Here is a 57671-nt window from a genome sequence, read left to right on the forward strand (position 1 = left end):
TGCGCGTGCTGCCTCTGTCAGATCAGGCCGGTGCAAGCTCAAAGCGATGCCCGGCACGCAAGCACCTAAACGCCGTCTGGCATAGTGACAGGTACGGTGTCTGCCTCAATCGGACTTTGGTCCTACAATCGCCGCCCGCGGGTGGTGTAGTGTCACGCGCAACCGACAGGAGAGCAATCATGTGCCGCTGGCTCGCTTATACCGGCAATCCGCTTCAGCTCGAAACCGTGCTGTTCAACGCCCGGCATTCGCTGATCGATCAGAGCATGCATTCCCGGCTCGGCGCCACCACCACCAATGGCGACGGTTTCGGGATCGGCTGGTATGGACATCCCACTGACATTCCGTTTCGCTACCGCTGCATCCAGCCCGCGTGGAGCGACCGCAATTTACGCGAGGCCGCGCGGGCAATCCACTCGCCGCTGTTCGTCGCGCACGTGCGCGCGGCGACCGACACGCCGTCGCAGGAAACCAACTGTCATCCGTTCCGCCACGGCCGCTGGCTGTTCGCGCACAACGGCCTGGTGCGCAACTATCCGGCGGTGCGCCGCGACCTGATGGTGACGATCGACCCCGATCTGTTCCCGTCCATCGAAGGCTCGACCGATTCCGAGGTGCTGTTTTTTCTCGCGCTGACCTTCGGGCTGGAGCTCGCGCCCGTCACCGCGCTCGAACGGATGGTCGGATTCGTCGAAGCCACCGGCCGCCGGCATGGCGTGGATGAACCGCTGAACATGACCGTGTGCGCGACCGACGGCGAGCAGATCATCGCGGTCCGCTATTCGAGCGAAGGACAGTCGCGCTCGCTGTTTCACAGCACGTCGTTCCGTCATCTGCGCGAGTTGTATCCCGACGACGAGCGCATCAAGACGGCCGGCGAGAATGCGTTCCTCGTGTTGTCCGAGCCGCTCGCAGACTTGGCGGGCTTTTGGGAGGAAATTCCCGAGAGCACGGCGGTGGTCGCGCGCGGCGGCGAGATTGGGCAGTATGCGTTCAAGCCGCGACTGGACTGAGCCGCGCCGAGCCAATCGTGCTCGAAGACTTGCCTGACGCGATCGACGAGATCCAGTTGCGGACGAAGCCTCTTGCACACCATGCGTGACGGTGTCCGCCGGCACGGCCCAAAGTTCGTTACTCCCGTTTAGAAACCCGCATTTCCGCGCACTGTCAGCGGAGGCGCCTTGCGCATCTTCGCCGGTGCGCTCGTCGAGCGCGTCCATGATGTGCAGCCGATTCCTATGCCCGCCTCCCGAAGCCGCGCGACGCTGGCACGAATGCCCGGGCCCGCGACTTGCTAAACGTTGCCGCGAGGTGACACATATATGAACGACGAAGAATTGATCGAGCCGGAATCCGCCGTACGCGATTCCGTGGAGCGATCCTGGATCAGACGCCTGGGCCCTGGCCTGATCACGGGCGCCGCGGACGACGATCCGTCAGGAATCGGCACCTATTCGCAGGCCGGCGCGCAGTTCGGATTCAATCTTCTGTGGGTGATCCTGATCACGTATCCATTGATGACCGCAATACAGCTGGTGAGCGCGCAGATTGGCCGGGTAACCGGCAAGGGCCTCGCGTCCAACATACGCGCGCATTATCCAGCATGGCTGCTGTACGGCGCGGTCGCCCTGCTCGTCGTGGCGAACGTGATCAACATCGCCGCCGATCTGTCGGCGATGGGCGCCGCGGCCGGATTGCTGCTGCCAGGTCCGCAGCACCTTTATGTCGTCGGCCTCGGGACGCTCTGCGTCGTTCTGCAGATTTTTGTCCCCTACGACAGTTATGCGCGCGTTCTGAAGTGGACCGCCCTCTCGCTTCTCGCGTACGTCGCGGTCGCATTCATCGTTCCGGTCCCCTGGGGTGAAGTCGCGCGCGCCATTGTGTTGCCGCGCATCTCGCTGACGTCGGACTATCTGACCATGGTCGTCGCGGTGCTGGGCACGACGATCAGTCCGTACCTGTTCTTCTGGCAGGCGTCGCAGGAAGTCGAAGAAATGCGCTCGGCACCGGAACAGGCGCCGTTGCGCCGCGTACCGCACCAGGCGCCCGCGCAGTTGCGAAGGATCCGTTTCGATACGTGGGTTGGCATGGGGGTGTCCAACTTCATTGCATTCTTCATCATGTTGACGGCGGCGGCTACGCTGCATCTGCATCACATCGACGTGAAAACCTCGGCCGATGCCGCGCGCGCGCTCGAGCCGTTTGCCGGGCGCTTCGCTTACGTCCTGTTTGCGCTCGGCATCATCGGAACCGGCCTGCTCGCGCTGCCGGTCCTCGCCGGTTCGGCCGCCTACGCCGCCGCGGGCAGCTTTCGCTGGCGCAGCAGTCTCGCGTTGCATCTGACGCTCGCGCGTGAATTCTATGCGGTGATCACACTGGCCATCCTGGGCGGTGTGGCCATCACCTTCATGCATTTCGACCCGATCCGCGCGCTGTACTGGAGCGCGGTGATCAATGGCGTTACCGCGGTGCCGATCATGGTCATCATGATGCTGATGGCGCGAAGCCGGCGGGTCATGGGACAGTTCGCCGTCAAGGGCATGCTGGCCTGGGGAGGATGGCTCGCAACGCTCGCGATGGCGCTGGCTGCTGTGGGCGTGTTCGTGCCGTCGTAACAGACGCGTGCCACCGTGAACCCGGCTTTCGCACGGAACAGCGGTGCGCCGCAATTCGGGCCGCACGGGTTGCGCAACGGCAAGCGGATCTGAACTTCCCCGTTTCGGGTTCGTCTGAACGGTGCATCCGGCCGGCGCCAGCGCCGTCACATGCTGACGGTTTGCCGACAACAGCGTGGCCGCTCCCGTTCGACGATCAAGGAGGATTGCAAATGCCGAAAAAGCGTTCAGATGAATCGCCGGCCGCACGCGGCAACCGCAGCGACAGGATTCTCGCCGCGCCCGTTTTCTCGCAGCCACAACCCACGCCGGACCCGCAAACTTTCGTGGTCAGGCACGCATCCGATGCCGCAGCCTACAAGGTCATCGACGAACTGAACCGCGAGCACAAGCTGAAGGCGCTGCCGTTTCCGCCACCGCGCGGCGGCACCGAGCCCCGGCTGACGTTTGCGGCGGTGGTGGACAACAACCAGAAGCTCCTCGATACGATCAGCGCGAACGGACAGATCGTCTTTCACGCCACCGGCGATTGCGGCAGTACGAAAGGTCCGGCCACCCAGAATGAAGTTTCGGACAAGATGGTCAGCGACTTCGACGAAGCCGATCCCGCCGAGGTGCCGCAATTCAACTTCCTGCTGGGCGACATCGTCTACAGCTTTGGCGAAGCGCAGTACTACTACGATCAGTTCTATGATCCGTACCGCAACTATCATGCGCCGATTCTCGCCGCTGCCGGCAATCACGACGGAATGGTTTCGCCGTTGCAGCATGAGAAGAGCCTGCAGGCGTTTCTGAGGAACTTCTGCTCCGACTGCTTCCAGGTCTCTCCCGATGCGGGCAACCTTTCACGGACGGCGCAAATTCAGCCAGGCGTTTTCTTCACGTTCGAGGCGCCGTTCGTGCGCATCATTGCGTTGTACAGCAATACGCTCGAGGACCCAGGCGTGATCGCGGACCGTCACATCGGCAACAGCCAGCTGAAGTTCCTGAAAGCGGCGTTATTGCGGGTGAAGAAAGAGAACTATCGAGGCGCCCTGCTTTTCGCGCATCACCATCCGCCCTATGTGGCGCGTGGCCGTCATGGCTGGAGCGTCGACATGCAACAGCAGATCGATACGGTTTGCAATGAGGTCGGTATCTGGCCGCATGCCGACCTCGCGGGACACGCGCACAACTATCAGCGCTTTACGCGAACCCGTTCCGATGGCACCCACATCCCTTACATCGTTTGCGGGAACGGCGGTCACGCCGTGCAGCAACTCACCACCAACGGACAGCCGCCCCTACGCGCGCCGCAACTGATCCAGGCTGCGTCGAAAGACACGGATGCCGTGGTCCTCGAAAGCTACGACGACCGCAACTTCGGCTATTTACGGCTCGTCGCCAACGCGAGGCAACTGCGTATCGAATACCATCCCGCCGTTGACGGACCCAACACGAAGACCCCCGACGATCAGGTGACCATCGATCTGGCCACCCGGCAGGTCGCTCACTACGTGGCTCGCGACTCGGGAATACCCGCTCTTGCGCAGCGCATTCGTCAGTTCGCGCAGGTCAAGCCCCACCAAGGCTGATGGGCGCGCAATCCGCCCCCGATCTCATGCGAACCGCGGTTCCCGCGCGTTTCCCCGCATTAAAGATTTGTGACTTCCTACCGTAATAATAAAAGTGAGGCGGCTCGCAGCGTTCGAGCCGTCGCTCAACCCGGTAGTCGGAGAACAACGTGAGATTCAAAGCGGCTTCGTGCCCTAAAGAAACCAAACCGATTGAGTCCCGGGTCGATAGCGACGCACATGCCAATGGCTGGTCAGCTCGCAACCAGCAGTTTCTTTACTATTTCCTGTCGCGGTACGGTCAACGCAGGACCATACCGTTGTCGAGTCTCTGCATTGCCGTCGTTGCCGGCGTTGGCATCGGTGCTCTTGTGCATCAAGCGGCCGGTGAAGCGGCGATTACCCTACGTGTCGCATTGTCGATGGTGTCGGGCGTCGCCGGTCTCGCGATCGTTCGTCGCAAACTCGGCCTGGATTACGCGCGGCAAAGCGCCGCCACCGCACTGGCGAGCGGGCTTCTGCACGCGAATCGCGACTGCCTGAAGGTGCTCGCTACCGACGGAAAAATGCTGCGGGTGTCGGAGCATGGCGCGATGTTGATGGAAGCGGAGTCACCGGAGCAACTGTCCGGCTCGGACTGGCTCGCATTCTGGACCGGCGAGGACCGCACGGCGGCCGAGAAGGCTTTGGCGGGCGCCGTTTCCGGCAAGAGCACATCGTTCACTGGAAGCTGCGCGACGACGAGGGGGCGTACCAGGTGGTGGAACTCCACGCTCACGCCAGTGACGGGCGACGACGGTGCGGTGAGCGCGCTGCTTTGTGCTTCCGAGGATGTCACCCAGCAATCCGAGCTGTTGAAGACACTGCGCGAACGCGATGAATTGATGCATGAGATGGAGTTGCATGTCCGGCTCGTGTTCTATTCGTATAGCTCGCATTTTGAACACTGTCATCATGTCAGCGCAGGTGTCGAAAGCGTGTTCGGCATTACGCCTCAAGAGCTTGGCAACAGGCCTTCCGCGTGGCTCGATCTCGTGGTGCCGGAGGATCTGGGACCATTGCTCGCCGAGATGAACCGCGTCGCGTCCGAGGTGGCGGAAGGTCGCGTCGAATACCGCATCCGCCGTCCGGATGGTTGCCTGCGCTGGATCAGAAGCACGGCCTATCCCGTGTGCGACGGCTCCGCGAACGTGGTGCGCATCGTCGGTGTCAGCGAAGACATCACGCTGGAACAGGAACGCCTCGCGGCGCTCGACCGTCTGGCCTACACCGATGGTCTGACGGGTTTGGCTAACCGGGGCGCGCTGATCCGCCAGATGAAGACGCTTTGCAGGCAGAACGTCGCCTTCAGTCTGATGTTCGTCGATCTCGACCGATTCAAGGTCCTGAACGATACGCTGGGCCATACGGCCGCTGACCGTCTGTTGCAGGACATCGCCAAAGTCATTCAGGGAGCGCTTGCGCCGGATGCCTGTGTAGCGCGCCTCGGCGGAGACGAGTTCGCGGTGATCGTCAGGGGCGAGAGCGACAAGGCCACGTTGGCGAGCCTGGCGCAGTCCCTGCTGAACCTGTTTTCAAGCGACGTTCGAAAAGACCACGCTGCGCCATTCGTCACGGCGTCGATCGGCATATCGATCTTTCCCGAGCACGGCCGCGATCACGAGGCGCTGCTGACGAGCGCGGATATCGCGATGTATGCGGCGAAAAAAGGCGGTCGCAACGGCTTCCGGTTCGCCGACGAAGCATCCAGCGACGTGCTCGGCGATTTCGAACTCGAGTGCAATTTGCCCACGGCGCTGGCGTCAAACCAATTCGTGCTGCATTTCCAGGGTATTCATGAGCCAGCCTCTCTGGCGGTGAAAGGCGTCGAAGCACTGGTTCGATGGAATCATCCAGCACGAGGCCTGGTGGGTCCGGGCAGCTTCATTCCGATCCTCGAAGAAAGCGGGTTCATCGTCGAAGTCGGGGCATGGGTCGTGGACGCGGCCCTCGCTCAACTGGCCGTCTGGCAGGCCGCCGGCAGGAAAGAGCTGTCCATGTCGGTGAACGTGTCCGCGCGTCAGCTCAGGGATGACTCGCTTGTCGCCATAGTCGACCAGGCGCTGCGAAAACACCGGGTGCCGCCGCGCTGCCTCCAGATCGAACTGACCGAAAGCGCGTTGATGGAAAACCCCTCGCTCGCGCAGGCAACGCTGATGGCGCTCAAGCGACTTGGCGTGCGCATCGCCATCGACGACTTCGGAACGGGATACTCGAGCCTGCGTTATCTGGCCGATTTTTCGCCGGACATCGTCAAGATCGACCGCTCGTTTACGGCAACGCTGGGACGCGACGCGGCGGCCGCCTCGATCGTTCGGGGCATCATTCAGATGTCGCACGAACTCGGCATCAAAGTGACGGCCGAAGGTGTCGAAACGAGTCAACAGTTGCATGCGCTGCGCGACGCAGGCTGCGACTACGTGCAAGGGTTCTTTTTGACGAAGCCGATGAATGCGGAGAATCTGGTTCAGTGCGAAAGCTTCGTGCCTTTGTCCGCAGCGGGAGCAACGAGCGACTGCTCCAACTGACGAACAGCTCCGCGACGACCGCGCGCAATCCGCGATTGGCGGCCTCGACCTACATACGATGACGCAGCCAACCCGGTCCCATTCCGGTTCTCGCCTTTGCCCTCAATGCGTGCGCACCGGTTGCCCGCTCTGTCCCGCACTCATCGCCGCGCCCCTTTCCGCTCGATGCATGGCCGCGACCTTCGCTTCGGCAGCTTGAATGTCGGCGGGATACGAACCGTCGTCGCCGACCGACGGGTTATATCCGGCCGCTTCCAGCTCCTCGAGTTCGTGCATGACTTCCGCGCGGGTGACTTGATGAGGTTCGGGCTCCGACGCAGTTTGCGCATACAGGCTCGCAGAATTGGCCATCAACCTCGCACCGGGCTTCGCAGTGTCGAGCGAGTACGACACTCTGGCGTGCCCGCGATGACGATTCGGCGCGCGTTGCGTGAGTTAGCGACTATGATTGATTGGTTGATTTTGGCCGACCGGAACCACATCGACAGGCCGATGAAAGACTTCTACCAAATCGAATACAAGTGCGGATATGCGGTGTCGGGCGGGATTGCGCGCAAGACGCGACGTGGCGTTGCGCACGCGGTGGCCGCGCCGTTGGCAAAAACAACAAAGGTCAAAGGTCATGGGTACGTCATGGCATAGGGGGCTGATGCCGCGACGTCCGGTGCCGTCTCCAGGCCTCATTGGAAGGAGACACGGCGATGAACTTGAGCAGAGAGTCGTGGCGCGCGCGTGGGCGCGTGCCGTCGTGGGTGGGGGCGTGCTGTGTGCTGGCGCTGTGCGCCATGTGGAGCCACGGCGCGTACGCGGGTTCGACAGCAGGACAATGCCAGGGCGAGGCATGCAAAAGGCACGAGCCGCCACCCCGATCGAAACTCAGCTGTCCGAATCTGAATGGATTGACCATCCGCGCCCGTGAGATCGGTCTGCCGACGACAGGCGCCGTCGTCACCTCGACGACCCAGGTGGCGGCGAGCGGCAGCGGCGCGACGGCTACCGGATCGTACTGCCTCGTGGCCGGCGCGATTCATCCGGTCGATCCATCCGCGCCGGACATCCTGTTCAACGTCGCGTTGCCGGACCAGTGGAACGGCAAGATCCTGATGCTCGGCGGCGGGGGTTTCGACGGCTCGATTCCCGCCATCACAGGTAACGTGCCGAGCGCGCCGGCGGCTCTGCCGGGACCGTTGTCGCGCGGCTACGCGGTGTTCGCGAGCGATTCCGGGCACGAGGCGAGCAACGGTTCGGTGAACGGCGCGTTCTCCGTCAACGCCGAGGCCTACGACAACTTCATGGGAGAAGCGCTGAAGAAAACGCATGACGCCTCGCTCGTGATCATCGACGCGCATTACGGCACGCCTCCGTCCAGGGCGTATTTCGCGGGCGGCTCAACTGGCGGGCGCGAGGCGCTGACCGTCGCGCAGCGCTGGCCGCGCGACTGGGACGGCATCATCGCGTTCTATCCCGCGTACGACTTTACGACGCTGAGCCTTCAGCAATTGCGCGTGACCGAAGGCTTCGCAGCGCCGGGCGCGTATCTCGACACAGCGCAGCGCGCGCTGCTGCTCAACGCGGTCATGCAGGCTTGCGACGGACTCGACGGTGTAGTCGACGGTCTCATCAGCAACGTGCAGGCGTGCAATGCGACGTTCAACCCGGCGACGGCCAGCGTCGACGGCAAGCCTTTGCGTTGCGCCGGCGGTATCGCGCGCGGCGACACCTGCCTGTCGGACCGGCAGATCGCGGCGCTGAACACGATGAACACGCCGCTCGTGTTTGCGTACCCGCTCGAAAGCGGCGAAACGCTGTATCCCGGCTATAACGTGTATGGCGCCGATCTCGGGGTGGGCGGCAGTTCACCGCTCGAAGGCACCGTCACGACGCTCGCGCTCGGCACGACGCAGCCGTCGTATCCGCTGCAAAGCACCGCGATGTTCGACGGCCAGATCGCCGACGACTTCGTCCGCTACACGGTGATGGACAACCCGGACGCAGACTCGCTGCAGTACAACCCCGCGATTGCCGGTCGATGGTCCGGCCGCGTCAGCATGCTGTCGGGGCTTGACGCGACCGATGCGAACCTGACGCCCTTCATGCGGCACGGCGGCAAGTTGCTGATGGCGCACGGCACCGTCGATCAGACCGTCAGCACGCGGGCAACCGAGATCTACTATCAGCGCATGCTGGTGACGATGGGCTTTGGCGCGGTCGGCTCGTTCGCGCGCTTCTATGAGATTCCGGGGCTGCAGCACGCGGTCGGCACCGAGTTCAATGCGTCGTGGGACTCGCTGACGACGCTGGAGAACTGGGTCGAGCACGGCACACCGCCGGCGCACCAGGTGGTCACCGACACGGAGGGTGTGCCGGGACGCACGCGGCCGCTATGCCAGTATCCGGCGTGGCCCAGCTATAACGGCGCGGGCGACGTGAACAGCGCGAGCTCGTTTACCTGCGTGCAGTGAAGCCGGTCATGGAGAGGCTTGCCGGTCGCGGCGCTAACTGGATGAATCGACATCGTGCCGGAATCGACCGGGCCTGCCGCGTCTGATGCGGATTGTCTGGTCAGCGATCCGGTGCTGTGTGTGGACGATGCGCCGTAGACGTCTGGCGGAAAGTGGGCGACGCCTCGCCCGGGGGCATGAAATTTGCGGGAGCCGCGTCAACGCATCCAGACAAGGAGACTGACATGGACACGCGGCAAATCGAAGAGCTCCGTCCCACACAAATGACCCACGGCGCGCGGGAGGTCCGCGAAAAAGCCCGCCAATACCGGTCCCTGAGCAGCCATGACCTGGAGATGGCCATCGCCGAAAAGCCGATACCGGTCGTCTGCGGACCCAACGGCATACCGTTCGCGATCGATCATCACCATGTGGCGGCGGCGCTGTGGCAGGTGGGCGTGCGCGCGGTTCCGGTCGTGCTCGTGCGGGATCTTTCGTCGTACACGTGGGCATCGTTCTGGCTCAGCATGGAAAATCAACGATGGACCTTTCCGTATGACGCGCAAGGCATGCGCCGGCCGTTTGCCGAATTGGCGGAGCACGTGTGGGAAATGAAGGACGATGAATACCGAAGCCTCGCGGCAGCGGTCCGCGATGCCGGCGGCTATGAAAAAACCAGTGTCCCGCTGGAAGAATTTCGCTGGGCCGACTTCTTTCGCGCGACGTTGCCGCGGCCCGATAGCGACGAAAAGTTCACAGCTTTGCTCAAGGAAGCCTTGAAGCTGGCCAGGAGCGACTCTGCATTGGGGCTACCGGGCTATCTCGGTCGCACGGATTGAGTCGGCGGCCCACTTAATCGTGGCCGCTCTGCCCGCCGACACTAGAAACTGATCCATCAACGAGATCTTCAACGGCTTGTCCGCATCGAGCTTCTTCTTCTCGATCACATACTTCCAACCATCCCCGCTACCCGGATTGCGATAGAACGCGACGACCGCCACATAGTTCGTGTCGGCCCGCATCGGTTGCGACAGGCTTGCCGACGCACCGGGATTCAGCACCGATGCCATGCTCGCCTGCAAGTCCTGCGCGAGCACCGTGCGGTCGTTCTTCAGCAGATCATCGTACGACGCCCCATCGAACATCTTGCGGTCCTTCAGCTGATACACGCGCACCGCGACCGATGTCGCACGACCAGCATCGTCGGGGTTCAGCGCTTCGCGCGCGGACAGATCGATGTCGAGCACTTGATCTGCTTGAAAAACACCGCGTGATAAGCGCTCGACGACGCGTCCGATACGGATTGCCAGGCGCCGCATGCCGACAGCAGCGCGGCGGACGCAACGGTGGAAACGGCAAAACGAAGGTTCATCAATGGTCCTTTCGGCGCGTCGTTCATGACGCGGCATGAGTCAGGTACGGATTGGCGGCGGGCTTCGGAAGCGCCCGATAGACCCCGAGTGCGACGTCGATCAGGCGTTCGTTCACGGCAGGCAGCACGGTCGTCCAGCCGAGGCGCGGCGCGGGTCCGGCCGACGACGTCAGCGGCTGCGGATCGCCCGCGCGCGCGAGCGCGGGAAAGAACTCATCGACGCGCACGTCCGCGCCGGGCACCGCGAGCGCGATCACGCCCGCGAGCCCTTCAGGTGTGCGCGTTCGCTGGATCAGCAGGCCGAGCAGCGCGAGCATCCGCGAATCGCACAAGCCGGCGCGTTGCGGCTTGTTGCCCCAGCCAAAGCCGGCGAGGCACAGCAGATTGCGCGAATGCGCATCGCTGCCGCCCGCGCGAAAGCTTTCCGGATAGCGGTACTTCTTCCACGCCCGATACAGCAGCGTGACGAAACGATGATTGAACTGATCGAGAAAGGCCTCGACCGCTTCGTGCCCTTCCTCGCGCATCACGATCTCGTCGATCATGTGCGACGGCATCGCCGCGTCGACGCCGTAAAGACCCATGAACGTCGTGCGCACGGTCGGCGCCGCGGCATTGACCAGGGAATCCGGATCAGCAGCGAATTCGACTGCGGCGATCTCGCCCGCCGGAAAGCCTGTGCGCGCTGCTAATCGAATCCGACGCTACGATTCAGATCTATTCGCGAATTCGCCGGTCGATTCGACCGCGACATTTGTTCACAGTTGCTCGGCGGATAACTGGCTATAGTGGGCAAGGTCGATCACGGGTCCGATCGACCTTCCCAGACAGGCATTGAGTCTGTCCTTCGGCAGCCTCGATCACGCCTCGTGTTCGAGGCTTTTTTCCTTGCTGCTCCATTAGCAAGCGATCACGTGGCCAGTGTGCCGTCCGCCGCATTCATGCGCGCGGGCCGTTCATGAGGATCGGGACTATCGGTCTGAGCCGTCCCCGCCACGGAGACAATAACGGCAAACAGAAAGGATTTTCAAATAAGCATTATTTGTTCCGCTTGCTTTTTCACCCGCATTTCACGCAGCCGACATAAATCGCGAGCTAAACATGCTTTTTTCGTGCGGATGTGGCAGTGCATTACCGAGCGCCCGCAATGTCGACTGACAAAAAAAATCCCGCACAGGGGGGCGGGATTAAAACAACAGGACGCTGAGGAGACGAACACGCCCTGCCTGGGACCCACACGCACCGCGGGGATACGCGTGGTTATTTCGACGCTCGCCACGACCGACAACCGTAGTCGACGGTCAACGATCGCGAGCGCTTTGAAATGCCGGGACCGCGTGGGCACCCCTGTGCGCGATCACGCTGCCGCGTGGCACCACGGCGCCGAGCACCCCGTGTGGAACTCAGGCCGCCTTGCGCGCGAACCCGTCGCCCATCACGCTCACCACGTCGTCGACGACCCGAGTGGCGGCCGCGAAACCAGCCGCCAGCACTTCCCGCAGATCGGTCGACGAACGACCGGGCACCGAAGCTACCCGGAAAGCGGTCGACCACTCGTCGCCGATCAGCCGCGTCTTCAACGTGACGCTCGCCACGTACGCGCGCCGCGCCGTGGCACTGCCGACACGGGTGGACATATCGGTCGCGCGCAACGCGTTGACCACGATGTCGAATCCCCGATAACGATAGGTTTGCTCCATGCTCTTCTCCGTCTTCACCCATTGCTACATAACAGCATTTCGCTATGTATCTATGCTGCATCATTCTCGACTCGCATTTGTCAACAATTGTCATATCCTGGGCAATTCCCGGTTAGGGCTTTCCCTGCTCTCGACCTGCCAATTCCGGCGTCAACCATGCTCAATGACGAGCAAAACAGTTTTACTGTGAGATTAGATATATGCTTTACAGATTTTGGAACAATGAATCACAAGGCTCCATGCAATGTGAAGTCATCGGACCGGCAAATTCGGATTACAAATTCATACCGTTTATTCAGATTCGATTGAATAGCCTTGACGAATCAAGCCCCGCGAACCATCTCGAAATAAAAAGCTATATCCCAAAATAAAGACCGGAACTCCTCCGGCGCTTCGGTAGTCCGAACACTGCCATTGCCCATCGTGGCGCCCTCTGGCGAGCCTGGCTCCGCCCGGTTCGCCGTCATCCGCTCGTGGTCCAATAAAAAGTACGCTGCGTCTGGCCGCATCGTCCGCTGCGTTTGAATAAAGCGTCCGTCCCGGTACGTCGCTCGATCGCCAGCGGCAAAGATCGTGTCATTACAGACCGCAGATCGCTTATCGGATTGAATGAGCCTGAATAAGGAATTGCTGGTGAAACATCTCGCTGGTTCAATATCGCAATTGTGTCGGCATTCTCTGCCTGCCTGTTTTATGCCTTGTCGCGCAAGTTACCTCGGTGCCACCGTGATCACGCGTTCGCGCCGCCGCGAAGCGGGGGAGCGTGCACGATGAGCGTCTTCCAGATTGCCGGTGCGCTGTTCGCCATCGTCGCGCTGTTCGGCGTCCTCAATTATCGATTCATCAGGTTGCCCGACACGCTCGGCATCACCGCGGTCGGGCTCGTCGTCTGCGTCGGCATTTCTGCGCTCGGGTTCTACTATCCGGCGATGGCGATCGCCGCGCGCAAGATCGTCGTGCAGATCGATTTTGCCGACATCGTGTTTCACGGCCTGCTAAGTCTGCTGCTGTTCGCCGGGCGCGCTGCACGTCGATCTGTCGAAGATGCGCACGCAGCGGCGCGCGGTGCTGATGCTCGCGACGATCGGCGTATTGATTTCGATCGCGGTGGTCGGCTTCGGCTTTTACTACGCGGCGCAATGGCTCGGCCAGCCGGTGAGCCTGCTGTGGTGTCTCGTGTTCGGCGCGCTGATCTCGCCGACCGATCCGATCGCGGTACTCAGCGTGCTCAAGCGCGCGGCGGCGCCCGAAAGCCTCGAAACCAAGATTACCGGCGAATCGCTGTTCAACGACGGCACGGCCGTCGTCGCATTCGTCACGCTAGTCGGACTCGCGACCGGCGCGAACGAGTTTTCCGGGGGCGCGATCGCATTCGATCTGCTGCGCGAAGTCGCCGGAGCGCTCGTGCTCGGCGCGGCGCTCGGCTTCGGCGCGTCGCTGCTGCTGCGAGGTATCGACAGCTATCCGGTCGAAATCCTGATCACACTCGCGCTCGCGACCGGCGGCTATAGTCTCGCCGAAGCGCTGCACGTGTCAGCGCCTCTCGCGGTCGTGATCATGGGGCTCGTGATCGGCAATCACGGCGCGTCGACGTCGATGTCGGAGAAGACGCGCGAGCATCTGTTCAACTTCTGGGACCTGCTCGACGAGTTGCTCAATCTCGTGCTGTTCGGGCTGATCGGACTCGAAATCATTGCGCTGTCGCTGCGCGTCGAGATCGTTTGGCTCGGGCTCGTGGCGATTCCGGTCGTGCTGTTCGCGCGCGGCGTCAGCGTCGCGATTCCGCTGCTCGCGCTGCAGAACTTCCGGCGGCTCAGTCCGCATTCGGCTGTCGTGCTGACGTGGGGCGGACTGCGCGGCGGCATCTCGATTGCGCTCGCGCTGTCGCTGCCGGAGTTTCACGGACGCGAAATGTTCATCGGCGTCACATATCTCGTCGTGGTATTCAGCCTGCTGATTCAGGCGACGACATTGGGCCCGCTGATCCGTCGGCTCAATATCCCGGCCGCTCACGCAACCCGGCCAGCCCCGCCGGACGCATCGCCTGCACAAAACGCGCGCTAATCGTAAAGTGGATACCTACGCCGATCTGCACCGCGAGATTGGTGAGAAAATCCAAACACAGGCCGAGACCGGAGCGAGCGGCTCTCGCGTCGATTTCGACATTGGATTGGAGCGCACGATTTAAGCGTTTTCTGAGCAGTGCCGCCGCGATTCTGACCCGGGGCGGCCCACCAGCAGGCGAGACCGATGGCGAGTCGAACCGCCGCCGTCTCCCTCCGGCCACGGTTTACGCCGCGGCCCTGGCTCGGACTTCAACGAGTCCGCCGCCAGTTTCTGGCTTACTTTCCGCCAGCTTCCGGACCGTCGCGCCTGCCGCGGCGCCGGGCATTTGGCCGTCAATGCCGGTTCTCCCACATACCTGGCAGGCGCGGTTTGTCATTCTGTCGATTCAGGCGTCCGAAGGAGTTCGCCATGTCGGTCTATGTCGATGAAGGGTTCCGGCCCTGTGTGACGGAATGCGCGACGGTCGCGTTCCGCGTGTGCTGCGACGATCGTGCGCAGATTTTTGAAGTCAGCGCCGACGCGCTGGTCGAGTTCTGTGGCGCCGTGAGTCGTCGCAAGCAGGACCTGTTGGTCGCGTTCGAGGATGCGCAGGACGAGATCCTCTCCGTAGCCGCGCAGCGATGGCAGTTCACGCCGAGCGAGCCGGTGCGGCTCGGTCTCGACGAATTCAAATTGGTCAGACATTAGGCGCGAGAAACGCCTTCATGAGCTGGATCGCCGCCCTGCCGATGTACAACGTGACACCCGCGCTCGACCTCGAATGGCGCGAGTGGCTCGACGACGTGCTGCGCCGGGTCAAGCCCGCGTGCCGCATCGTCGAACCGGACGAGGAACTGCACGGCTTCTGGCGGCGCCCGAATCTGCTGATTTCCCAGACCTGCGGTTATCCGCTGATGCAGGGGCTGCACGCGCAGGTGCAATTGGTCGCGACACCCTGTTTCGATGCGCCCGGCTGCGACGGCGCGCATTACTCGAGCGTACTGGTCACGCGCGCCGACGCGCGCTTCGACTCACTCGCCTCGTGCCGAGGCGCACGCGCCGCCTACAACCAGGACGATTCGAACAGCGGCATGAACGCATTTCGTCACGCGGTCGCGCCGCTCGCGCGCGCCGGCATGTTCTTCGGCGCGGTGCTGCGCACGGGCTCGCATCTCGGCTCGCTGCGCGCGGTCGCGGACAATCGCGCGGACGTCGCCGCGATCGACTGCGTGACCTTCGCCTTCGTTTGCGACGTGCTGCCGGAACTCGCGGGGCGCGTGCGCGCGATCGGCATGACCGCCGCCTCGCCGGGCTTGCCGCTGATCGCCGCGGCCAATGTGCCGCCGGCCACGATCGCCGCGTTGCGCGACGCGTTGAACGAGGCGCTGAGCGTGCGCCCCGAGCGCGCAAAACGGCTGCGTTTAAGGGGTTTTTCGACGTTGCCGCTGACCGACTACGCGCGCATCGGCGAGCTGGAAAGCGAAGCGCGCGCCGCGGGCTACGAGCGGCTCGCTTGATTCACCTACTCGCTCATCTGCCACTCGACGCGCTTATTCACCCGCCTGCTGCACCTCCAGCACCAGCAGTTGCGCGCCGTCGGTGACCTGATCACCGACCGCATACAGCACCTCGGCGACCGTGCCCGCCGCCGGGGCGCCGATCGTATGCTCCATCTTCATCGCTTCCATCACGATCAGCGGCGCGCCCTTCTCGACCACCGTGCCTGGTTCGACCAGCACCGCGATCACTTTGCCCGGCATCGGCGCGGTCAGCCGGCCTTCGCCGTGCTCGGCATCCGCGGCATGCGCGAGCAGGTTCTGCCATTCGAATGCGAGCGTCTCGCCATGGCAGAACACGTGGAACCTGTCGCCGTCGACGAATACACGCCCCGTCACGCGCGCATCGCCGATCGTCGCGCGGAATTCATGGGCGCCCGCGCCGACCGACCATGTGAAGTCCTCGCGCACGCCGTCGTGTTCGAGTGTTTGCACGAGCGCTTGCGTGTCCCCGTTGCGCGCGAAAACGACCGTGAACGCGTCGGGGCTGTCGTCGTTGGCGCCGTCGTCGATCACGCGCCAGCCGAGCGTTTGCGTGTAGCCGCTATTGAGCCGCCAGTGCGACAACGCGTCCCACGGCGACGCGCCGTGCGCGGTGCCGCCCTCGCGCGTCAACAACGCGGCGCACGCGAGCGCGAGCGCTTCCTTGAACGGCTTCTGTGCCGGCGCGAACAGCACGTCGTGATGACGCTCGATCAAACCGGTGTCGAGCTCGCCGCTCGCGAACGGTTCGCTCGCGACGATGCGCCGCAGAAACTCGACGTTCGTATGCGGCCCGACCACCTCGCAGGCATGCAGCGCACGCGCGAGGCGCACCAATGCCTCCTCGCGCGTCGCGCCGTGCACGATCAGCTTGGCGATCATCGGATCGTAGAACGGCGTGATCGTGTCACCCTCGCGCACGCCGCTGTCGATACGCACCGGCGCCTTGCGGCCCGGCTCGCCGAGCCCGGCCGCGTCGATCGCGAACTCGACGCCTTCGGGCATGCGCAGATGCTTGAGCGTGCCGGTGGACGGCAGAAAGCCGCGCGCCGGATGCTCTGCGTAAATGCGCGCCTCGATCGCGTGGCCGTCGAGCGTCAACTGCTGCTGGGTGAGCGGCAAACTCTCGCCCGCGGCAACGCGCAACTGCCATTCGACGAGGTCCTGCCCCGTCACCATCTCGGTGACGGGATGCTCGACCTGCAGCCGCGTGTTCATCTCCATGAAATAGAACTCGCCGGTCGGCGTCATGATGAACTCGACCGTACCCGCGCCAACGTAGTTGACCGCGCGCGCGGCGGCCACGGCCGCTTCGCCCATCGCGCGCTTGACCTCGGCCGGGAGCCCCGGCGCGGGCGCTTCCTCGAGCACTTTCTGATGACGCCGCTGCACCGAACAGTCGCGGTCGAACAGATAAACGGCGCCGCCGTGCCGATCGGCGAACACCTGGACCTCGACGTGACGCGGCCGGGTCAGATACTTCTCGATCAGCACGCGATCGTTGCCGAAGCTGCTCGCCGCCTCGCGCTTGCACGACAGCAGCGCGGCCGCGAAGTCCGCGCTGCGCTCGACCACGCGCATGCCCTTGCCGCCGCCGCCCGCGCTCGCCTTCAGCAGCACCGGATAGCCGATCGTGTCCGCCTCGCGCTGCAACAGCTGCGGCTCCTGGTCGTCGCCGTGATAGCCGGGCACGAGCGGCACCGCGGCCGCGTGCATCAGCGCTTTCGCGGCGGCCTTCGAGCCCATCGCGGCAATCGCTTCGACCGGCGGTCCGATAAAGACGATGCCGGCCGCCTGGCACGCATGCGCGAAGTCTTCGTTTTCCGAAAGAAAGCCGTAGCCCGGATGCACGGCCTGCGCGCCGGTCGCGCGCGCGGCTTCGATGATCCGCTCGATGCGCAGATAGCTTTGCGCCGCCGTCGAACCGCCGATATGCACCGCTTCGTCGCAGGCGGCGACGTGTTTCGCGTTGGCGTCGGCGTCCGAATAGACGGCCACGCTCGCGACGCCGAGCCGCTTGCAGGTCGCCGCGACGCGGCATGCAATTTCACCCCGGTTGGCGATCAGGATCTTGTTGAACATGAGTGTCTCGATGAAATGGGCGGTACGGGGCGATGGTTGTTAGCGGAGCATGTCAGTTGCGCCAGCCCGGCGTGCGCTTTTCGAGGAACGACGCCACGCCTTCGCGGCCCTCTACGCCGGCCCGCGTTTTCGCAATCCGCACGGCGGTGTCCTTGATCAGCACGTCGCTCAACTCGCGGCCCGCGATGTCCTGCACAAGCCGCTTGCAGGCGCGCACCGCTTGCGGGCCGTTCGCGCACAGCGTCTGCGCGAGCTGCGCGACCATCGCATCGAGCTGCCCCGCGCTCACCGCTTCGCTGACCAAACCCAGCCGCAACGCGGTCGCACAGTCGAACGCCTCGGCGGTGAGGAAGTAGCGCCGCGACGCCTGCTCGCCGAGCGCACGAATCACGTATGGCGCGATCGTCGCGGGAATCAGCCCGAGCCGCGCCTCGGACAGGCAGAAGTGCGCGCTGTCGACCGCGACGACGATGTCGCACGCGGCAATCAGGCCCATGCCGCCCGCGTATGCGTCGCCGTTCACGCGCGCGATCACCGGCTTGTTGCAGCGATACACCGCCGACAGCATGCCGGCGAGCCGCATCGCATCGGCGCGGTTCTCGTCGTCCGAGTAGCCGGCCATTTTCTTCATCCAGTTCAGGTCGGCGCCCGCGCAGAACGCCTTGCCGTTCGCGGCGAGCACGACCGCGCGCACGTCGTCGCGCGTGTCGAGCGCGGTGAATGCGGCGGTCAGCTCGGCGATCATCGTTTCGTTGAACGCGTTGCGCACGTCCGGACGATTGAGCGCGACCGTCGCGGTCTGGCCGGTAAACTCGACCTTCAGCGTTTCGTATTGCATGCGTAGCACTCCTTCGCCTTGCGTCGTCGCGTCGCGGCGCCGTGGGCCATCACATTCTGAACACGCCGAAACGCGTGTCTTCGATCGGCGCGTTCATCGCCGCCGACAAAGCCAGCCCAAGCACGTCGCGAGTTTGCGCGGGGTCGATCACGCCGTCGTCCCACAACCGCGCGCTCGCGTAGTACGGATGGCCCTGACGCTCGTATTGCTCGCGGATTGGCTGCTTGAACGCCTCTTCTTCCTCCGCGCTCCAGTTGCCGCCCTTCGCTTCGATGCCATCGCGCTTGACGGTGGCGAGCACCGACGCGGCCTGCTCGCCGCCCATCACCGAAATGCGCGCGTTCGGCCACATCCACAGGAAGCGCGGCGAATACGCGCGGCCGCACATGCCGTAGTTGCCCGCGCCGAACGAGCCGCCGATGATCACCGTGAACTTCGGCACCTTCGCGGTCGCCACTGCGGTGACCATCTTCGCGCCGTTCCTCGCAATGCCTTCGTTTTCGTACTTGCGGCCGACCATGAAGCCCGTGATGTTCTGCAGGAACACGAGAGGAATCTTGCGCTGGCAGCACAGCTCGATGAAGTGGGTGCCCTTCAGCGCCGACTCGGAAAACAGAATGCCGTTGTTCGCGACGATGCCGACCGGATGCCCCCAGATATGCGCGAAGCCGGTGACGAGCGTGGTGCCGTAGCGCGCCTTGAATTCGTCGAACGCGGAATCGTCGACGATACGCGCGATCACTTCGCGGATATCGAACGGCTTGCGCGTGTCGACCGGAATCACGCCGTAGATGCTCTGGGTGTCGTAGCGCGGCGGCTTCGGCTCCTGCAATACGAGCGGCGCCGGCTTCACGCGGTTCAGATGGCCGACGATGCTGCGCGCGATGCCGAGCGCATGCGCATCGTTCTGCGCAAGATGATCGACGACGCCCGACAGACGCGTATGCACGTCGCCGCCGCCGAGATCTTCGGCGCTGACCACTTCGCCGGTCGCGGCTTTGACGAGCGGTGGGCCGCCGAGAAAAATCGTCCCCTGGTTCTTGACGATGATCGACTCGTCGCTCATCGCCGGCACATACGCGCCGCCCGCGGTGCACGAGCCCATCACGACCGCGATCTGCGGAATACCCGCGGCCGACAGATTCGCCTGGTTGTAGAAGATGCGGCCGAAGTGATCGCGATCGGGAAACACGTCGTCCTGATTCGGCAGATTCGCGCCACCCGAGTCGACGAGGTACACGCACGGCAAGCGGTTTTCGCTGGCGATTTCCTGCGCGCGCACGTGCTTCTTCACGGTGACCGGATAGTAGGTGCCGCCCTTCACGGTCGCGTCGTTGCAGACGATCACGCACTCCTGTCCCGCGATCCGGCCGATGCCGGTGATCACGCCGGCGCCCGGCGCGTCGTCGTTGTACATGCCGTACGCGGCGAGTTGCGACAGTTCGAGAAACGGCGTGCCCGGATCGAGCAGTTGCGCGATCCGCTCGCGCGGCAGCAGCTTGCCGCGGCTCGTGTGCTTGTCGCGCGCGGCCTGGCCGCCGCCCTGCGCGAGTTGCTCGATCTTCGCGCGCAGATCGGCGACGAGCGCTTCGAGCGCCGCCGCGTTCGCGCGAAAGTCGTCCGAGCGTGGGTTCAGTTTCGATTCGATGATCGGCATGACGTTGCTTCTCCAAAGTGCGGCGTATTGAGGGGGCTCACGCGCGCTTGCATCACAGCGTTTCGGCAAACAGCTCCCGGCCGATCAGCATGCGACGAATCTCGCTCGTGCCCGCGCCAATTTCATAGAGCTTCGCATCGCGCCACAGACGACCGACCGGATACTCGTTGATATAGCCATTGCCGCCGAGAATCTGGATCGCCTCGCCAGCCATCCAGGTCGCCTTTTCGGCCGTGTACAGAATCACGCCCGCGCAGTCCTTGCGGACCTGGCGCACATGGTCGTTGCCGAGCGTGTCGAGTTGGCGGCCCACCGCGTACAGATACGCGCGGCATGCCTGCAGCGTCGTGTACAGATCGGCGACTTTGCCCTGGATCAGCTGGAATTCGCCGATCGACTGGCCGAACTGCTTGCGGTCGTGGATATACGGCACGACCGCGTCCATCACCGCGACCATGATGCCGGTCGGGCCGCCCGCGAGTACCGCGCGCTCGTAGTCGAGACCGCTCATCAGCACGTTGACGCCGCCGTTCAATGCCCCAAGGATATTTTCCTCCGGCACTTCGACGTCCTGGAACACCAGCTCGCCGGTGTGCGAGCCGCGCATGCCGAGCTTGTCGAGCTTCTGCGCGACCGAGAAGCCCTTCATGCCCTTCTCGACGATGAACGCCGTGATGCCGCGCGAATTCGCTTCGGGATCGGTCTTTGCATAGACGACCAGGGTGTCGCAGTCGGGGCCGTTGGTGATCCACATCTTGGTGCCGTTCAGCACGTAACGATCGCCCTTCTTCTGGGCGCGCAGCTTCATGCTGACCACGTCCGAGCCCGCGTTCGGCTCGCTCATCGCGAGCGCGCCGACGTGCTCGCCCGACACGAGCTTCGGCAGATACTTGCGCTTTTGCGCCTCGCTGCCGTTGCGATGAATCTGGTTCACGCACAGGTTCGAATGCGCGCCATATGAGAGGCCGACCGAGGCCGAGGCGCGCGAGATTTCCTCCATCGCGACCATGTGCGCGGTGTAGCCCATGTTCGCGCCGCCGTACTCTTCGGAGACCGTCATGCCGAGCACGCCGAGGTCGCCGAACTTGCGCCACAGGTCCATCGGGAACTGATCGGTGCGATCGATTTCCCCGGCGCGCGGCGCGATTTCTTTGGCGGCAAACGACGCAATGCTGTCGCGCAGCATTGCGATCTCTTCGCCGAGCGGGAACTGCAAACCGGGCAGATTGGGCATTGCGGTGTCTCCTGAGTTCGTGGGCGGCCGCTAGTGGAGCGCGAAGCGGCACGCGAAAGCATGTCAACGCGCATTTCACGCCAGATTGACGTATGCGTCAATAGGTATTTCTGAGTGTTACTCAGAAATCTACAAACCCGCATTAGCTGGCCGATTCGGTGCTACGATCGCGCTCATCGGGCACAGACGCAGCGTTCAAACGCCAGCTCGAGCCCCAATCCGCATCAAAAATCTGAATTTCACTCATATGACGGTTGCCGAGAAGGCCGGATTACCTGTCTCGCGTCGCCAGCCGGCCGGGCGCAAGTCGCAGCAGCGCGTGAAGGAGATTCTTCAGGCGGGGCGCGACGTGTTCTCCGAAAAGGGCTACGAACGCGCGACGACCGCGGAAATCGCGCAGCGCCTGGGCGTTTCCGAGGCGACGGTGTTCAGCTACTTTCGCGGCAAGCGCGAGTTGTGCGCTCGTGTCATCGGCGATTGGTACGACGAGATCATCGACGCGATCGAAGCGGGCCTGCCGCGCGACGGCAACGTGCGCCAGCAGTTCGCGTTCATCGTGCGCATGCATCTGCGGCTGATGCTCGTGAATGGTACCGATCTGTGCGCGCTGGTGTTGTCCGAAGGCCGCACGCGGCATCACGAACTGAGCGAAGCGCTGACCGAACTGCAGCGCCGCTACACCGCGCCGTTGATGCGCGTGCTCGCGCAAGGCCAGCAAAGCGGCGAGATTCGCTCCGACATGCCGCTGCGCCTGTTGCGCTCGATGGTGTTCGGCCCGATGGAGCATGTGCTGTGGGACGCGACGCTGACGAACCGGCAGATCGATATCGACGCCACCGCCGATCAGTTGATCGACGTGCTGTGGGTCGCGCTGACGCCGCCCGACCTCGCGCTCGGCGCGTTGCAGCGCTTTCGCGTGGAAGTGGCCGCAGCGAGCCGTCGTTTCGACGAAGCCAGCGCCGCGGCCGGCGAAGGCAAGGCCGAGGCCCACGGCCCGGCAAGCGCCGCGCGCCGCGAGAAAAGCGGCTAATCTACGAGCTTTCCCGCCGCAGCCCGAAGGAGAGCCCAAGTGCCCGCAGCGACAAGCGCGAAGGAAAGCAACAAGCGAAGCGAGAAGTCTGGCGAAGAACGCGGCGACAAACCGCAAACCGCAAAGAAAGCGCCAACGAAAAAATCAACCGAAACGTCGTCCAGATCCACGTCCGCCGCACGCATTCGCATCGGCATCGGCGGCTGGACCTATGCGCCGTGGCGCGGGCCGTTTTATCCGGAAGACCTGACGCAAAGCCGCGAACTCGAATATGCGAGCCGGCATCTGACGTCGATCGAGATCAACGGCACTCATATGGATTGATTTCCGGCAGCATCCGCCACCGTCCGGTCAGTCTTTTTTTAATATATTCAATCAGCTACCTTCCTATAGCGTCCATTTTTGGCCGATAACATCCACTTTGAAACGGGTAGCTAGTTGGGTGGCTTGAAACACGTGTGGGTAGCTATAATGGGCAAGTCCACCAGAGGAGCTACGACATGCCCAAACAGCTTCACGTTCTGGACGATATCCAACTCCGCGCCTGGATAAGCAGAGGTGAGCCGGTTGCCAAATCGGACGGTGACGGCCTCACGTTTACGCTGTCAAAGACCGGGACCGCGAGTTGGATTCTTCGCTACCGTCTCGGCGGCAACACCCGGCGCGAGTTGACGCTTGGCAACTACCCGGACATGTCCCTCGCCGCGGCACGCAAGCTCGCCCGGCAGCACCGGGTCAAGATCGATGGCGGCGGCGACCCGGCGCGCGAGAAGCGCATCAAGAAGGCGCGAGCTGCCGCGGACTGGACCTCAATCTGCTGATCGACGACTATCAAGAAAAGATCATGCCCTCGCTGGCCGAGGGGAGCGCCGGCGCTCGCAAGCGACACTTCAAGAAGAGGATCCGCCCCACCCTTGGCCCCCTGTCCGTGTCCGTCGTGACTGCTGCGGATATCGTGCTCATGATCGAACGCGTCAGCAGTTGGTCGATGGCAGAACAGATCCTGTGCTCGGTGTCGCGCCTCTTTTATCACGCGGTCGGCCGACGCCTCATCAACGCGAACCCCTGTGCTGGCATTTCGCTCGAGGCCATCATGGGAGCCACGCCTCCTCCGAGAAAACGCGTGATGCTAACAGCTGAGGAACTGCACGACATCCTGTCTAAGATAGACCATGCAGCGGGTCGAAGGTACGGTTTGATGTTTCGCTGCCTGCTCGGGACGTGCGTCCGGACCGCCGAGTTGGTTAAGTCGAAAAAGGACGACTTTGACCTCGACAAAGGGACGTGGTGGGTCGTACCGGAAAACGTCAAGACGCGCCACGGAATGCTGATCCCTCTCAGTCCGGCCCTGACCGAATGGGTTCAAGAGTTGATGGAGATGTCAGGGGACTCGGAATGCCTGCTGCCAGGGATGTACACGCGCGAGGGGAGTCATATGAGCGTGACCACCCTGTGGGACGTCTTGTCGGGGCTTCAAGACGATCACGTGTTCAACACGCGCTACTTCACGCCACACGACACCCGCAGCACCGCGAAAGGTCACATGCGCAACCTCGGAGTGTCAAACGAGATTAGCGAACTGGCATTGAACCATAAACGCCGGGGCATCGAAGGAATCTACGACGTGCGCGTAGAGGTTCCGGAACTGCGCGTCGCGCTGCAGTTGTGGTCCGACTATCTAGTGCGTTGCGAGCGAGGGATAACGAACGTCGTGCCGATCACTTCGGCGCGAGCGTGAAATGCTTGCTGGGTCAGGAAAAGCAAAGGAACGCAAGCATCGGTCATCTGATGCTCACATTCTTGGCATGCCCCACTCAATTAACAACCACCTGCTGCAAATCCAACGTTGGGCCTCGCTCGGGTCCCATTGCGGCTGAGGTTGACCCGGTTCGACGGATAGATCTGCAGTTGAGTTTAATGCGGTGTGGCACCTCCCGATAAGATCAAATCGCGGGTTGTCCACGGCCGGGCGGCGGGTCGCCTGTCACGACCACGACACTGCCCGGCGGTGGGCAACCCGCGCGACGATAAGCTTTGATTTTGCGCATGCAGGTTTTCGAATTCGAGCGGCGAACAGTAGCCGATGCTGCTGTGGAGGCGGCGTATGTTGTACCAGCTCTCCAGAAACGAGAACAGACGCCGCCTTGCCTGTTCGTGGGTCGCGAAGTGTTCGCGACAGAGCAGTTCGGCTTCGAGCGTGCCGAAGAATGACTCGCACATCGCGTTGTCATAAGCGTCGCCGGTGGTCCCCATCGACGGTTGTACGCCGGCTTCTCGGCAGCGCCGCCCGAAGGCAATGGAGGTGTATTGACAGCCTTGATCGGAATGTAGAATCACACCGTCATGGCGTCGCTGCTGCAACGCCATGTCAAACGCCCGCAACATCAGTTCGGTGTACAGATGGTTGGACATCGCCCAGCCGACGACGCGACGGCTGAATACATCCAGCACAACCGCCAGATAGAGGAATCCTTCACCCGTGGGTACATAGGTCGCGTCTGCGACCCACAGCACGTTTGTCGCCTCGGCACTGAAGTGCCGGCGCACCAGATCAGGCGCACGCCGGGCGCCTGCGCGTGGCCGTGTGGTGCGCGGCCAGCGCCGCCGGCTTGCCCCGCACAGACCCGCCATACGCATGAGGCGCGCCACCCGCTTGCGCCCCACGTGTATGCCTTCGCGCGCGAGTTGCGCATGAATACGCGGTGCCCCATACGTGCCGCGCGAGCTTGCATGGAGCGTGCGGATATGCGCGAGCAGTTGCGCATCGCTACGCGTGCGCATCGCGGGCTCCCGCACCAGCCATGTGTAATAGCCGCTCGTCGAGACGCCGAGCAGCCGTGCCATCATCGCGATGGGCCAGCGGGCCCGGTTCGCTTTCATGAATCCGTACCGCCCTTCGGTGGAATGGATCCCGTCTCCCTCGCGAACCAGGCTGCCGCGTGAGAGAGTATGTCGCGCTCCATCTTCAGTTGCCGGACTTCGCGACGCAACCGTGTGAGCTCCAGCCGTTCGGCTGTGGTCAGACCGTCATGCCGCACGCCTGTGTCGCGATCAGCCTGCGCCACCCAGTTGTAGATGGTCTGTGCAGTCGGCTCGAACTCCTTTTCCAGTTCCTCCGGCCTGCGTCCGGCCTTCACCAGCCCGACCATTTGCGCCCGAAATTCCGCCGGGTACGGGGTACGATGCTTGCCCATAATCGGCACCTCCTTCTCCAAAGGATAGATGTCCGTTTTTCTGGGTCAACTTCAGATCGTCACCGTGACCTGATCGGGTTTGGGATCGAGCTCGGCCAGCATGTGGCGCGTGTCGTCGCTCAGCCACTTGGCCGCGGCACCTTCGGTCTCAGGCGCGAAGCTGATCGAGCCGCCCACCTGGATGACCATCTCGGGTACGCGGGCGCGCACACCGGCGATTAGCTCGTTGAACTTCGACAGGCGCTTGCTGCCCTTGCCGTCGAGTTCGCGAACATGCAGGTGCAGCACGGTAGCGCCGGCGTTATAGCAATCCACAGCCTTCTGGATCTGCTGCTCCATCGTGACCGGGATGTCCTCAGGGAAGTCGGACGGCAGCCATCCTGGGGCATAGGGCGCGGCCGTGATGATCAGGGGTTGCTGGTTTTCAGGGTAAAGGGAACCGTCGAGAAAGTTCATGTCATGTTTCCAAAGGCAGGTCGGGAGTAAGGAAAGAAACAACCAGCGCGAGGCCAGTGGCGTGGAGAGAATTTTCTGACGCCGTATCCAAAGGTGCTTGGCACACGGCGCCACGGCGTCTCCTTGACCGTCCCCCCCAACTCAGACCGCAGCGCCGGTGCCCAGGGTGCCGGTGAGGGCTGGCGCCACATCCAGCTTCACGTCGGAGATACCGGCCGCATCCGAGTCATAACTGCGCATTGCGATGACAAAAAGCACCGCGGCCAATATGCTGAAGAGAGGAATGACGGTCAGTGCCCACTGCAAACCCCATTGGTCAGACAGGACACCCGCCAGGAACGGACCCACCGCCAGTCCAAGCACGTTTTGAAACAGGGAAAGTACGGCCGCGCCGGTCGAGCGCACACCTGGGTGAATGACGTCCATGGCAACACCGGCAACCAAACCGACGGTGCAGTTCATGCAGAAACCGCCAAGCAGGATCAGCTTGAACTGTGCATTCCCCGTGTATGAGCCGCCAAACGCCACCACGAGAATCACCGATGTGATCAGGCACAACACGGACAGCGCGGACAGTTTGTTGCGCGGTGTGCGAAGTGCCAGGCGGCCCACCACGATGCCCCAGAACGTGCAGCCAAACGCGCTGACCAACACCACCGCCGCGGCCGACTTGGCTGCAGCCTCCGGGGCCATGCCGTGGAAACGGTTCAGGTAGCTGGGCAGCCACGACCACATGGCTGACACCGTAATCAGTTGTGCCGCCGCTCCAACGCAAACCCATAGCAGCGTTCGCGTGCGCGCCATCGCGACAAAGATGTGCTTGAGCGTCCCGCCCAGAGACCGGGTCGCCTGGTTCAAGCCTGGCGTCAGTGCCACCGTCTTGTAGTCGCGCACGAAGAGATAAAGCAGTGCCAGCACGAGCCCAGGTACACCGACCACACCAAAGGCGGCCTTCCAGCCCCACCTCGCCGCGATCATGCCCCCCAACACCACACCGAGTACTGAACCCAGCGATGGAGCAGCGTAGAAGATGCCGAGCGCGGCGCTCCGCAAGCGCTTGGGAAACAGTGTCGAGATAAGGGCTACTCCTACCGAGCCATAGCCGGTTTCACCCACCCCCACCATCGCACGCGCCGCAAACAATTGACTGTAGTTGGTCGTGAACATGCACGAGATCGTGGCAAGGCTCCAGGTGATAGCCATCACCACGATGCTCTTTACACGGCCCATGCGGTCTGCCACCAGCGCTACCGGCAATCCCCCCACCCCCACCACGATGGAAATGATGGAAACCAGGGAACCCAGCTGTTTGTCACTCAGGTTCCATTCGCTCTTGATGTGGGGAAATAGCGAGACGATCACCTGCCGGTCGATAAAATCGAAAAACATGAGCGCGAAGGTCATCGCAAAGGCAAACCAGGCCTGCCGCCTGCTCGTCAGGTGAGTCGTCGTTGTTGCCGCCCTCAGGGTCATCGGGTATCACGTGCATGCTTGTCTCCTAACATTTTTGAAATACCGGCCACGGTCCTGACTTCGCGCGCATCAACCCATCACGAAGCGCTGCCCGTCATCGACCGAAAGCGTCGCGCCCGTCATGAAATCGTTCCCCGGCGATGCAAGCAGCAACAACGCACCGTCGAGCGCTTCGGGCGTGCCGAGCCGTCGGCGCGGCAGTCCTTCAACAATCTTCTTGCCGGCCAGCGTCTGAAACAGTGCACGATTGATGTCGGTCTCGATGAAGCCCGGATTGATCGCGTTGACATTGATGCCGTAAGACGCCCATTCGTGAGCCATCGATCGGGTCAGATGCTCGAGCGCCGCCTTGCTCGCGCTATAGATCGACAGATTCGGCGAGTGCGTTTGCGCAGCGAGCGAACAGATGTTGATGATGCGTCCGGGCAGCGCGCTGGCGACCAGCCGTCGCGCGAACGCCGTTGCCGTGAGAAGCGCGGCCTTCGTATTGACGCCAAACACGCGGTCGAACATTTGCGCGTCGACATCGATCAACGCGGCGCGACCGCCCGCTCCAGCATTGTTGACGAGCGCCCAGAGCGGCGCCATGGTTCGCTGGATTTCGTCGAACACGAGAGCAACCGCCTCCTGGTCCGTGACATCGACCGGAAAGTGGCGCGCTACGCCGCCATCCCGCACGATCATGTCTTCTGTCTCGCTCAACGGATCGGCCCGCCTGCCCAGCAGCGCGACCTGCGCGCCGGCTGCGGCTAGCGTGCGCGCCGCCTGGCGGCCCAGGCCTGACCCTGCACCCGTGACGACGACCGTCAGATCTGACAGGTCGAAGTATCGGGCGACAACACTCCTATTCATCGAACTCATGGTTATCCTCAGTTTGGCGTTATGTGCCGTGCCAGGTGCGAGCGCAAGATCTCGCCACCCGTGCCCCTGCGCTGACTTACTGCGAGAAGCTCGAGAGATCCTTCGGTTCGATGCCGTCCTTGTGGCAATGATCAAGATAGCGGCGCATCGCAGTGCGCCAGTTTTCTGTCGCGGCCAAGTTGCCCTTTCCGTCGAGATAAAGCAGCTCGCCAGAGACGACATTGAACGTGACAACTTCACTGTCCGACACGGCAATGGGCGTATGACTCGTGGCGGCAGTCTCGTAGACCACGCTCCCTTCCCTTGCGACCCAATCGTGCTCCAGATACTTCCAGCTACCCCGAACCGTATAGACAATCACGGTGCTGGTGTGGTGATGCGTCGCGAGTTTCGCGCCCGGCGGTATCTTTAACAGGCTGATCGTTTCGCCGCGGACCGGATCGATCTTGAAGTACTTGATTTGCACGTCGTCCGAATACGGCGCGTAAGGCATCCAGGGAAGGTCTTCATCATTGCGACAACCGGTATCGATGGTTTCAAACAACATGTCGCGCATTCCTCATAGAAAATCCCACGCCTTCGATGCGTGGCTCGGGCACTGTCGTCTTCAAATCCCGCAGGCCCGTCCCTTTTTTCCCCGCCAGTGGCACGTGGCGATCGTTCGGTCATGAGAGTTCGCGAATGAACTCTTCGGCCCGCGGCCACTCGCCATGGCCCGAGGCCGGATTCAGATGCCCGACCTCGCCGAGTTCGACGAAGCGACTGCCCCACGCCTGCGCGAACTCGCTGGCGCGATCGAGACGCGTCAGAGGATCGTTGCAGCCGGCCGCAACGATGCTCGGAAACGGCAATCTGCCGCGCGGTATCGGCAGCCAGCCATGCTCTTTCAGTACGTCGATTGCCGGGTAGCCTGCCGGCATGGGCGTCTCGAGATCCGCGGGTGCCGCAAGCAGTGCGCCGCGTACCTCGCGTGTCGCACCCCGGGCCACCCAATGGGCGACCATCATCGCGCCGGCGCTGTGCGCCACGATGATCACGGGCCCCTCGATGGTGGCCAGAGCGCGGTCGATCGCGTCGACGCGGGCCGCGCAGCTCAGCTTGTCGTGCTCAAGCGGGGCGACGCTGCATGCAGGGGGCAACTTCGCGGCCAACAGGGTCTGCCAGTGGTCCGGCACATGCTCACGCAGGCCAGGGACGATGAGAACGGTTGGCGTCATAGAGTTCATGTCGATCATTCAGTAAGGCCTGTCACCGATGAGGGTGATGCGTTCCATCTTGCGGTGGCACGGCGGTTAGTCCATCACTGCGCAGTGCTGGGTTGAGCGGTTGCCCCGGAACGCAACGGTGTCTTTCTTCCAACGAAAACGCGCGTGACGTAGTGTGGGTGTGGCGTGACGTAGTGTGGGTGTGACGGGTTTCCCCCGCTTGACATTACATGACAGGGACTTACCATTCTGTGCCAGTCTTCTATTCAGCTCTCAGATGTCGTCACTTGTCCGCGCTGCGAGCCTCACCAACTACAGCGAGGTCGCTCGTGCCGCCGGACTGGACCCGGTGCGGATGCTCCTTGACGCGGGGTTAAGCCCGGGCGTACTGCGCGAGCCGGACCTCATGATTCCGGTCGAGCGTGTCGGGCAACTGCTGCATGCCTCTGCAACCATGTCGGGCAACGAGAGTTTCGGACTGTGCATGGCCGAGTCGCGCCGGTTGTCCAATCTTGGGGCGGTAGGATTGCTGATCCGCGACCAGGCGACGCTGCGCGACTCGCTTGACATGCTGATGCGCTATCAGTCCTTGCTCAACGATGCACTTTCGCTGGCGGTCGAGGAATGCGGTGAACTGGTCATCATTCGCGAAGCGGTCATTGCGGGCAATGCGCATCAGCCGACGCGCCAAAGGGTCGAACTGGCGCTAGGTGTCATGGTGCGGTTGATACGCCAGCTCCTCAAGGCCGACTGGCAACCGCGGCGGGTGTGCTTCGAACATCCGGCGCCGCACGACACGAGTACACACCAACGGTTTTTTGGCGGTTGCGTCGAGTTCAACTATGACTTCAACTGCATCATCTGCGCGAAGGGCGATCTCGACGCACGCAACCCGTCAGCCGATCCCGCGATGGTGCGCTACGCGCAGCAGTTGCTAGACGCGTCTGTCGCGTCGAAGCAGGCGACCGTGCTTGAGGACGTGCGGCGCACGATCTTGCTGCTGTTACCCAGTGGACGCTGCGGCATCGAACAGGTGGCCGAGCACCTCGGCGTGGTGTGCCGCACAGTCCAGCGCCGGCTGGCGGAACAGGGGCAGAGCTTCTCGTCGATCGTCAACGACGTCCGCAAGGAACTCAGCACGCGTCATGTCATCGAGAGCGATCGTCCGTTGACCGAGGTGGCGACCCTACTCGGTTTTTCCGCTCCGAGCGCATTCTCCCGCTGGTATCACACGCAATTCGGTTGCAGCGCCAAGGAGAGCCGGGCGGCGCGCGGCGCAGTGCACAGACAGACAGCACCTGCGCCGGCGAGAAGGGCATAACCCTTTACTAAGCCATGTGTATCGCCGAGGACGGCTGATCCAGCGCGTGAAGGAACCGGGGGTGCTGTAGCCCAGTGTCAACTCGTCCCCTGGCGCTTAGCGAGGCCGCCGTATGACAGCGCTGTATCGATGAACCCCCGCACGCAAGGCGAATGCTCGCGAACACGATACGCCACTGCGAGTTCGACCTGATCTTCGAAGTCGCTTAAAGGTTTGAACACCACGTCGGGTTGGGCGAATCCCTGGATGGATTGAGGCACGAGGGCTACCCCGTAGCCCGCAGACGCCATGCTGACCGCAGTAATGAAATCGTTGACCCGATACTCCGGTTGCGCGTCGAACCCACCGACGCGGCCAAGTCTGGCGAGATCCTCCGCGAAGCCGGCCGCCTCATTGAACTGCGGCGCAATGAATGACATCCTCCGCAACTGGGAAGCCTTCACGGCTTTCGCGCGCACGAGTGGGCTGTCCGCCGGCAGAGCAATCAGCAAGCGTTCGCGCTGAACGACTTTGGCTGTGACCCCGTCGGGATAGTGCGCGCGAGGCCGAATGAAACCGACATCGAGGGTCTCGTCCGACAAACGTTCCAGTTGCGTCGGTGTTTCCATCGCCACGATGTGCATGCGGACGTCCGGGCTCGCCATCCTGAATGCCTTGAGCGTATCGGGCAGCAGCCCGGTCGTAACGGCCGAGCCGATATAGCCGAGCGAAACGTGACCTGCTTCTCCTCTTGCGGCCAGACGCCCGATGCGGTCGGCGCGCTCCAGTTGCCGCAGTGCGGCCTTGGCTTCGAACAGAAAAACGTCGCCTGCATTGGTTAGCGTGATCGCCGCACGTTTGTTGCGGTTGAGCAGCCGTACGCCGAGATCGGTTTCGAGCCTCTTGATCTGCTGGCTGAGCACCGATTGTGCGATATCGAGCCGGTCGGCTGTGCGAGCGAAGTGCAAATCTTCGGCCAATGCGACGAATAGTTTGAGTTGCCGGCTATCGATCATCTTTAATCTCGATTTGCAAATAAAAAAACAGTTTATACGTATTTAACGAATCACAGATAAGGAGTCAAATAACCATACTTTCTTCACAAGGACACATTCATGAGCTCTGTCACCGCATTGCCGATGGCCGCATCGGTCGATTCGCAACTGAAGTTTTCGATCGAGCGTCATCCGCATCACGAACGTCTGCGTCATATCACGGTGCAACGTGACGCGTTGCAGAAATTCTTCTCTTCAGTCAAAGACATCGACCTCCAGAACCTCGAGTACGTACCGTTCATGCGCTTTATGGTTGCGGACGCACTCGAGCGCGCAGTCGGCGACAGTTTCGCCCCGGCCCTTCGGCAACTCGTGCGGGACCGATCCACCGGAGGATTCACGTTAGGCGTCCAGGACGGGACCACCGATCCTCGCGATTTCGTCCTTTTCGGAACGGCAGTCGGGTACCTGCTTGGACCGGCGAATCACGACGCGATGTCCGGCACGTATTACGCGCGCTTCCTCGTGAAGGACACGGACAACAGCGACTCATACCTGCGTCAGGCATACCGCCTGTTCACGCTGCACACAGACGGAACCTTTGTCGAAGAGCCGACCGAATGGCTGCTCATGATGAAGTTCGCGGAAAAGAACGCGCTCGGCGGCGAGTCGCGCTTCATGCATCTCGACGACTGGAGCGAGCGCGACACTTTCCTCAACAATCCACTCGGCACCCGGCCATTTCTCTACAAGGCGCCCGGCTCGAAGAACGTCGATGCGCAAGTCGAACGCCCCGTGTTCTTCCAGACCGAGTATGGCCTGGCGATGTCGTTCATCGATCAATTCGTGCAGCCCCGTTCATCCGCCGAAGCGGTTTATCTGCACGACTTGTCGGCGTCGATGGAAGCGTCCTCCGCGACGCGCGAGGTACCGCTTCCCGTGGGCGACCTCGTGGTCCTCAACAATTATTTCTGGCTGCACGGCCGGGCGCCGTTCAAGAAGGATCCGGCGCTTCATCGTGAACTGATGCGCCAACGCGGAGTGTTCTCAAAATGACAACCGTCCAGCATCACCGCGGCTATGACGCGGACGTCCTTATCGTAGGCGGTGGCATCGTCGGTGTATCGACGGCCACGCAACTGATCGAACGTCATCCGGGACTGAGCGTGCTGCTGCTCGAGAAGGAGGCCTCACTCGCAGCTCACCAGTCCAGTCACAACAGCGGCGTGATCCACGCCGGCGTGTACTACGCGCCGGGAAGCCTCAAGGCCGAGTTCTGCAGGCGAGGTGCCGCCGCGACCTATGAGTTCGCCCGCCGCCATGACGTGCGGGTCGAGCAATGCGGCAAGCTGATCGTCGCGACCGAACACGTCGAAATCGAAAGGCTGAATGCGCTCTACGCACGTTGCGAGCAGAACCGGCTCGAACCACAGATGCTCGATGAGGCGGCGTTGAGGGAACTTGAGCCGCGCATCGCGGGTCGCGCGGCGATCCGCGTGGCGTCGAGCGGCATCGCGGACTATCCGGGCATGACCATGACGATGGCGCGACTCGCGCAGGAGCAAGGCGCGCAGATTCTGCTGAACCAGCGTGTCGAGGCGCTCCACGAGGACGAAAACGGCATTACCGTGGAGACCTCGGGCGGCCGCTTCCGGGCAAAGCACGCCATCGTCTGCGCAGGGCTGATGGCGGATCGCCTCGCGAAGATGTGCAATGTCGATCTCGATTTTCGGATCGTGCCGTTTCGCGGCGAATACTATCGGTTGCCGGCGTCGAAGAACGACATCGTGAAGCACCTGATCTATCCGGTGCCAGATCCTGAGCTGCCCTTTCTCGGCGTGCACCTGACGCGCATGATCGGAGGATATATCACGGTGGGTCCAAACGCCGTGCTGGCGCTGGCGCGCGAGGGCTATCGCTGGCGCGACGCAAATCTGAAGGATCTCGCCGGCATGGCAGCGTTCCCGGGCTTCTGGAAGATGCTCGGAAAGCATGGCACATCGGGGCTCATCGAAATGCGCAACTCGCTGTGGAAACGGGGCTATCTCGAACTGTGCCGCCGATACTGTCCGGAACTCGAACTGTCCGACCTCGAGCCTTACCCATCCGGCGTACGCGCGCAGGCTGTGATGGCGGACGGCAGCATGGTGCATGACTTCCTGATCCGTTCGTCACAGCGCAGCCTGCACGTATGCAACGCACCTTCACCGGCGGCGACCTCCGCGTTGCCGATCGGCAGCTATCTCGTCGATGAGTTCGACAAGCGTTTCGATCTTGCTCCACTTACCCGCTCGCACTCGACAGATCAGGCACATGGTCTGGCGACCGGGTAAGCACACGGCCAGGCGACCTTCTGCATAGGAGATCAAAGGAGGCGCCTGCGCATGGCGTGCGCCGTGCGGATGACTTTGGGTCGCGGCCAGTGCGCACGGTGCATACTGCAACTCAAGCTGCGGTATATTGAGCCGGGACAGGAATCTGGGGCTTGACCCATTCAATTCAGAAGCTCGTCAGCCGGGACACTCGCCGCCAGGAGGGAGTTAAGAGATGCTGACGACGGGACTCAGGAGATAGCATGGTTTCCCCGTTCAATATGCCGGACGAGTTCGTCCAGGGTTTCTTCAAATCCGGGCAGAGCCTGCTGCACGCCTTCACCGGCATGAGCGGTGATGCACCCGCCAGCGCAGGAAGCACGCCGGTGCCGGCGTTGGCATTGACCCAGGCGCAAGCCCATTACTGGCAGCAGCAGATGGCCTTGTACATGGGCATGGTCGCGAGCGCTACCGGGAAAGCCCCGGCGCCTACCGTCCAGCCCGAGCGCGGTGACCGGCGGTTCAGCGCGGACGCCTGGAACGACAATGCCTGGTACAGTCTTCTGAAGCAGACATACCTGCTCAACTCGCGCCTGCTCAGCGACATGGTCGAAGCGACGGCCCTCGGTGAGAAGGAAAAGCACAAGCTGCGTTTCTACGCGCGTCAGTTCATCGACTCGATGAGCCCGGCCAACTTCGCCGCCACCAACCCCGAGGCGATGAAAACCGCGCTTCAGACGCGGGGCGAGAGCGTGCGTACCGGTTTCGCCAATCTGCTCGAAGACCTGAAGCGCGGCCGGATCTCGATCACCGATGAAACTGCCTTCGAGGTAGGCCGCAACGTGGCCGTGTCAAAAGGCTCGGTGGTGTTTGAGAACGAACTGTTCCAGCTGATCCAGTACGCACCACTCACCGACGAGGTCGCCGAGCGGCCGCTCGTGATCGTGCCGCCCTGCATCAACAAGTTCTACATCCTCGACCTCCAGCCGGAGAACTCGTTCGTGCGTTTCGCGTGCGAACAGGGGCAGACGGTGTTCCTCGTGTCGTGGCGCGACCCTGACGCGGACCTGGGCCACATCACCTGGGACGACTACATTGAAAAGGGCGCGATCAAGGCGATCGAGGTCGGGCGCGCGATCTGCGGCGCTGACAAGGTCAACGCGGTCGGCTGGTGCGTGGGCGGCACGATCCTGTCGTCAGCGCTCGCGGTGCTGCGCGCGCGCGGCGACGAGCCGGTGGCAAGCCTCACGCTGCTCACGACCATGCTCGATTTCAGCGACCCGGGCGATCTCGGCGTGTTCATTGATGAACAGGGCGTGTCGCAGCGCGAGCAGACCATCGGGCGCGGCGGCATCTATCCGGGCGGCGAACTTGGCTTCGTCTTCCAGACCCTGCGTGCCAACGATCTCATCTGGCCGTATGTCGTCAACAACTACCTGAAGGGCCGTGCGCCGCAGGCCTTCGACCTGTTGTACTGGAATGCCGACGATACCAACCTCCCCGGCCCGATGTACGCCTGGTATCTGCGCAACATGTATCTCGAGAACAACCTGTGCAAGGCAGGGCGGCTCTCGATGTGCGGCACGCCGGTGGACCTTGGGCGGATCGACATGCCGAGCTATATCTTCGGCACGCAGGAAGATCACATTGTTCCGTGGCAGGGCGCGTATCGCTCGACGCAACTGGTGGGCGGCGAGACGCAATTCGTGCTTGGCGCGAGCGGACATATCGCGGGCGTCATCAATCCGGCATCGAAGAACAAGCGCAGCTTCTGGGTCGACGGCACGCTCGGCGATGACCCGCAGGCATGGCTTGCGACGGCGAAGTCGCAGCCGGGAAGCTGGTGGACGCACTGGATTAACTGGCTGAAACCGCATGCGGGCAAGCAGATCAAAGCGCCTAAGCGGGCGGGCAATGCGAAATACAAGCCGATCGAGCCAGCGCCGGGGCGCTACGTCGCGAGGCACCCGCCGGAAGTGATGGGCGCGTGACCGGCAAGGTCCTTTAGGCCCAGCCCTTTCAAGGGCTTCACCATGAAGTCATGTTGCGGGCGAGTTTGCCCGCAACATACGTCAGGATTGGTCCGCCTGCCCTAGTTCGCGCAGATGCGCCTGCGCCTCCTCCGCGCTTTCAAAGATAACGGCCACTGCAGGTGCGGTGCTCCACTTCGTTCACGAACTTGCGCGCGGCGCCCTCCTCGACGATCCTGAGCTTGCCGTTGCCGACGGTGAGCCGCAGCCGGCCAGCAGTGAAGGTTCCGACAAACACAACCTTCTTCGCAGCCTGCGAGATGTTGATGAAGCCGCCCGCGCCGGCGAGCCTGGGCCCGAACCTGCTCACATTCAGGATGGAGTCTCATGAGGAAGTGTTGCGTTAGTGGTGGTTAGCCGAGCTCGCTAACGAGCTCCGGCACGATCGTGAACAGATCGCCCACCAGACCATAATCGGCGACGCTGAAAATCGGCGCTTCCGGGTCCTTGTTGATCGCCACGATGACCTTCGAGTCCTTCATGCCGGCCAAATGCTGGATTGCACCCGAGATACCGACGGCCACGTACAGTTGCGGCGCGACGATCTTGCCGGTCTGGCCGACCTGGTAGTCGTTCGGCACGAAGCCCGCATCGACTGCCGCGCGCGATGCGCCCAGCGCGGCGTTCAGCTTGTCGGCCAGCGGCTCCAGAACCTTCGTGTAGTTCTCGCCGTTGCCCAGACCGCGGCCACCCGAGACGATGATCTTCGCCGAGGTCAGTTCCGGACGGTCCAGCTTCGTCACCTCACGGCTAACGAACTGCGAGATGCCGCTGTCTGCTGCCGCTTCGATCTTCTCCACCGATGCGCTGCCGCCTTCGGCCGCCACGGCGTCGAAACCGGTCGTGCGCACCGTGATGACCTTGATCGGGTCTTGCGATTGCACCGTTGCGATCGCGTTACCGGCGTAGATCGGGCGCTCGAACGTGTCGGCGGAATCCACTGCGGTGATGTCGCTGATCTGCGCGACATCGAGCTTCGCGGCGATGCGCGGCGCGATGTTCTTGCCGTAAGCAGTTGCCGGCGCGAGGATGTGCGTGTAGTCCTTCGCGATGTTCAGCACCGTCGCTTCGATGTTCTCAGCGAGACCTGCTTCAAGTTGCGGCGCGTCGGCGAGCAGCACTTTGCTGACGCCTTCAATCTTCGCCGCTGCATCGGCCGCAGCCTGTGCGTTGTGCCCTGCCACCAGCACGTGAATATCGCCACCAATCTTCTGCGCCGCTGCAATCGTGTTCAGCGTCGCGGCCTTGATCGACGCGTTGTCGTGTTCTGCAATTACCAGATTCGTCATTTCGTCCGTCTCCCTTACAGCACCTTGGCTTCGGTCTTCAGCTTCTCGACCAGCGTCTTCACGTCCGGCACCTTCACGCCGGCGGAGCGCTTCGGCGGCTCGGCGACTTTCAGCGTCTTCAGACGCGGCGTGACGTCAACACCAAGGTCTTCCGGCTTGACGACTTCCAGCGGCTTTTTCTTGGCCTTCATGATGTTCGGCAGCGTGACGTAACGCGGCTCGTTCAGGCGCAGATCGGTCGTGATCACAGCGGGCAACGTCAGCGACAGCGTTTCGGCGCCGCCATCGACTTCACGCGAAACCGTAGCCTTACCGTCGGCCACGACAACCTTCGAGGCGAATGTGGCTTGCGGCAGATTCGCCAGCGCAGCCAGCATCTGACCAGTCTGGTTCGAATCGTCGTCGATGGCCTGCTTGCCGAGGATGACCAGCCCAGGCTGTTCCTTATCGACCAGCGCCTTCAGCAGCTTGGCGACGGCCAGCGGCTGCAGGTCTTCGTTCGACTCGATCAGGATCGCGCGGTCCGCGCCAATGGCCAGCGCCGTACGCAGTGTTTCCTGCGACTGCGTCACACCGCACGACACGGCGATCACTTCGGTCGCCACACCCGCTTCCCGCAGACGAACGGCTTCTTCAACCGCGATTTCGTCGAACGGGTTCATCGACATTTTCACGTTCGCGATGTCGACACCCATGCCATCCGACTTGACTCGGACTTTCACGTTGTAATCGACCACGCGTTTGACTGGTACCAGAATCTTCATACTGTTCTCTCAAAATGATGACGAGTGTCTGCGTAAGCGTGCAACACTCCCGAAAACCCGCTCAGTTGAACTACGCGTCCCGTCAGACGCGCCAGCACACGCTCCATGTCGTACCCGAGACGAATGGCGATGTCGGTCGGAGGCTTGGTCCCGTGGAGAAAAGTCCCGGCATCGGATCACGTAATCAGGGGCGCAATGTTGGGTCCGCGCGCGACGTCAAATGACGCCGTCAGCCTTCAACCGGGAGAGTTGCTCACCGGACAGCCCGAGCAACGTCTGGAGCACGTCGTCCGTGCCCTCCCCCAGTCGAGGCGGCGCGGTTCGTACCGGCAAGCGCGCGCCGTCGAAGCGCCAGGGCGGAGCGAGGACTTGCGTGCTGCCAACCTCGGGATGCGGATGCGCCGTCACGAGCGCGCCATCCCTCGCGCGCTTCGAGGTCAGCGCTTCGTGGAGCCCGAGAACTTCACCGCATGGAATGCCGGCCTGCGTCAAACGGTCGAGCAGACTGCGGCGCTCTCTTCGTCCAATTTCGCGATCGATTTCTGGCACCAGTACCGCCCGATTCGCGGCGCGGCCGATATTGGTCTGAAAGCGATCGTCCTCGGCAAGATCGGGCCGTTCGATTACCTCCCGGCAAAAGCGCTCAAACTGTTTATTGTTGCCGACCGTGATGACGAGCGGCCCATCCGCGGCATCGAACACACCGTAAGGTACGATTGAAGGATGCGCGTTTCCGTAACGCGGCGTGTCTTCGCCCGAGATCAGCGCTTCCACCCCGCAATACGAGGTAATCATCAGTCCGCAATCGAATAGCGCCATTTCAATGTGGTATCCCTTGCCGGTTCGTTGACGCTCGAAGAGCGCCGCCAGAATGGCCTGGGCCGAGTACATCCCGGTGAACATGTCGACTGCGGCAATCCCGAACTTCAACGGGGGCTGGTTGGTCTCGCCGTTGAGCGCCATCAGCCCGGCCTCGCCCTGAACCACCAGATCGTAGCCGGGACGCGCGGCTTCCGGTCCCGTGCGGTCGTAGCCGGAAATCGAGCAGTAGATCAGATCCTCGTGGTCCTGCTTCAGTTGCTCGTAGCCGAGACCCAGCTTCTCCATGCCGCCGAACTTGAAGTTCTGGATCACGACGTCGCTCTTCTGAGCCAGATCCCGCGCGATCTGCTGGCCCTCGGCGGTTTGCAGGTCGAGGCTCACGGAGCGCTTGTTGCGGTTGACGCTATTGAAATAGGCCGTCTCGGTCGATCCGACGCGCAAGCCCCAATCGCGCGTGTCGTCGCCGCGTTTCGGGTGCTCGACCTTGATGACTTCGGCGCCGAGATCGCCCAGCACCATGCCGCACCACGGGCCCGCCAGTACGCGGGAAAGATCGAGCACGCGTACACCCGCGAGCGGCAGCGATGGATTCAGGTTTGACATAGCAAGTCCGTATTTGCAGGAGTTTCTGGTGAATAGCGAGCGAAGACGCTCTTACTGGCGCGAATGAGCAGTCGGAGCGCAACTCAGGGCTGCGACAGCCCCCTGGCGCCGGCGTCGTGCGAAACGTCCAGCCTGAACATCGAAACGGCGGTTTTCAGGTCGCCTGCCTGTGACTTGAGCGAGCTGGCTGCGGCCGCTGCCTCTTCGACCAGGGCCGCGTTCTGCTGTGCGACTTCGTCCATCTGCGTGACGGCCTGGTTGACCTGGCCGATGCCCTTGCTCTGTTCCTGCGACGCAGCGCTGATTTCACCCATGATGTCGGTCACGCGCCGGATCTCGTGAGTGATCTCGCGCATCTTCGTTCCGGCTTCCTGTACATGGCCGGCGCCTGTCCGCACCCGTTCGACGGAATCGCGGATCAGATCCTTGATTTCCTTGGCTGCCGCCGAAGAACGCTGTGCCAACGAACGCACTTCGGAGGCCACCACCGCAAAACCCCGCCCTTGCTCGCCCGCCCGCGCCGCTTCGACGGCCGCGCATTCAACGCAAGGATATTCGTCTGGAAGGCGATACCTTCGATGATGCCAACGATATTGGCGATCCTGTCCGAGCTGGCATTGATGCCTTCCATGGTTTCCACCACGCGTGACACCACGGTGCCGCCCTGCTCCGCCACCTGGGCGGCCTGTGCCGCGAGCTGGTTGGCCTGACTCGCATTGTCGGCATTCTGGGTAACGGTAGAGGTCAGTTGCTCCATGCTAGAGGCGGTTTCCTCGAGCGAGGCGGCCTGCTCTTCGGTGCGTTGCGACAGATCCTGGTTACCCGCTGCAATCTGATGAGCGGCGGTGGCAATCGAGTCGGCCGAGATCTTGATCGCGCCGATCGTTTGCATAAGTTGCTCCTGCATGCGCTTCATTGAAAACAGCAGGCTTGAGCGGTCATCTGGGGCGGTCTTCACTACGGCCGGCTTTGCAGCGGTATAGGCGGTAAAGCCCTTACCGTCGTGTTTGATGACCGCGACCATCTCCCTGAAGAGATACACACCGTTCGGATCCTTGTAGTCGACGACATCCATGCCGTTCAGCTCCGCTTTCGCCGGGTGCATCAGGATGTGCGACTGCGAATTGAGGATCATGAAATAGCCATCTTTGCCGAACCGCATGTTCCGGATGCTGTCCATGGCGCGTTTCTGCGCTTCCGCTAAGGGCATCGAGCCGGCTGCCACCTGGTCGCCAACGGTCTTGACGACACTCAAGGCGAGCTCCGACGCGTGTTTCAGGTCCGCCTTGCGCTCGTCCAGCCGCACCTCTCTCGTCTGATACGCTTCGTAGATCGATATTCCCGCGAGACACAACAGGCTCAGGATCAGCGGCAGCCAGAGCTTCTGGACGAAAGACAGCTTCATATGTTTGTGAACCTTCCAGATCGATAGCCGCGAGCAGGCAAAATCGATGTCCTGCGTTGGTAATGGTCAGCCAGGCTCGCACGCGAGTTCCGGCACCGCCGTGGCAAGACGGAAACGTCACGCGGCAATGCGATCCCGGCCATCGATGCTGTGCAGAGCACAAAGCTCGCCCGGCGTAAGCGGTGTAGCTGGCCCATCAAGGCGAACCACCCGGAACATGGACATCAGAAACCGTCCAGTCGAGGAGGTTCGCCACGCCGACAGCACGCTCAGCCGCGTCGCGCTTCCGCGATGTGCCACCACCGGCCAATGAGGTACACCGTCAAGGGCAGAACTGCCGCGAGGGGAAGCAGGCGCAACGCGCCTTGAAGACCCACCGAGTCCGCTATCACACCGGTGAAGAAGGGACCCGCTGCGAGGCCTAATATATTGTTGAACAGCGTCAGTGTTGCAAATGCCGAGCCATGGATAGCTGGCGGTGTTGCCCCAGCAATAATCGCGCTACATGTGCCGAACGAACTGGCAAGGAAAAACACCGCGGGCGCAAGGAGCGCGAGCTGCAGATTGCCCGGTGGCAAGCGGAACGCGACCGCCAGCAGGATGCCCAGCACGAGGCAATAACCAATGGCCATGTTCCACCGCTTAAGCGACGAGTCCCGGCTGATCCCGTCGGTGATCACACCGCACAGGAGTTGGCCCATGCCGCTGACAAGGACAAGGCCGGCCGCCGCTACGGCCGCCTTGCTGACAGGCATGTCCCAGTAGCGATTCAGGTAGCTGGGCAGCCACACGAAAAGCGTGCCCTGAATGAAGATCTGCAGGGCGCTGCCAAGGTACGCACAAAAGACGGAACGGGACGGAAACAGACCAGAGAAAAGCGCTTGGGGCGTCAGTTTCAGACGCTCGGCCACCGGCGTTCCGCTCGCATTGGCCGCATGCGCACGCGCGAGCCTTTTTTCCGAGACGACGAAGAAGTAAATGATCACCAGCACAAAACCAAAGACCGCCATCAGGCCCATCGACCAGCGCCAGCCAAAGCGAGTCGCAACGACGCCGGAAAGCGAAACACCGAGCACGGACCCAAAGGCAGCGGCAGACGTAAAGCCGCCGGCAATGGTAGAGCGCAGACGCTTTGGAAAGATGCTCATGAGCATCGCGAGTCCGACACTTCCGTAAGCAGCCTCGCCAACACCAACGAAGATGCGCGCGAGAAACATCTCGTTGTAGCTGCTGGCAATCGCGCACCCGAGCGTGGCAACACTCCACAGCACAGCCATCAGTGCAATGCTTTTGACACGTCCCCAACGGTCCGCGATTATGGAAAATGGGAGGGTCAGCACGCCGACCGCCAACGGCACCACGCCGCTAATCGAACCGAGCTTTGTATCGGTCAGCTGCCACTGCACTTTCAAGATCGGAAACAAGGCATTGAGCGCCTGCCGCGACATGTAGTCAGACAGCAAAAGGCAAAACATCAATGCAAATACCACCCAGGCGTAGACTCGGGCGCCACTGGTAGCCGCCGCCGACTCGGCCGGCACTACGTTACTTGTATAAGGGCTCAATTCTGTCTCCTCCAATGATTCTCTAAATTCATATTGAATCGTGCCGCCTGGCGTCGTCTGGCCCGTGTGAAGCAAGACCGCTAAACCGGGACCGGCAGTAGTTTCTGCTGACCGCCAGCATCGCCGAACGCTTTCTTTGTATCGCCGCGCGCGCTTTGGATTTCGACGCTTATTTCAAGCGTCTTGATGACTTGCGGAAGGCGCTCGCCAGCATGAACACCCTCCGTATAAGTGTTGCACCAAAGCCTCCCTTGCGGCTGCGAAGCGCCAGACGACGGACACTGATTTCAGGATAGCACCGAGAATTATTTTTGGCGACATTAATTATTATCCGCACGCGAAACGTCACGCCTGAGCGCAGAAACGAACTGTTTCGAAGCGGCGTAGGCCCCAAGCAAAGCTAAGGTTCCTAATATTGGGGGCACGACGAAACGATCCTCGATAGGGATTTCTCGCACCGGATCGAGCTGGTCCGGCGCAAGTAAAGTTGGAACGTGCGTGGCCTGATCGCGGGATCGGCATGATGCTCTGCGTGTACGCGAATCCGCTGACGCGGGAGCATGAACCCCGCATCGGCGTGTAGCAAGCAACCGGAGGTGCTGGTATACGGTGTCTGCTATTAGGTGAGCGTACCAGCGTCCAGGAGAGGATGGATGAGCGGGAAGCGAAGTCGATTCCGACGACATGACATCCCAACGTGCCGCCACTATGCAGGGAATGTTCCAATCAATTCGTGCCGCATCGCGGCCACGATAGACGGGTCACTGGCAGCGGAAAACCCACCGCGGCGTTCCAAAAGATGGAACGCCGGGCAATCCGGATTCAACCGTCCAGAGCACGCCGGGAGCGACTCACTCTGTAGAGGTGGCGGCTCCTTCGGCCCGCGCCGCCTTTGGGGCACGTGCGGGTCGACTGTCTGCCGGTTTTGCAACGATTGCGCGAATGGCAGCATCCCTGGCGTCGTCCAGCCGCGAGGCTGCAAGGGAAAGCAGTAGCTTGTTGTCCCGTTTGATCGCGGCCTTCTGCAGCGCGCTCCAGACTTTTAAAGATGTGCGAACCGATTGAGGCTTAGCCACAAATCCTAGCCGGACATATCGCAGGGTTCGCAATGAGATGGAGTGCAGGACATCGACCAGAAGCCGGTTGCGGCACAGATCGACCGTGTTGAAATTCAGGAGGAAGCTTTCCACAGCATAGGCGTCTACCGACTCCTCGGCCGCCCTGATTAGCCTTGGCATATGCGCGTTCAGCAACGCCTCGAGTTCGGACGGGCTTTCGCGCGCCACCTGCTCCAACATCGTGACGTAAAGCACGCTGCGCACACGGAAAATGTCCCGAAGTTCATTCTCGTCGGGCGCCGTAACAATCGCCCCGCGCCTGGCCTGAAACTCGACCAGGCGGTCCCGCTCCAGAATACGCATCGCTTCGCGCACCGGCGCGCGGCTGACGTGCAACACCTCGCTGATATCTTTCTCCAGCAAGCGTTGCCCCGACTTCACCAGGTCAAGCGTAATGACCCCGGCCAGCCGGGCAGCGATCTGCTCGGCAATCGGCACCGAGGCATACGCCCAGTCCTGCCCACGCAGCACCGCCCGCTCGACTGCCAGCATCAGTGAATTCTTGGGCGTAAGAAGCGAGGAAAGATCGGGAAGGTTCTGCGTTTTATTTCGGGCCATGGCGTATAGCGCAATGAATTTTCGTCGAGTTTAATCCATTGACCATTATAGTCTCCAGCATTGTAATGTCGACAACAACTCCCTGGCCAACGGGCGTATCGAGTATACGGTGGGTACCAAGGGCGACAGCCATGACGACGCGCTGACCGAGGCAATCAAAGGTCCATACAAAACCGGACTGCGACCACGGGCTGGAGCCCGAACACCTCGAGCCTCGCGAGGACAGGCAAACGGTTAGTATGGTTTATCGCCTTCGATTCCTGCTCGCTCCATCTTGCGCGGAGCCGGCCAATAATCCATTACCGCGTAGTGCTGCGTTGGCCGGTTGTCCCAGATGGCAATACTGTTCGGTTTCCACCGGAAGCGAACCTGATACTCAGGGATCGATGCCTGGCTCTGCAGATAATTCAGCAGAAGGCTCGCACCTGGCGTCTTGTCCAGACCGTAACGCACGTTCTCAGGTGTATGGTAGTTGGCGAAATGCGTCGTGAAGCTGCTGACGTATAGAATCTTTTCGCCAGTCTCCGGGTGCGTCCGCACGACAGGGTGCTCCACCTCTGGATTCCGCGCCGCAAGTTTTCTTCGTTCCTCCAGATCCATTGCCGCACCGAACGAGTGCTCAATGCTGCTTTTTGCTCTCAATCCCTCGATGCGCTTCTTGATCTCTTCTGGTAGTTGCTTATAAGCCTCTACCATGTTGACCCAGATGGTGTCACCCCCAACCTCTGGACACTCGACGCAGCGCAGCACGGCGCCCATAGATGGGTTCGGCCGCCAAAGTCCGTCACTGTGATAGTTATTTTCGTAAGGATTCTTTTGTTCCGATCGATAGATCTGCACGAGGCCCGGGTTTTCCGGATCGCTCTCCGCAACCGGATGTTCTTCCAATTTCCCGAAACGGCTCGCAAAGGCTACATGCTCTTTCCGAGAGATATCTTGATCTCGAAAAAAGAGGACTCGGTGCTTAAGCAACAAAGCCTTGACTTCTGCGAACAGCGATGCATCTCGAGACGCATCCCCCAGGCTCACACCGGACACCTCGGCACCAATGCAAGCGGTCAGTCTTTCTACCTTAATCATGAGCGATATCTCCTTGTTCTGGTAGGAATTTCGCCAATTCCCCCACCGTCGCCGCGTGGCGCCGCAGCTTTACGAAACCGTAAAATATTGTTGCCCTGCATCTGTACAAACACGATAGCAGACCATTTTATTTATGTCGACATTAAGTTATGTTCCTTAGGCTTGGTCGGTCGCGAAATACGATGGCAGGTATGGCTAGCCGTGCGCCGCGCCCGCCGCAGGCCGGGTTGATCGCGAGTTATTGATGCCGCCGCTCGGGCTGTCGGTAGTGCGTGAGCACTCATTTGATCGCGCAACTGGAGCTTGAATAGCCGGATGGATCATCGCGACGCTCTCTGCTGAAGCAGTCATGGCGGGCGCCTGGCGAGCGCGCTGATCAACTGAAGCAATTCCAGCGCTCGCGCTGCGGCGCGAGAACCGTCTGGCAAATCTCCCCGAACATAAAGAGGGCGAAGCTCCTCGATTTCGGTCAGCGCACCAAGCAGTGCGCCTTCCGCAAGGGAATACTTGCGCAGCATGTTCACGACCAGCATCGAGTTGTGGACGATGTCCTCACTGTCTGAAGTGACGCCGCGGCGATGCAGCGCATAGTTCGCCCAGTGTGTCCCAGCCAGCATCGCTGCCTCAATCTTCATTTCCCAGTCATCTTTGCCGAGAAACCTCAGTGACGTCTCGATGTTTTCAGCCTTGAGCCGATGATTCTCTGTTTTCATACTCGGTACCCTTCAACGCCTGTTCGAATGTGTACATGACTTGTGTAAACGCTTGCTCACATTCGTCGACAATGGCTTGTACTGGAACGCGATCTCCGCGAATGCATGGATCCCGGTGATGTTCGATGGTATGCAACGCGTGTTCGAGTTGCCGAATGGCCTGAGGTACGTCTCCCGCGATCTCCGGCCAGCCAACATGGCTCACATCGCCGAGCCCACGCAACTCGCGTGCGTAGCTGCCGTCCGGTTGCTTCACAACGTGCACGCCGGGAATGGTGGAGAACACAGGGTCGTCACGCGTCAGACCAGCGAGATGAAGCGTTGCGTTGAACACGTTGATGCTCGCGGTCAGCGTGGTCCAGAACCACAATTCGAAGTCGGCTAACGGGTCGAGGTGCTGCCGAAGCACCGCCAGGCGTCGCACCTTGTCGAGGTGAGAGATGACTTTCATGACAGGTTCCTCCTTACGTGAACGGCCGGCCTGCATATCAGTGAAGGGCGACAGACTCCATCACATGCCGGGCTTCGAGTTCCAGTTGCGCTTCGAGGGTATTGTCAGCGTGACGACGCAATTTCTTGATCCGGACGATCACCCGCTGCGGACCGGTCGCGAACGTCACTGCCATGGAGATCGCCTCGGTGAGCGCGCGCCCTGAGTCAACGAGGCGGTTGACGATACCCAAACCATGCATGCGTTCGCCCGTGACAGGCTCGCCCGTCAGGCATAGTTCCGTCAGCACTCGCCGTGAGACGAATTCGGACGGGAGCACGGCGGTTCTGTCGCCGGGCGAAAGGCCGACCTTCCCATACGCCACAAAGAAAGACGCATTGCGAGCGGCAACCAGCATGTCACACGCGAGCGCAATCGATAAACCCGCACGCTGAACCTTCGACTGCGGCGATCACCGGCTTGCTGCAACTGCGAATCGAGCGGATCAGGTCGTGCAGACGTTCGATTCCTGCGCGAAGCTCCAGCGGCGTCGTCGTGGGTCGTTGCGCATGCCGGTCCAGATCGCCGTCAGCGCAGAAGGCATTGCCAACGCCGGTGAGAACGATTGCGCCTATACCCGGGTCGGCCCGCGCTTCAGCCAGCGCGGCCGGAAGGGCATCACATAACTGATGAGTCACCGCATTGCGCGCGGTCGCGTTGTTGATGGACATCACTTGCACCGCGCCATCGCGATGCTTGAGAACCGCTTCGTTCATGGCTTTAACTCCGGCCAAGCGCGATATAGCGCGCGAGTTAATGGTCTTCGTCGCCTAGTCGACGATCGATCATTACGGTCCATCGGAAACCCTGACTCCCGCAAGGCGCAGTCGACCGGGAAAAGTCGCACCCGGTTTGCAGACTCGAATCAGATTCAAATCCATTGGGCAAGTCTGTCAATTCAAACTGAACTGGCCTGCGCGCTGCACTACTGACCGAACGGCCGCTGCACCGTGAGCTTGCTGGTCACCGACGCCACCCCCGCGACGCCATTCACGACCTCCGTGACGGTATTGATCTGCGACGCCTCCGGGACAGTGCCGCTGATCATCACGGCCCCGCCTTTCGCAGTGACGCTGATGTTGCCCGCGTCAATCTCCTTGTGCTTCGCGAGCGCTGCGTACACCTTGCGTCGCAGCGCGCGATTCGCCTGCCGCGCGGCTTTGGCCGTCATGCCGCTCGACGCGGAGGCTGCGGTGCCAGCCAATGCCCCTGCCGACGCGCCGTCCTGCGCCCACGCACCGATCGACACTGCCGCGATCGCGACGCCAAGAGCCACCCTGAGTCCATTCATCGTTTTCATCGTTGCTCTCCGTTTCGATTTCAATGCATCAGAAGCTGTGACGCAGGCCGATCATCGCGGCCGTGGTCGATACGCCCGGCGCGACGATCTGGCCGTACATGATCGTCTGGTTCATCGTCCCGCGGTTCGCAACGTACCCGACCTGCGCAGAGACTATCGTGCGCTTCGACAGGCTGTATTCCGCGCCCACTGCGTATTCGCTCGAATGGTTCGCCGAGTTGTTGCGATCCTTCAGGTAGTAGAAGCCAGACGTGATCTTGAAGAACGGGGTGAACTGATAGCCGAGACCACCCGAAATCATTTCGTAGTCCGCGAGGCGCGTGTTCGACGGATTCTTGCCGATCCCGTACGACGCCGACACCGATACGCCGCGGAACGTGTACTTCGCGCCGAAATAATAGAGGCGGTTATTGTCGTACCCGGTCGGCGCGGCCGCCGCGAGGTTCGTGTCGTGGGCGTTGTAGTAGACGGCGGACAGATTGAGGCCGTAGTTCGAATACCTGAGCACCGCCGATTCGCGCGTACCGCCCTGAATCTGGCCCGCCACGCCGCCCGGCGCGTACTCGAGCGCGGCTGACGCGCCGTGGAACTTCGGTGTCTGGTAGACGAGCGCGTTGCTGTCATACAACGCGCCGAGGGGCACATTCGTGTTCGTCCCGGGCCAGCCGGCGGCCTGGTTCAGCCCGAGCCATGCGCCCAGGATGCTGCCGAAGTACTGCGCCGCGCGGACGTCGGTATCGGCCATCGCGTAGATCATCGGCGTGTATTGCCGTCCGGCGTCGAACGTGCCGAACGGTCCGGAGAGGCCGACCGTCGTCTGCTGGTTGAATATCGCAGTCGTGCCCGTCGTGTCGGGCAGCCCGACCTTGCCGTTGCTGCTGTTGAACACCCCCTGTAGCCTGAAGTTGACCTTGTAGCCGCCGCCGATGTCTTCGGTCCCCTTGATGCCCCAGAAACTCCCATAGAGGCTGCCGTCCTTGATGCCGTACACGTGCCCGTTGTTGTGGGCGTTCGGCGCGAACGAGGACGCCGCCGTGCTCTGAAAGAAAACGCCCGAATCGATTGCGCCATACAACGTGACCGACGACTGCGCATGCGCTGCGCTGGCGAATACCGCGAGTATTGCTACTCCGCTCCACTTCAGTTTCATTGACGTCGCCTCTGCCTTTTATGATGACCGGGCGAGCCCGGGCGGATGCTTGCCTGTTACCGAATGGCGCGGGGTCGTCGATCCCCGCTGCCGGCGCAATCGGTGCATGCGCGCGTTCATGTAGCGAAAGATCTTCCCGGTATTGGAGCTGTGGAACTGAACGATGTCGCCGACGACTTCTATACAGAAGGCCGGCGGCGATCGCCCCAACCAGGGTGACCGACGACCCCGCATACGCGCCGCCGCTCAATAACGACGACGGCGCCTCGATATCGACGATTTTCCGCTTCATGGAGCCCTCTTTTCATGCCCGTCGACTGATTTGGACGGGATGCGCAACTTGACGATCCCTCGACGATTCCGGGGCCTTCCTGCAACGGCCCGGCTTGCCGACCGAACACTGACAATGCCGATCATCCTCTAAAATTGTTGATGTCGACATTAATACTTATACTGAGTCGACCCGGCAGGCAGAACGGTATATGGCTTCGCGACAAGCGACCACGACACCCGCGACAGATTCCGCATCTCTATTTTTGTCGACATTATTATTTTATGGGGATACACTGTGAACCACAGTGGCCTTGCACTGCCGCGGCCGATGTGAAGTCAATGAACGGAGGAATTCCGATGCTCTCGACGCAGCCATTTGCGAAGATATTGGTGAACAAAACTCATGCCGCTCGACGGATTGCGGCGCGGATTGCCTCAGGGTTTGTCCCGAGGGGGAATCTCACTCCGATGACTCATGAAGCGCTTTGCTATGCGTGCATGGTCGGCATTGTGATGCCGACCCACCATGACGTCACGCCGACGCATCCGTCTCATTGTCTAAGCCGCTGAGAAGCACGTTGAAGAAGGAACGATTCATTGCGCAGCACATTGCTTCCGACAGAATCGCGCGCGGCATGCCAATGGCTCATCAGGACCCCGATGAAAGTCAGGTGCTGACAATGAACCAGATTGGTCAGCATGATGTGCACTTGATCTCGTTTCGTCCTGCCGTCGCTGTCGGGATCGTGGATGCGGCAGTCGATGATCCGGCGCTCTTGCGTCAGCGGATTACTGTCATGAAAAGTCAAGTGCAAGGCATGCAATGTAAAGCAGGAAGTGACGGCGGGCCAGATGATTCACTGGGCGCATCAGACACTCGATGGTGCTGCGAATGGCGTACTAAAGCTTTCTCATCCAGTTCGACATTCTCACTATTCACAATTTCAATTTGGAGATCCATCACCATGAACTTCCTTGACGGCCACCTGTATCCCGAGAACCAGCAGCCCCTGATCATTACAGCCGCTCCCTATGCGCCGGGCTGGATTCCCTCAGACTTCCCGGAAGATATCCCTGTCACCATGGAGGAGCAGATCCAGAAGGCGGTGGATTGCTACGAAGCCGGTGCCACCGTGCTGCATCTGCATGTGCGCGAAGCCGATGGCAAGGGCAGCAAACGCCTGTCCATGTTCAATGAACTGATCGCCGGGGTGCGCGCCCGCGTACCGGAAATGGTCATCCAGGTGGGCGGTTCCATCAGCTTCGCGCCTGAATCCGAGGGCCAAGCCGCCCAATGGCTAAGCGATGACACGCGGCATATGCTGGCCGAACTCGATCCGAAGCCCGACCAGGTGACTGTCACCGTCAACACGACACAGATGAACGTGACAGAGCATGCCGGTATGGATGACTTCAAGGGTGTTTCGCGAGGATTCCCGCACCTCTATGCAACCTACAAGGACATGATTGTCCCCTCGAATCCCAGCTGGGCCGAAGAGCACATCCGACGCCTGACAGCCGCCGGAATCCAAAGTGAGTTTCAGTGCTACAACATCAACAGCTTTGAAACGATCGAGCGGATGATTCGCCGCGGTGTCTACAAGGGGCCACTGGTGATGAACTGGGTGGCTATCAGCGGCGGCATGGATCAGGCGAACATCTACAACCTGGCCAACTTCCTGCGTGCTGCGCCCGACGGCGCAGTGGTGACGGTGGAGAGTTCGGTGCTAAATGTGCTGCCCGTGAATATGATTGGCATCGCCTTGGGTCTGCATGTGCGGTGCGGCATCGAGGATGTGCTCTGGAACCAGACCCGCACGGGCAAGATGAGCTCCGTCGAGCAGATCAAGCAGTTGGTGCGCATTTCAGGCGAATTTGGCCGTCCCATCGCGACAGCGAAACAGGCGCGAGAGATCATGAAGATTGGGGTCTTCTACGACACGGCTGACGAGACGCTTCAGGCCAACGGCTTCGCGCCCAATCGTAACGGTGGCAACCAGGGCTTCCTGCGCAAGCCGACCCAAGGGTGAAGTAAGCGCTAGCGAGCCGCAGGCGAACTGCGGCAGTCGATACATATCCGCAACCAGCTTGCATCGGACCAGAGTAAGGGCTTTGCATGGGACCAGAGTAGCGCGCTGAAGCGCGAACTCTGGTCGACAGCTAAAGCGCCAACTCTGGTCGACCGCAGATATTGCATGGGACCAGAGTAAGGCGCTAAAGCGCCAACTCTGGTCGACAGGAGACAACATGGCAAAAGTCGTTAAATTCTACGAAACCGGCGGTCCCGAGGTCCTTCGTTTTGAGGACGCTGAAGTTGGAGAGCCGGGACCGGGAGAGGTGCGCGTCCGCCACGTGGCAGTGGGTCTTAACTTTGCCGACACCTACTTTCGCGGCGGTATCTACGAGGTTCCGCTGCCCAGCGGCCTCGGCAACGAGGCATCCGGCGTGGTCGAGGCCATCGGTGCGGGCGTGACCCATCTGGCGGTCGGCGACCGTGTGACCTACACGGGCTTCATCAACACGCTGGGCGCCTACAGCACGGAGCGGCTGATTTCTGCCGCGCCGCTGATCAAGCTGCCGGAGGCCATCAGTTGCGAAGCTGCGGCGGCCATGACCATGCGGGGCTTGTCCGCCGCCTACCTGGTGCGCCGAATCTACCCTTTCAAAGCTGGCGACGCCGTGCTGCTGCATGCCGCAGCAGGCGGTGTTGGCCTGATCGTTTCGCAGTGGGCCAAACTGCTCGGCCTGACGGTGATCGGTACGGTTTCGACTGACGCCAAGTCGGAGGTGGCGCGCGCCCACGGCTGTGATCACACGATCAACTATAGTCATGACGATGTGGCCAAGCGCGTGCGGGAACTCACCAACGGAGTGGGCGTGTCCGTGGTCTTCGACAGCGTGGGCAAGACCACCTTCATGTCCTCGCTAGACTCTCTCAAGCGCCGCGGCCTGCTGGTCTGCGTCGGCACCGCTTCCGGCAAAATCCCGCCGTTCGATCCGGCAATTCTGGCCCGCAAGGGCTCGCTGTACGTGACCCGCCCGGGTCTCGCCGACTACATCGCCGATCCGGCCGAGAAGGCAGAACTGGTCGATGAGCTATTCGGCCATGTGGCGGCAGGCCGCATCCGCATCGGGATCAATCAGCGGTATGCCCTGGAGGACGCGGTGCAGGCACATCGTGACCTGGAGGCTCGAAAAACTACGGGGTCCTCCATTTTCGTGATTTGAATATGTCAGGCTGTTTGGGCTGCGGAACGTAGCCCAGTGATTCGGCATGTCGGGTCAGGTCGTTAATGACCCGCTGCCGGACGGTTATACGTATGAACGTTAGGGCTGCACGGGTCGAAGGACATTCTGGGCAGGAAGTAACAATCACCCTCGCAGACGGCAGCGCCGTACGGGGCACGCATATTCTCGTCGCGGCAGGGCGTATCCCCAACGCCCGAGATATTGGTCTTGACGCGGCAGGAGTTGAAGTTGATTTGCGCGGCTTCATCGTCACAGACGAGCGACTCGCAACGACTGCACAGAACACGTGGGCAATCGGTGAAGTTCCCGGCACGCCCATGTTCACACACGCTTCCTTTGACGACTATCGCTTACTGAAATCGGTTCTGGACGGAGGCTTACGGACAAAGACAGACAGGGTTATCCCGTACGCGCTCTTTGTCGAGCCGGAGCTGGGAAGAATCGGCATCACTGAGATAGAAGCGACAACACGCGGCATTCCGGTCCGGGTCGCAAGCCTGCCGATGGCAGCTGCGCCCGTACCAACGGCGAAACGGATAGATCATAGTTGACCGTGACTCAGACGAGATTCTCGGCTTCACAAGAGGGTTGGCTGTAATTCGTGAATTTTTCGTCAAAACGATGCTAATTCAACGAGTCCAAAAGGAAAAATTTGACCGATCGCAGTGCATTGAACACTGCAAGGGTCGACTGAAAGTTAATGGCAGCTTCAGTCAGGTGGTAACCCCGGCCACCGCGATGCCCATTTCCAGATCGAACCAGCCGTCGCCGGCATGGTGCGCCGTCCGTCGATGGCATGGATCTCGATCACGTTGAAGCGGAACTCAGCTGTCATGGTGACGCGCCAGCCCTAGTCGCGCGGAAGAGGTAACACGTCATTCACGAACGCGTACAACGCATCGGGCTCCGTTATTCCGAGCATCGCATCGGGAAGCGATTGCATACTCTGTACGCGGCCGGCGGGTATCTTCTGCAGCCCGCTCTTGCGCAGCTCCACGAGCCGCTTTTTCTCAGCATCAGCGCGCCGCCTGAGCTGAACAACGCCACCATCGGGATTCGAGACCAGGGTCGCGTCACTACCCGCGTTGAGGCAGGCCCCGTCGTAGTTGTCAAACGAACTAAAGTTGATACGAACTACTACAAAAGTTGGTGCTTTTTCAGTTCTGTGACGAATTCCGGGCTGAAGAGCCTTGTGTAGCAGGGTTTCCGGCTGATTGACGTAAAGATGGTACGCTGTGTAGCGAGAGACTTTGGCCTGTCTCACCCGACGCGTCGCCTCTCAATCAAGAATCTCGAGCCCGTTTTCAGCGCCCCATTGCCTTAGTGCCTTTTCGACAGAGTCGGCTTCAAACGCATACCAGCGTTCCAGAGCACCTTCGCGCTCGAGTAAATCCTTGAAGCGCGCGTATGCCCCTCGCCGCTGGAAAAACCCTTCAATCTGGTCATAACGCGCAGGCAGCTGCTGTGCGGCAAAGCGCAGGGCGAGACTGCTTCCGAGATCAAGTTCGTTCTTGTGCGGTATCGCGAGGTAGCGATCCGGGTCTTCCAGATCCTCGGGAATCGCCTCCTCGATCGTGTCGATGGCATCGGAAATCCAGTAGATTTTTCCCGTATCGAGCGAGATATACGCCTGGTGTTCCATCGGCGCTGCATAGCTGACGAAGTCGAAGGCCGAGGAAAGATCATCGAATTTGACGGCGACCATGACGGTGACCTCATCGGGATGTTTTTGCTTTCTGTGGGGGTCGTGGTGTCGCCGGCGAACGTGTGGGCGGTTTTTGCGTGGCGGTTGAACGGGGCGCCTTTGGAGCCCCCGCGCGCAGCTTGCCGGCAGGTTTTGCGGCAACGACGGGTTTGACCACCGCTTTAGGCGCCGCCGTTTTGCCTTTCGAGGTCGATTTCGCGCTTGCTGAACGGGTCGCCCCTGGTGCGTCCGCACGCGCCTTGCCAGCAGGTTTTGCGGCAACGACGGATTTGACCACCGTTTTGGGTGCCGCCGTTTTGCCTTTCGAGGTCGATTTCGCACTCGCTGCCGGTTTCGCTGGGGTCGATGGCGTGGGAACCCGGCTCGTTTGCGCAGCGGACTGCCTGCCTGTCCGTTTGCGTGCAGCAGGAGATGCGGCGAGCGGCTCGCTGCCGGTGTCGATCTCGATACCGAATACGTCGCCCAGGGCCGCGTCGTCGAGGACCTTGCCCGACACGGGCGCGGGTCCCGCTGCGGACAATCCGGCACCCGCGCTGCTGACGAGATCGGCGGCGTCCACACCCCGCAGCGTGAAGAGCAGTTCGGGCTGCTGGTCGAACCGGGCGCCGATACCGTACAGCACCGCGGCCACATGCTTGCACATCGACGCCCAGTCGAGGCAGTTGCAACCGAACCGGATATCCTTCGGCGACGGAAAGAGTCCCGTGCCCGGCTTGCAGATCCGTTCCATCACGGCGCCCGATAGCTTGCCCTGCAGCAGCTCGACCATGGAATCGATCGATGACGCGCAGTCGGCGACCAACGTGCGCCAGTGTTGATTGGCAGACGCACTGACGTCGATCTTGACCGTGTAGAGGCTCGATCCCATGACCTGTGCGTGTATTTTGCCCGCCGTGATCTGCAGATCGATCACCGAACCGTTACGGACGTAGGTGCGCCCGCGCGGCAGGCGATTGCCGTAGTCGCTGTAGCGCTCCAGATTATCGCACCACGCCTTGCCCCAGAAGGTTTTCGCGATGGCGCCGCGATACGGCGCTATCGGCGACAGCGTCCTGCCGGTCTTGATTGCTTTCGCGACCTGCTGTTCGGCTTTTCTCCGGCGTTCAGCCACCGGGACATAAGGTTTCCATCCACCGTAGTAACCCATCACATTCCCTTTGCGTAGTCAGGTTTCCTGCGCACGATGTATATCGAGCCTGACGAGATCGAGCAACTCCCGATCGGTCATTTCAGTCAGCAGCAGCTCCGCTCCGCCTTCGAGCACATCCTTCACCAGTTGCTGCTTCGTTTCGATTAGCTGGTCGATCCGATCCTCGACTGTGCCCCGGCAGACGAACTTGTGCACCAGCACGTTCCTGCGCTGGCCGATGCGAAAGGCCCGGTCCGTCGCCTGATTCTCCACGGCCGGATTCCACCAGCGATCGAAATGAATCACGTGGGAGGCAGCCGTGAGATTCAACCCCGATCCCCCTGCCTTGAGCGACAGCACGAAGAAGGGTGTCAATTCGTCTTCCTGAAAAAGCCTGACCAGCTCGCGCCGCTTTCCGACCGGGGTGCCGCCATGCAGGATCAAACCCTCGCGGCCAAACAGTGATCCCAGAAACGCCGCCAGGGGCTCGGTAGTTTCGCGAAACTGCGTGAATACGAGTACCTTTTCCTGCTTGGCGGCAATCACGTCGACCAGTTCCCGCAGACGCGCAAATTTGCCGCTGGCCTCAGGCTTCCATGCCGCGTCGCCGAGCCACTGGGACGGATGGTTGCATATCTGCTTCAAACGCATCAGGTAGCTCAGCACGATGCCCTTGCGCTCGATGCCTTGTGCACCGTCGAGCGCGGCGGCCAGGTCCTGAACCGCGCGCTCGTACAGTGCGGCCTGGACGGGACTCAGGTGACACCAGGCCTTGAGCTCGGTCTTTTCCGGGAGATCGGCAATGACATTCCTGTCCGTCTTCAGGCGGCGCAGAATGTACGGTCGCACGAGCGAGCGAAGCGGACCGAAGTGCCCGGCTTTCGCGAGACGCCTGCTGAATCCGGCGAAATCCTTCGCCGAGCCCAGCAGGCCTGGATGCGTGAAATCGAAGATGGACCACAGGTCCGCCAGGCCGTTTTCCACGGGGGTACCTGTCAGGGCGATGCGCGACTGCGCCTGAAGCTTCTTGACCTGCCGGGTCTGCCTGGCGCCGGGGTTCTTGATTGCCTGCGCTTCGTCGACGATCGCCAGGCGCCATCGGATCGTCTCCAGCGCGGGTTGGCGAAGCAGCGCGCCAAAACTGGTGATGACGAGGTCGGTCTGGGCGAGCCGCACCTCATCGAGGCCGCGCAGGGTCTCGGCCGGCGTGACGGAGGGGTGGGCAACCAGGACGCGCAGACCGGGCGCAAAGCGTTCGGCTTCCGAGGCCCAGTTGGCCAGCAAGGAGGCCGGCGCAACGAGGAGGCTGGGACGTGGATCACGCTGTTCGCGCTTCAGGATGAGGAGCAGCGCGAGGATCTGGATCGTTTTGCCGAGCCCCATGTCGTCGGCCAGACACGCGCCCAGTTCGAGCCGGCTGAGCAGGTAGAGCCACTGCACGCCCGCGTGCTGGTACGGTCGAAGCTGCGCATGCAACCCGGGGCCCGGCTCGACGCGCGCCAGGCCTTGCGGTTGACGCAGGTTCTGAAGGGTATCGGCCAGCCAGGGACCGGCCACGACCTGCGCCCAGTCGTGTTCTTCAGGCACTTCGGCATCATTGCCCGGCACGCCTGCCAGCAGGCGTAGCGCGTCGTTGAGTGGGAGCCCCGATTGCGCGGCTTGCCCGAGATCTTCGAAGCGTTGCAGAAGACGGCCGAGCTTCCGGGTATCCACCTCGATCCAGCGCCCGCGGATCCACTGCAGGCCGTCGGCGCCCGTGAGCAGCTTTCGGACTTCGGCGGGGCTTAATGGTTCGCCCTCGAGCGAGACTGCCAGGTTGAAATCGAGCAAGGCATCCTTGCCGACGAGCGACGGCGGTTTCGTGCCCACACTGGCCGTGACGCTCGGCCGCGCGGGACGACCCGTCGTCCACGTACCGGGCAGCCGGACGATGATGCCGGCGGCCTCGAGTGCCGGCAG

The 57671-nt window shown here is 61.7% G+C and carries 46 protein-coding genes and 10 pseudogenes (2 of these 56 running past the window's edge); 21 read left to right on the top strand and 35 right to left on the bottom strand.

What is annotated here, in order from left to right:
* Nucleotide 1: pseudogene (locus OKW38_RS26955) on the bottom strand (nitrate reductase) (its annotated part extends 143 nt beyond the left edge of the window); the annotation flags it as partial.
* 178 nt (nucleotides 2–179) lie between these two features.
* On the opposite strand from OKW38_RS26955, the gene OKW38_RS26960 reads away from it, so the two are divergent.
* From OKW38_RS26960 to OKW38_RS26975, 4 genes are all read left to right on the top strand, one after another.
* Nucleotides 180–1013, top strand: a complete 834-nt coding sequence (locus OKW38_RS26960) for a class II glutamine amidotransferase (RefSeq protein WP_429333657.1) — start codon at nucleotides 180–182, stop codon at nucleotides 1011–1013.
* Between the two features lie 309 nt (nucleotides 1014–1322).
* Nucleotides 1323–2615: an NRAMP family divalent metal transporter gene (locus OKW38_RS26965; protein WP_429364003.1), complete on the top strand. Its 1293-nt coding sequence runs from the start codon at nucleotides 1323–1325 to the stop codon at nucleotides 2613–2615.
* 212 nt (nucleotides 2616–2827) lie between these two features.
* Nucleotides 2828–4189, top strand: coding sequence for a metallophosphoesterase family protein (locus OKW38_RS26970; protein ID WP_429364005.1), 1362 nt, complete (start codon nucleotides 2828–2830; stop codon nucleotides 4187–4189).
* A gap of 299 nt (nucleotides 4190–4488) precedes the next feature.
* Complete coding sequence (locus tag OKW38_RS26975) at nucleotides 4489–6735, top strand: sensor domain-containing protein (RefSeq protein ID WP_429364007.1); 2247 nt, start codon at nucleotides 4489–4491, stop codon at nucleotides 6733–6735.
* A 102-nt stretch (nucleotides 6736–6837) separates the two neighbouring features.
* Here OKW38_RS26975 and OKW38_RS26980 read toward each other — a convergent pair whose 3' ends face one another.
* Nucleotides 6838–7128, bottom strand: coding sequence for a DUF4148 domain-containing protein (locus OKW38_RS26980; RefSeq protein WP_410451207.1), 291 nt, complete (start codon nucleotides 7126–7128; stop codon nucleotides 6838–6840).
* A gap of 15 nt (nucleotides 7129–7143) precedes the next feature.
* Between OKW38_RS26980 and OKW38_RS26985 the strand changes: the two genes are divergently transcribed.
* The 3 genes from OKW38_RS26985 to OKW38_RS26995 all read left to right on the top strand — a co-directional run bounded on the left by OKW38_RS26985 (nucleotide 7144) and on the right by OKW38_RS26995 (nucleotide 10015).
* Nucleotides 7144–7377 (top strand): hypothetical protein, encoded by a 234-nt coding sequence (locus OKW38_RS26985; protein ID WP_187610729.1) that lies wholly within the window; start codon nucleotides 7144–7146, stop codon nucleotides 7375–7377.
* Nucleotides 7378–7436: 59 nt separating this feature from the next.
* The gene (locus tag OKW38_RS26990) at nucleotides 7437–9197 is read left to right on the top strand and encodes a tannase/feruloyl esterase family alpha/beta hydrolase (protein WP_429364009.1); all 1761 of its coding nucleotides are present in this window, start codon (nucleotides 7437–7439) and stop codon (nucleotides 9195–9197) included.
* 224 nt (nucleotides 9198–9421) lie between these two features.
* A complete protein-coding gene (locus OKW38_RS26995) occupies nucleotides 9422–10015 on the top strand; it encodes a ParB-like protein (protein ID WP_018423007.1) in 594 nt (197 codons plus the stop codon).
* Here the strand turns inward: OKW38_RS26995 and tssJ are convergent.
* From tssJ to OKW38_RS27015, 4 genes and pseudogenes are all read right to left on the bottom strand, one after another.
* Nucleotides 9986–10548 (bottom strand): annotated as a pseudogene (gene tssJ / locus OKW38_RS27000) (type VI secretion system lipoprotein TssJ). The gene OKW38_RS26995 and the pseudogene tssJ sit on opposite strands and share 30 nt — an antisense overlap.
* Before the next feature lie 23 nt (nucleotides 10549–10571).
* Nucleotides 10572–11249: pseudogene (tssG, locus tag OKW38_RS27005) on the bottom strand (type VI secretion system baseplate subunit TssG); the annotation flags it as partial.
* A gap of 702 nt (nucleotides 11250–11951) precedes the next feature.
* Nucleotides 11952–12248, bottom strand: a complete 297-nt coding sequence (locus tag OKW38_RS27010; protein WP_090806660.1) for a hypothetical protein — start codon at nucleotides 12246–12248, stop codon at nucleotides 11952–11954.
* 710 nt (nucleotides 12249–12958) lie between these two features.
* Complete coding sequence (locus OKW38_RS27015; RefSeq protein ID WP_429364010.1) at nucleotides 12959–13237, bottom strand: hypothetical protein; 279 nt, start codon at nucleotides 13235–13237, stop codon at nucleotides 12959–12961.
* A gap of 55 nt (nucleotides 13238–13292) precedes the next feature.
* Between OKW38_RS27015 and OKW38_RS27020 the strand changes: the two genes are divergently transcribed.
* The 3 genes from OKW38_RS27020 (at nucleotide 13293) to OKW38_RS27030 (ending at nucleotide 15811) form a co-directional block, all read left to right on the top strand.
* Nucleotides 13293–14312 (top strand): cation:proton antiporter, encoded by a 1020-nt coding sequence (locus tag OKW38_RS27020; RefSeq protein WP_429364012.1) that lies wholly within the window; start codon nucleotides 13293–13295, stop codon nucleotides 14310–14312.
* Between the two features lie 411 nt (nucleotides 14313–14723).
* A complete protein-coding gene (locus OKW38_RS27025; protein WP_018423012.1) occupies nucleotides 14724–15002 on the top strand; it encodes a DUF1488 family protein in 279 nt (92 codons plus the stop codon).
* A 17-nt stretch (nucleotides 15003–15019) separates the two neighbouring features.
* Nucleotides 15020–15811: a phosphate/phosphite/phosphonate ABC transporter substrate-binding protein gene (locus tag OKW38_RS27030; protein ID WP_090806666.1), complete on the top strand. Its 792-nt coding sequence runs from the start codon at nucleotides 15020–15022 to the stop codon at nucleotides 15809–15811.
* Between the two features lie 33 nt (nucleotides 15812–15844).
* On the opposite strand, the gene OKW38_RS27035 is transcribed toward OKW38_RS27030, so the two are convergent.
* From OKW38_RS27035 to OKW38_RS27050, 4 genes are read right to left on the bottom strand one after another with little or no spacing between them, the layout of a single operon-like run.
* Nucleotides 15845–17914 (bottom strand): acetyl/propionyl/methylcrotonyl-CoA carboxylase subunit alpha, encoded by a 2070-nt coding sequence (locus tag OKW38_RS27035; protein WP_429364014.1) that lies wholly within the window; start codon nucleotides 17912–17914, stop codon nucleotides 15845–15847.
* Nucleotides 17915–17966: 52 nt separating this feature from the next.
* Nucleotides 17967–18752 (bottom strand): enoyl-CoA hydratase/isomerase family protein, encoded by a 786-nt coding sequence (locus OKW38_RS27040; protein ID WP_429364016.1) that lies wholly within the window; start codon nucleotides 18750–18752, stop codon nucleotides 17967–17969.
* Between the two features lie 49 nt (nucleotides 18753–18801).
* Nucleotides 18802–20409 carry a carboxyl transferase domain-containing protein gene (locus OKW38_RS27045; protein ID WP_090806672.1) on the bottom strand — a complete coding sequence of 536 codons (1608 nt, stop codon included), beginning with the start codon at nucleotides 20407–20409 and terminating at the stop codon, nucleotides 18802–18804.
* Nucleotides 20410–20461: 52 nt separating this feature from the next.
* Nucleotides 20462–21643, bottom strand: coding sequence for an isovaleryl-CoA dehydrogenase (locus OKW38_RS27050; protein WP_090806674.1), 1182 nt, complete (start codon nucleotides 21641–21643; stop codon nucleotides 20462–20464).
* A gap of 247 nt (nucleotides 21644–21890) precedes the next feature.
* Between OKW38_RS27050 and OKW38_RS27055 the strand changes: the two genes are divergently transcribed.
* The 4 genes and pseudogenes from OKW38_RS27055 to OKW38_RS27070 all read left to right on the top strand — a co-directional run bounded on the left by OKW38_RS27055 (nucleotide 21891) and on the right by OKW38_RS27070 (nucleotide 24411).
* Nucleotides 21891–22673, top strand: a complete 783-nt coding sequence (locus OKW38_RS27055) for a TetR/AcrR family transcriptional regulator (RefSeq protein WP_429364018.1) — start codon at nucleotides 21891–21893, stop codon at nucleotides 22671–22673.
* 39 nt (nucleotides 22674–22712) lie between these two features.
* A pseudogene (locus tag OKW38_RS27060) lies at nucleotides 22713–22985 on the top strand (DUF72 domain-containing protein); the annotation flags it as partial.
* A gap of 188 nt (nucleotides 22986–23173) precedes the next feature.
* On the top strand, nucleotides 23174–23494 hold the full coding sequence (locus OKW38_RS27065) for an Arm DNA-binding domain-containing protein (protein ID WP_244145138.1): 321 nt from the start codon (nucleotides 23174–23176) through the stop codon (nucleotides 23492–23494).
* 23 nt (nucleotides 23495–23517) lie between these two features.
* On the top strand, nucleotides 23518–24411 hold the full coding sequence (locus tag OKW38_RS27070; RefSeq protein ID WP_429364019.1) for a tyrosine-type recombinase/integrase: 894 nt from the start codon (nucleotides 23518–23520) through the stop codon (nucleotides 24409–24411).
* Nucleotides 24412–24719: 308 nt separating this feature from the next.
* On the opposite strand, the pseudogene OKW38_RS27075 reads toward OKW38_RS27070, so the two are convergent.
* The 6 genes and pseudogenes from OKW38_RS27075 to OKW38_RS27100 form a co-directional block, all read right to left on the bottom strand.
* Nucleotides 24720–25867, bottom strand: a pseudogene (locus OKW38_RS27075) (IS3 family transposase); the annotation flags it as partial.
* Between the two features lie 54 nt (nucleotides 25868–25921).
* Nucleotides 25922–26323, bottom strand: a pseudogene (locus tag OKW38_RS27080) (3-keto-5-aminohexanoate cleavage protein); the annotation flags it as partial.
* A 141-nt stretch (nucleotides 26324–26464) separates the two neighbouring features.
* On the bottom strand, nucleotides 26465–27796 hold the full coding sequence (locus tag OKW38_RS27085; RefSeq protein ID WP_429364021.1) for an MFS transporter: 1332 nt from the start codon (nucleotides 27794–27796) through the stop codon (nucleotides 26465–26467).
* Nucleotides 27797–27865: 69 nt separating this feature from the next.
* Entirely contained in the window at nucleotides 27866–28657 is a 792-nt protein-coding gene (locus OKW38_RS27090; protein ID WP_429364022.1) for an SDR family NAD(P)-dependent oxidoreductase, read from the bottom strand.
* A 76-nt stretch (nucleotides 28658–28733) separates the two neighbouring features.
* The gene (locus tag OKW38_RS27095; RefSeq protein ID WP_429364024.1) at nucleotides 28734–29204 is read right to left on the bottom strand and encodes a 2,4'-dihydroxyacetophenone dioxygenase family protein; all 471 of its coding nucleotides are present in this window, start codon (nucleotides 29202–29204) and stop codon (nucleotides 28734–28736) included.
* 118 nt (nucleotides 29205–29322) lie between these two features.
* Nucleotides 29323–29883 (bottom strand): RBBP9/YdeN family alpha/beta hydrolase, encoded by a 561-nt coding sequence (locus OKW38_RS27100; protein WP_090810162.1) that lies wholly within the window; start codon nucleotides 29881–29883, stop codon nucleotides 29323–29325.
* 256 nt (nucleotides 29884–30139) lie between these two features.
* On the opposite strand from OKW38_RS27100, the gene OKW38_RS27105 reads away from it, so the two are divergent.
* Entirely contained in the window at nucleotides 30140–31183 is a 1044-nt protein-coding gene (locus OKW38_RS27105; protein ID WP_090806680.1) for an AraC family transcriptional regulator, read from the top strand.
* 77 nt (nucleotides 31184–31260) lie between these two features.
* Here the strand turns inward: OKW38_RS27105 and OKW38_RS27110 are convergent, their stop codons facing one another.
* Nucleotides 31261–32178: a LysR substrate-binding domain-containing protein gene (locus tag OKW38_RS27110; RefSeq protein ID WP_090806682.1), complete on the bottom strand. Its 918-nt coding sequence runs from the start codon at nucleotides 32176–32178 to the stop codon at nucleotides 31261–31263.
* 123 nt (nucleotides 32179–32301) lie between these two features.
* On the opposite strand from OKW38_RS27110, the gene glaH reads away from it, so the two are divergent.
* The 3 genes from glaH to OKW38_RS27125 all read left to right on the top strand — a co-directional run bounded on the left by glaH (nucleotide 32302) and on the right by OKW38_RS27125 (nucleotide 36460).
* Entirely contained in the window at nucleotides 32302–33213 is a 912-nt protein-coding gene (glaH, locus tag OKW38_RS27115; protein ID WP_429365542.1) for a glutarate dioxygenase GlaH, read from the top strand.
* Nucleotides 33210–34490 carry an L-2-hydroxyglutarate oxidase gene (gene lhgO / locus OKW38_RS27120; protein ID WP_429364026.1) on the top strand — a complete coding sequence of 427 codons (1281 nt, stop codon included), beginning with the start codon at nucleotides 33210–33212 and terminating at the stop codon, nucleotides 34488–34490. The genes glaH and lhgO overlap by 4 nt, the downstream gene beginning before the upstream one ends.
* A gap of 242 nt (nucleotides 34491–34732) precedes the next feature.
* A complete protein-coding gene (locus OKW38_RS27125; RefSeq protein WP_090806685.1) occupies nucleotides 34733–36460 on the top strand; it encodes a PHA/PHB synthase family protein in 1728 nt (575 codons plus the stop codon).
* A gap of 145 nt (nucleotides 36461–36605) precedes the next feature.
* On the opposite strand, the pseudogene OKW38_RS27130 reads toward OKW38_RS27125, so the two are convergent.
* From OKW38_RS27130 to OKW38_RS27190, 13 genes and pseudogenes are all read right to left on the bottom strand, one after another.
* Nucleotides 36606–36815: pseudogene (locus tag OKW38_RS27130) on the bottom strand (acyl CoA:acetate/3-ketoacid CoA transferase); the annotation flags it as partial.
* 37 nt (nucleotides 36816–36852) lie between these two features.
* The gene (locus OKW38_RS27135) at nucleotides 36853–37788 is read right to left on the bottom strand and encodes an electron transfer flavoprotein subunit alpha/FixB family protein (RefSeq protein WP_429333634.1); all 936 of its coding nucleotides are present in this window, start codon (nucleotides 37786–37788) and stop codon (nucleotides 36853–36855) included.
* Nucleotides 37789–37802: 14 nt separating this feature from the next.
* Nucleotides 37803–38552 carry an electron transfer flavoprotein subunit beta/FixA family protein gene (locus OKW38_RS27140; RefSeq protein WP_090806690.1) on the bottom strand — a complete coding sequence of 250 codons (750 nt, stop codon included), beginning with the start codon at nucleotides 38550–38552 and terminating at the stop codon, nucleotides 37803–37805.
* 216 nt (nucleotides 38553–38768) lie between these two features.
* A complete protein-coding gene (locus OKW38_RS27145; RefSeq protein ID WP_429364028.1) occupies nucleotides 38769–39977 on the bottom strand; it encodes a CaiB/BaiF CoA transferase family protein in 1209 nt (402 codons plus the stop codon).
* Between the two features lie 83 nt (nucleotides 39978–40060).
* Nucleotides 40061–41382: pseudogene (locus OKW38_RS27150) on the bottom strand (methyl-accepting chemotaxis protein).
* A 269-nt stretch (nucleotides 41383–41651) separates the two neighbouring features.
* Nucleotides 41652–42947: an MFS transporter gene (locus tag OKW38_RS27155; RefSeq protein ID WP_429333632.1), complete on the bottom strand. Its 1296-nt coding sequence runs from the start codon at nucleotides 42945–42947 to the stop codon at nucleotides 41652–41654.
* A gap of 851 nt (nucleotides 42948–43798) precedes the next feature.
* Nucleotides 43799–44623, bottom strand: coding sequence for a GntR family transcriptional regulator (locus tag OKW38_RS27160; protein ID WP_429364030.1), 825 nt, complete (start codon nucleotides 44621–44623; stop codon nucleotides 43799–43801).
* 234 nt (nucleotides 44624–44857) lie between these two features.
* Nucleotides 44858–45700: a TauD/TfdA dioxygenase family protein gene (locus OKW38_RS27165; protein WP_090810166.1), complete on the bottom strand. Its 843-nt coding sequence runs from the start codon at nucleotides 45698–45700 to the stop codon at nucleotides 44858–44860.
* Between the two features lie 350 nt (nucleotides 45701–46050).
* The gene (locus OKW38_RS27170) at nucleotides 46051–46416 is read right to left on the bottom strand and encodes a hypothetical protein (RefSeq protein ID WP_090806699.1); all 366 of its coding nucleotides are present in this window, start codon (nucleotides 46414–46416) and stop codon (nucleotides 46051–46053) included.
* Nucleotides 46385–46867, bottom strand: a complete 483-nt coding sequence (locus tag OKW38_RS27175; RefSeq protein ID WP_176079014.1) for a hypothetical protein — start codon at nucleotides 46865–46867, stop codon at nucleotides 46385–46387. Before OKW38_RS27175 ends, OKW38_RS27170 begins: the two co-directional genes overlap by 32 nt.
* Before the next feature lie 37 nt (nucleotides 46868–46904).
* Nucleotides 46905–47622 (bottom strand): annotated as a pseudogene (locus OKW38_RS27180) (enoyl-CoA hydratase-related protein).
* 209 nt (nucleotides 47623–47831) lie between these two features.
* A complete protein-coding gene (locus OKW38_RS27185) occupies nucleotides 47832–48206 on the bottom strand; it encodes a BON domain-containing protein (protein WP_090806701.1) in 375 nt (124 codons plus the stop codon).
* Nucleotides 48207–48234: 28 nt separating this feature from the next.
* Nucleotides 48235–49356 (bottom strand): porin, encoded by a 1122-nt coding sequence (locus OKW38_RS27190; RefSeq protein ID WP_429364032.1) that lies wholly within the window; start codon nucleotides 49354–49356, stop codon nucleotides 48235–48237.
* A 1238-nt stretch (nucleotides 49357–50594) separates the two neighbouring features.
* On the opposite strand from OKW38_RS27190, the gene OKW38_RS27195 reads away from it, so the two are divergent.
* The 3 genes and pseudogenes from OKW38_RS27195 to OKW38_RS27205 all read left to right on the top strand — a co-directional run.
* Nucleotides 50595–51659 (top strand): 3-keto-5-aminohexanoate cleavage protein, encoded by a 1065-nt coding sequence (locus OKW38_RS27195; RefSeq protein WP_090806705.1) that lies wholly within the window; start codon nucleotides 50595–50597, stop codon nucleotides 51657–51659.
* Nucleotides 51660–51876: 217 nt separating this feature from the next.
* Nucleotides 51877–52857 carry a quinone oxidoreductase family protein gene (locus OKW38_RS27200; RefSeq protein WP_429364033.1) on the top strand — a complete coding sequence of 327 codons (981 nt, stop codon included), beginning with the start codon at nucleotides 51877–51879 and terminating at the stop codon, nucleotides 52855–52857.
* An 86-nt stretch (nucleotides 52858–52943) separates the two neighbouring features.
* Nucleotides 52944–53396: pseudogene (locus OKW38_RS27205) on the top strand (FAD-dependent oxidoreductase); the annotation flags it as partial.
* A 191-nt stretch (nucleotides 53397–53587) separates the two neighbouring features.
* On the opposite strand, the gene OKW38_RS27210 reads toward OKW38_RS27205, so the two are convergent.
* The 5 genes in view from OKW38_RS27210 to OKW38_RS27230 are tightly spaced (at most 18 nt apart) and all read right to left on the bottom strand, a layout consistent with a single transcriptional unit that may run on beyond the window.
* Nucleotides 53588–53713: a hypothetical protein gene (locus OKW38_RS27210; protein WP_429364034.1), complete on the bottom strand. Its 126-nt coding sequence runs from the start codon at nucleotides 53711–53713 to the stop codon at nucleotides 53588–53590.
* A 15-nt stretch (nucleotides 53714–53728) separates the two neighbouring features.
* A complete protein-coding gene (locus OKW38_RS27215) occupies nucleotides 53729–54142 on the bottom strand; it encodes a hypothetical protein (RefSeq protein WP_429364035.1) in 414 nt (137 codons plus the stop codon).
* Nucleotides 54143–54157: 15 nt separating this feature from the next.
* A complete protein-coding gene (locus tag OKW38_RS27220) occupies nucleotides 54158–54583 on the bottom strand; it encodes a UPF0158 family protein (RefSeq protein WP_090806713.1) in 426 nt (141 codons plus the stop codon).
* Nucleotides 54584–54593: 10 nt separating this feature from the next.
* Nucleotides 54594–55730 carry a hypothetical protein gene (locus tag OKW38_RS27225; RefSeq protein ID WP_429364036.1) on the bottom strand — a complete coding sequence of 379 codons (1137 nt, stop codon included), beginning with the start codon at nucleotides 55728–55730 and terminating at the stop codon, nucleotides 54594–54596.
* A gap of 18 nt (nucleotides 55731–55748) precedes the next feature.
* A protein-coding gene (locus tag OKW38_RS27230; RefSeq protein WP_429364037.1) for a DEAD/DEAH box helicase crosses the window boundary here: on the bottom strand, nucleotides 55749–57671 show its 3' portion. The gene runs 756 nt beyond the window's last position; only the last 1923 of its 2679 coding nucleotides appear in the window; its start codon lies beyond the right edge, outside the window; it ends in the stop codon at nucleotides 55749–55751.

Source organism: Paraburkholderia sp. MM5496-R1 (assembly GCF_050436205.1).
Classification (GTDB): domain Bacteria; phylum Pseudomonadota; class Gammaproteobacteria; order Burkholderiales; family Burkholderiaceae; genus Paraburkholderia; species Paraburkholderia tuberum.

Bases quoted from the DNA above. Each gene is read 5' to 3' on its own strand.
- OKW38_RS27225 (WP_429364036.1), bottom strand. From the start codon at position 55,730: ATGGGTTACTACGGTGGATGGAAACCTTATGTCCCGGTGGCTGAACGC.
- lhgO (WP_429364026.1), top strand. From the start codon at position 33,210: ATGACAACCGTCCAGCATCACCGCGGCTATGACGCGGACGTCCTTATC.
- OKW38_RS27090 (WP_429364022.1), bottom strand. From the start codon at position 28,657: ATGAGTTCGATGAATAGGAGTGTTGTCGCCCGATACTTCGACCTGTCA.
- OKW38_RS27195 (WP_090806705.1), top strand. From the start codon at position 50,595: ATGAACTTCCTTGACGGCCACCTGTATCCCGAGAACCAGCAGCCCCTG.
- OKW38_RS27040 (WP_429364016.1), bottom strand. From the start codon at position 18,752: ATGCAATACGAAACGCTGAAGGTCGAGTTTACCGGCCAGACCGCGACG.
- OKW38_RS26990 (WP_429364009.1), top strand. From the start codon at position 7,437: ATGAACTTGAGCAGAGAGTCGTGGCGCGCGCGTGGGCGCGTGCCGTCG.
- OKW38_RS27140 (WP_090806690.1), bottom strand. From the start codon at position 38,552: ATGAAGATTCTGGTACCAGTCAAACGCGTGGTCGATTACAACGTGAAA.
- OKW38_RS27200 (WP_429364033.1), top strand. From the start codon at position 51,877: ATGGCAAAAGTCGTTAAATTCTACGAAACCGGCGGTCCCGAGGTCCTT.
- OKW38_RS27055 (WP_429364018.1), top strand. From the start codon at position 21,891: ATGACGGTTGCCGAGAAGGCCGGATTACCTGTCTCGCGTCGCCAGCCG.
- OKW38_RS27110 (WP_090806682.1), bottom strand. From the start codon at position 32,178: ATGATCGATAGCCGGCAACTCAAACTATTCGTCGCATTGGCCGAAGAT.
- glaH (WP_429365542.1), top strand. From the start codon at position 32,302: ATGGCCGCATCGGTCGATTCGCAACTGAAGTTTTCGATCGAGCGTCAT.
- OKW38_RS27190 (WP_429364032.1), bottom strand. From the start codon at position 49,356: ATGAAACTGAAGTGGAGCGGAGTAGCAATACTCGCGGTATTCGCCAGC.
- OKW38_RS27045 (WP_090806672.1), bottom strand. From the start codon at position 20,409: ATGCCGATCATCGAATCGAAACTGAACCCACGCTCGGACGACTTTCGC.
- OKW38_RS27025 (WP_018423012.1), top strand. From the start codon at position 14,724: ATGTCGGTCTATGTCGATGAAGGGTTCCGGCCCTGTGTGACGGAATGC.
- OKW38_RS27175 (WP_176079014.1), bottom strand. From the start codon at position 46,867: ATGAAAGTCATCTCTCACCTCGACAAGGTGCGACGCCTGGCGGTGCTT.
- OKW38_RS27210 (WP_429364034.1), bottom strand. From the start codon at position 53,713: ATGACAGCTGAGTTCCGCTTCAACGTGATCGAGATCCATGCCATCGAC.
- OKW38_RS27145 (WP_429364028.1), bottom strand. From the start codon at position 39,977: ATGTCAAACCTGAATCCATCGCTGCCGCTCGCGGGTGTACGCGTGCTC.
- OKW38_RS27100 (WP_090810162.1), bottom strand. From the start codon at position 29,883: ATGAACTCTATGACGCCAACCGTTCTCATCGTCCCTGGCCTGCGTGAG.
- OKW38_RS26970 (WP_429364005.1), top strand. From the start codon at position 2,828: ATGCCGAAAAAGCGTTCAGATGAATCGCCGGCCGCACGCGGCAACCGC.
- OKW38_RS27185 (WP_090806701.1), bottom strand. From the start codon at position 48,206: ATGAAAACGATGAATGGACTCAGGGTGGCTCTTGGCGTCGCGATCGCG.
- OKW38_RS27050 (WP_090806674.1), bottom strand. From the start codon at position 21,643: ATGCCCAATCTGCCCGGTTTGCAGTTCCCGCTCGGCGAAGAGATCGCA.
- OKW38_RS27160 (WP_429364030.1), bottom strand. From the start codon at position 44,623: ATGGCCCGAAATAAAACGCAGAACCTTCCCGATCTTTCCTCGCTTCTT.
- OKW38_RS27170 (WP_090806699.1), bottom strand. From the start codon at position 46,416: ATGAAAACAGAGAATCATCGGCTCAAGGCTGAAAACATCGAGACGTCA.
- OKW38_RS26995 (WP_018423007.1), top strand. From the start codon at position 9,422: ATGGACACGCGGCAAATCGAAGAGCTCCGTCCCACACAAATGACCCAC.
- OKW38_RS26985 (WP_187610729.1), top strand. From the start codon at position 7,144: ATGACGATTCGGCGCGCGTTGCGTGAGTTAGCGACTATGATTGATTGG.
- OKW38_RS27125 (WP_090806685.1), top strand. From the start codon at position 34,733: ATGGTTTCCCCGTTCAATATGCCGGACGAGTTCGTCCAGGGTTTCTTC.
- OKW38_RS27030 (WP_090806666.1), top strand. From the start codon at position 15,020: ATGAGCTGGATCGCCGCCCTGCCGATGTACAACGTGACACCCGCGCTC.
- OKW38_RS27070 (WP_429364019.1), top strand. From the start codon at position 23,518: ATGCCCTCGCTGGCCGAGGGGAGCGCCGGCGCTCGCAAGCGACACTTC.
- OKW38_RS27135 (WP_429333634.1), bottom strand. From the start codon at position 37,788: ATGACGAATCTGGTAATTGCAGAACACGACAACGCGTCGATCAAGGCC.
- OKW38_RS27085 (WP_429364021.1), bottom strand. From the start codon at position 27,796: ATGACCCTGAGGGCGGCAACAACGACGACTCACCTGACGAGCAGGCGG.
- OKW38_RS27010 (WP_090806660.1), bottom strand. From the start codon at position 12,248: ATGGAGCAAACCTATCGTTATCGGGGATTCGACATCGTGGTCAACGCG.
- OKW38_RS27020 (WP_429364012.1), top strand. From the start codon at position 13,293: ATGCGCACGCAGCGGCGCGCGGTGCTGATGCTCGCGACGATCGGCGTA.
- OKW38_RS27035 (WP_429364014.1), bottom strand. From the start codon at position 17,914: ATGTTCAACAAGATCCTGATCGCCAACCGGGGTGAAATTGCATGCCGC.
- OKW38_RS27065 (WP_244145138.1), top strand. From the start codon at position 23,174: ATGCCCAAACAGCTTCACGTTCTGGACGATATCCAACTCCGCGCCTGG.
- OKW38_RS27220 (WP_090806713.1), bottom strand. From the start codon at position 54,583: ATGGTCGCCGTCAAATTCGATGATCTTTCCTCGGCCTTCGACTTCGTC.
- OKW38_RS26965 (WP_429364003.1), top strand. From the start codon at position 1,323: ATGAACGACGAAGAATTGATCGAGCCGGAATCCGCCGTACGCGATTCC.
- OKW38_RS27095 (WP_429364024.1), bottom strand. From the start codon at position 29,204: ATGTTGTTTGAAACCATCGATACCGGTTGTCGCAATGATGAAGACCTT.
- OKW38_RS26960 (WP_429333657.1), top strand. From the start codon at position 180: ATGTGCCGCTGGCTCGCTTATACCGGCAATCCGCTTCAGCTCGAAACC.
- OKW38_RS27105 (WP_090806680.1), top strand. From the start codon at position 30,140: ATGTCGTCACTTGTCCGCGCTGCGAGCCTCACCAACTACAGCGAGGTC.